Origin of the sequence: Bosea sp. 124, assembly GCF_003046175.1 — a bacterium.
Taxonomy (GTDB): domain Bacteria; phylum Pseudomonadota; class Alphaproteobacteria; order Rhizobiales; family Beijerinckiaceae; genus Allobosea.
On sequence record NZ_PZZM01000001.1, the window covers coordinates 4,601,687 to 4,658,879 of the forward strand.

The window sequence follows — 57,193 nt, forward strand, 5'->3', positions numbered from 1 at the left end:
TCGACGCCATCAGGCAGGATGTTGTTCGGCATGATCTCGGTCTTCGCCGAGTTCGAGCGGGCGATGATCCGCGATCGCATCCTGGCTGGGCTCGATCGGGTCCGGGAGACGAAGCGGCTGGGCCGCCCGCCGATGTCGATCGAGAAGACCGAAGCCATCCGCACCATGCTGGCCCAGGGGCTGGGCGTGCGCGAGACGGCCCGACGAACCGGAGCCGGGACCGCTACGGTGCAGCGGCTGAAGCGCGCGATGGCGGTCGAGGACGGTGAGGAGACCGTGGCGGCGTAGCCTGCTTCATCCTGGTCTACATGGACATGTACACCGACCTGGACATGATCATGTAGACCATGTCCAGGTCGTTGTTCACGAACAGCAGTCAGTAAAAAACGACCCCTTCTCAGGCCCTGATCCGCCGCAGGAAGGGGAAGTCGATCTCGTCGATGTGCCTCTTCAGCAGCGGCATGTCATCCTGGAGCATCAGATAGTGCTCCTCTGAGATGTCGCCCGGCTTGTGGCCGGTGATCGCGTTGATCGTCGCCTTCGGCACCCCCGTCGTATAGGCGGCGTGCTCGAACGTCTTCCTGAGCGAGTGCACCGTCAGCCTGCGATTGGTGCCAAGCGCCGCGTCGATCTCGCGGTTCAGTCTCATGCTGATCGCACTGCTCCAACTCTCGGCCGAGGCCCGGTACTTCAACTCGGTGAACAGCCGGTCCGGTGAGCGCTGAACCAGATCGAGGACGCCCAGGTCGAGCAGATCGCGGTGGAGCGGGATGTACCGCTTGTTGTGCGCGTTCTTCACCTTCGCCTCGTTCAAGTCGATCACATCAATGCCGTCCCGGCGCACAAACCATGCCGCACGAAGCTGGGCCATCTCTTCGAGCCGGGCACCGGTCAGAAGCAGCAGCCGGGGAAGCCACAGGACCGCGCCGTCATCGCGCTCGGTCCTGCCGAAGAACCGGGCAAGCTGGTCATGATCGAAGCGGGAGTAGCTGCGGCGTGCCGCGACGATGGCGGCACGATCTGGCCCTAGGCCCCGGAACGCGTTGCTGCTGATCATCCCGGCCGCGACCGCCGCGTTACAGATCGTCGAGAGGCAGGTCACGGTCTTCTTAGTCGTCGCAACCGAGCCTACCTTCAGCCCGCGCACGAACTTCTCCGCGTCCTGCCGGGTGATGGTGTTGACGGCGAGGTCCCCGGCCGAGGCCACGAAGCGCGTGATGGCCTTCTCCATATCGAGCCTAGACCTTCGGCGGGGCACCGCTCCCTTCCGTTCCTGGCGGCGTGGCAGATAGACCTCCTGATAGACACGTCGCAGTGTCATGCCATCCGGCGTCGAGGTGGTCGGGCTAACTTGCTTCGAGCCAGACTGCTTCTGGCCGGTGACCGGTACGATGATCCGGCTCTCCCGATAGGCGGCAGGATCGAACTGCCAAAGTGGGACCGTCCCCGAGCGAACGGCTGCGATCATCTCCCCGACATCCGCCGCAGCGCGCAGAGCCCGACTTCGTGCGACCAGAGGATCACGGGTCTTGAGGGAGAAGGTCACCGTCCGTCGTGCGCCACCAACATCAGCAGCTACCAGGGCCTGGAACACGTCGGCGGGAAGCTGGAGCCGAAAACCAAAGACGCCGCCTCGCGTCCCTTGGCGAGAGAACGGCACCAGCCCCAAACGCGGCATCCTCGATCCTGACCTCGCTCAACTTCTTCGACCCTATTGCTGGGCCGATCTGCTCCAAATCGAGGAGAACGCTACTTCGAATCGAGGATAGCACAATCAAAAGAACGGCTTGCCGAAGCCCCACAATCCAGCATGGTGGCCTCCAGCCGGGCTCGCCATTCTCTTCATCGAGGAATTCCCTTCGCGGGGCCTCGTTCGGACCGGCCCGGTGCCGGTCATTCTCGCCTTCGGCCGTTTTCCGTTCTGGTCATCGGGCCGGTGCTCTAGATCGACATCAGCGCGACGAGGATCGGCCCCCAGGCGGTCAGCAGGATGTTGCCGATGGCATAGGGCACCGTGTAGCCCAAGGCCGGAATGCTGCTCTGGGCCTCGTCCTGGATGGCCCTGAGCGCGGCCGTGATGGTGCCGGCGCCGGCGCAGGCGCCGAGGACGATGAGCGGGTCCATCTTCAGGACGTAGCGCCCGAAGAGAATGCCCACGGTGTGGGGCAGCAGCGACGAGACGAGACCGACGGCGACCAGGCTGAGCCCGGTCGTCTTCAGGCCCGAGACGAAGCTCGGCCCGGCACCGAGCCCGACGATGCCGATGAACATGCAAAGCCCGACCGTATCGAAGATCCAGATCGCCGGCTCGGGAATGCGCCCGAAAAAGGGGTAGACCGATCGCAGCCAGCCGAAGACGAGCCCCATGAAAAGCGCACCACCGCTGGCTGTCAAAGTCAGCGGGACGCCCCAGACGACCACGGACAGCAGGCCGAACAATCCGCCGAGAAAAATCCCCAGCCCGACGAAGATCATGTCGGTCGCCGAGGTGCGGCGGTCCGGATAACCGAGGATGGCTGCGGCCCGTTCGACCTCGGGCAACGGGCCGACCAGCGACATGACGTCGCCGCGATTGATGCGCGTCGTGGCGACAACCGGCATGGTTATGCCCGAGCGCATCAGCTTGGAGAGAAAGACGCCGCGTGCGAACTCGCCCTCGGCCAGTTCCGCCAGCGATGTCCCGTCGATGCCACGGCCCGTCACGATAACGTCGAGCGCTTCGAGCGGGATGTCGAGGAGCTCGGGATCGCTGACTTCGGGGCCGATCACGTCGCCGCGGGCGGCGTGAATTTCATATCGTGCCATGACGGCGACGATGTCACCCAGCTGTATCCTGCGATCGGATGCGTGATCGAACAGGGCCGCGCCGCTGCGAAAGCGCAGAACGAAGGCACGGGCGGCCCGCGGAGCGGCTTCGATCTCGGCGATCGTCTTATTCGTCAGAGCAGGATTTTCCACCCGATAGGCCCGAACATCGAATAGTCGGGCGGCCGATGTGACCCCCTCGACGTCGCCGGCCGGACCGGCCTTCTCCGACCGCTGCGCCGCGATCTCGCGCAGGTTGATGCCCATGAGCCTGGGGCCGACCTTCGGCAGGAACCAGACCAGGGCCGCCGTCCCGACCAGATAGGTAACGGCATAGGCGACGGGGATGTTGTTGACGAGCGCGGTCCGCTCGGCCTGCGGAAGATCGAGCCGCTGGATCGCTTCGCCCGCCGTGCCGATGACCGTCGATTCGGAAAACGCTCCGGCCAGCAGCCCGGCCGCCGTGCCGATGTCGAAATTCAGCAGCTTTGAGAAGCCGAGGGCCATCAGCAGGCACGTGACGCACAGCACGACCGTCAGCGCCATTTGCGGAAGAGCGTCCCGCTTCAGCGCACGGAAGAATTGCGGGCCGACCTTGTAGCCGGTCGTGAACAGGAAGAGGTCGAAGAAGACCGTCTTCACGATGGCAGGCACCTTGATGTCGAGCTGGCCGACCAGGACACCGGCCAGCAGGCAACCAACGACGACGCCGAGGCTGAAGCTCCCGAATTTCAGCTTCCCGATCAGAAAGCCGAGAGCGACCGTCAGGAAGATGGCGAGCTCCGGATTGTTGCGGAGGGCTTCGACGACGTAATTCATGGGTCGCCTCGGCGAGGAAAGAGAACCCCGGGCCGGGCTGATCCCCGACCCTGCAAATGCCTGTGGCAGCTCCGCCGCCGATCGGCCTCGTCAAGCCGCCTGTTCGCCTGCAACCAGGGCTATCGCTTCTGGGACAGCGCCAGCTTGTACGCTTCGAATTCCTGGCGGTAGCCGCGCGCCACGGCCCGCGTAGCGCGGCCGATCTGGCTGTAAACCTCATCGTCGAGATTGGCGAAGGACACGCGGACCGACCAGTCCGGCGCGGAGAAGCCACCGCCGTTGAGCAGGACGATGCCGTGGTCCTCGGCGAGCCGGAAGACGATGTCGAGCGGGTGAATGTGCTCCTTCATATAGGCCACGACCTCCGGGCCGACATATTTGTTCGCCCAGAACTCGAAATCGACGAGCCCGTAGTAGCGATCGTGGAGAGGATTGTCGGGCACATCGATGCCGAGCCCCTCGACCATCCGATCGGCTCTCGCCCTGACGATCGACATGCAGGTCTTCTGGTAGAGCTTGGCCTCGTCCATCATCTCGGACAACGAGAACAGCGACATCATCACCTGCTGCGGCAGCGACAGCCCGGCTGTGTGATTGAGCGCGATGTCGCGGCTGTCGGCGACGATGCGGTCGATCAGCTTCAGTTCGCGCGGCTTCAGCGTGATCGGGCCATATCGCTTGTCGAGCGCCGCCAGGGTCTTCTCCGGGTGGTTCGCGATCGCCTTGTCGAGGATGTTGTCGCGGTGGATGGCGATGACGCCGAGCCGCCAGCCGGTGCAGCCGAAGTATTTCGAGTAGGAGTAGACCCCGATCGTGTTGTGCGGGAGCGCGCCAAGCAGGCCGCGGAAACCCTTGACGAAGGTGCCGTAGACATCGTCGGTGAGCAGCAGCAGATCGGGGCGCTTGGTCTGGACGAGCTTGACGATCTTGGCGATCGTTTCGTCGCTGAGCGCCACCGCATAAGGATTGCCCGGGTTGACGACGAAGAAGGCCTTGACCTTGGGGTCTTCGAGCTTCTTCAGCTCCTCGTCGGTGAACTGGAAGCGGTTCTCCTGCGGCGCCGCGACCGTGATCACGTTGAGGCCGTAATCCTCGAGATGCGGCATTTCGAGATAGGGCGTGAAAATCGGCGTGGCGAGCGCGATCGTGTCGCCGGCGTTCAGCAGCCGATTGGCCTTCAGCGATTTGAAAATATAGCACATCGCCGCCGTTCCGCCCTCGACGGCATAGAGATCGAACTGGCCGGACGGGCGCGGCTCCCCGGACATCGCCCACATCAGATATTCGTGGACGATGCGCTCATTGTGCACGAGCATGCGGTCGGGCACGGGGTAGTTGTCGCCGATGATCGAGTCGACGAGCTCGTGCACGAAGGCATCGGGCTTGAACTCGAATTTCTTGACGGCGAAGGCGACCATGTCTCGCAGGAAAGTCGCACCGGGGGAATCCTTGTGCCCGGCGAGCCAGTCCTCAAGTCGCGCGGCGATGCCGTCGGGCTTGGGCATGCCACCGATTCCCGCCGGCTTGTTCATCACGCGCCGACTTTCCGTGATCGCGAACTGACCGAGCAGGAAGAATCCTTCGCGCGGCGTCATCGCGACCCAGTTCGGGTTGCCGCGCCCGGCATTGAGAAGCGCGATGGAGGATGTCTGGGCCGTCTGCTTGGCAAGCCGGATGAGCTCGTCCTTGATCTCGAAGGGGCTGAGCTTTTCGAAGTTCCTCAAAGTAACGACATCCATGGCGCTTCCCCATATTCATGATTGTCTGGGAGTTCGTCTGCTTCTCTTCGCCTTCAGGTCAGCAATATGATGATCACCATGCCCCAGATCGTCAGAAGCGTGTTTCCGACGGCATAGGTCACGGTGTAGCCGAGGGCCGGGACCTGGCTGCCGGCGGTTTCACAGATCATGCCGAGGGCTGCCGTCGTCGTGCGTGCGCCGGCACAGCAACCGAGCAGAATGGCGGGATCGAACCGGAAGATGTACTTGCCGGCGAACATCGCCAGGATCAGCGGGATCGTCGTCGCCAGAGCGCCCCAGAGGAACAGCCCGACGCCCTGCGTCTGCAGCCCCTTGACGAAACCCGGGCCTGCGGAAATTCCGACCACGGCGATGAAGATGTTCAGGCCGACCGAGTTCATGAACCAGACGGTCGAGCTCGGAATGCGGCCGAAGACCGGGCGCACGGAACGAAGCCAGCCGAAGATCAGGCCTGAGATCAGCGCGCCACCTGCGGTGGAGAGCGTCAGTGGGACGCCGCCGACCTTGAAGACAATGGCACCGATCAGCGCGCCGAGCGTGATGGCGGCACCGATGAAGGCGACATCGGCGACGTCGCTCGGGCGGTCGGCGTGCCCGATGACCTTGGCGACGGCGGCGATGTCCTGGGTCCGGCCGACGACGGTGAGGATGTCGCCGCGCTGGATCACCGTATCACGCAGGATGGGCATGCTGACGGCGGTCGCGCCGCGAACGATCTTCCGGAGAAAAACGCCCCGCGCCGCGGGCATCTGCGAGAGTTCGGCGAGGGTCTTGCCGTCGGCGTCCTTGCTGGTGACGTAGACGTCGACGCCTTCGGCCTTCACATCGAGAAGCTCCGGGTCCTCGACCTCGTCGGCGTTCTGCCCGATCAGGTTGACGAGTACCTCGCGCGGCCCCGCGACGGCGATGATGTCGCCCTCCTGCAGGATCGTGTCGGTTGTGGCATCCTCGATGATGCCATTGCGCCGGACGCGCTCGACGAAGACACGTGCATCCGGCACGAGCGCTTCGGCATCCGCTGCGCGCATGCCGATGACCTTGGCGCCGCTCCGCACCCGGAAGGCGCGCAACTCGAAGCGGCGCCAGACCGAGCCGGGCCCGCCGAGTTCCTTGCCGCCACCAAGCCTCGCTTCGTAGTCCTTGCAGGCCTGGACGAGATCAATGCCCAGCAGTTTTGGCCCCAGCAGGGCCAGGACGATGGCGGAGCCGACCGTGCCGAAGATGTAGGTCACCGCATAGGCGACCGGCATGGCGTCGAGATATTCCTTGGTCTGTTCCGGCGAGAGGCCGAGGCGATTGATCGCATCGGTCGCCAGACCCATCGAGGCCGAGATCGTCTGCGAACCGGCATAGAGGCCTGCCGCATATCCCGGATGATAGCCGGCGAACTTCGCGATCATGACGGGGATCGCGAGGCAGAACACGGTCACGACGACTGCGAACACCGCCTGGGGAGCGCCGTCCTTGGCGATGCCGCGAACGAATTGCGGACCGACCCCGTAGCCGACCGCGAACAGGAACATCAGGAAGAATGTCGACTTGACGTGAGGCGAGATCGTAATACCGAGCTGGCCGATGACAACCGCGGCAATCAGCGTCGAGGTCACCGCGCCCAGGCTGAAGCCTTTATACCCGAAACCTCCGACATAATACCCAATCGCCAGGGACAGGAAGAGCGCAATCTCGGGATAGCTGCGAAGCGTACTCGCGAACCAGTCGAACATGGGGATCTCCTGATCTGACGATGCTGTCTTGTTCGCCGAGGCAGCAGCTATGCCGCCCGCGATTTCTTTCGCGATGGCTCATGATGACTGGTCTTCTTGCTTGCGAGCGCATCGGCCTTGAGCAATTTCAGGCCCCTGGCCTTCTCGTAGCCGTGGATCTCCTTCACATCGAGCTTGCGCATGAAGGTGATTGTCTCGAGCGTGATGACCTGGCCCGGCACCATGATCGGGAATCCGGGTGGATAGGGGATTACGAAATTGGCCGAGACCATCTCCGGCCCGTCCTTGAGCCGGCGGTCGCATTCCGGGCCGTGGATGGGCAGATACTCGCACTGCTCTTCGGAATAGGCGGCGAAGAAGGCGGTGCGGATGTCGCCCTCGGGGGTCGTGTCGCCGGCGTCCTGCCGGAACGCTTCATGGAAGTGGCTGAAGTTCGGCAGGTCCGGAACGTCCTTCATCAGGCTCTTGACGCGCGCGTCGAACGCCTGCTGCTCCGCGTCTCCGCCCTGCTTGAGACGGGTTTCGATGCTCTGGCTGATCTTCAGCAGGACGCTGATCAGCAAGGCGACGTCGCTGCGCGTGTTGTTGATGTTCGATTGCAGCAGGACCGAATTTCGCGAGGTCTTGTTGACCTGGACATTGTATTCGGAGGCGAGCAGCCCCTTGAAGGCGGTGCCGTCGAAGGCGGCAGTGCCGCAGACCAGCGTCATGCGGGTCGGGTCCAGACAGAACTCGTCCTCACGCATGCTGCGCAACTGATCGTCCCACCGCGTTCCGGGCGCCAGGAAATCGACGAAGCCGCTGGTGCGGTATGCCTTGGGCACCATGCCGTCGGCACCGACGATGCTGAAATATTTCGAGATCAGCGGGTGGGCGTTGATCTCCCGGCGGATATCGAGGGCGATTTCGATGGCGTTCATCACCAGCCCGTAGCCCTCGAGCTCCATTTGCCGTCGGGCGACATCGAGGCTGGCGATGAGCTGCTGGTTGGGGCTGGTCGATGCGTGGGTGAAGACCGCTTCGTGGAATTGGGCCTCGACCTTGTGGAAGTCGACATCCCGCACCAACACCATCGAACCCTGCCGGATCGCCGACATCGATTTATGGGTCGAGTTGGTTTGGTAGACGCGCAGCCGGATGGCACGCGGATCGGGGACAAGGCGCGTGTCCAGCAGCGTCTCGAGGGTGGGATTGGCGCCCAGTTCCTTGCGCTGCCGCTCGTGCTGGGCGAGGGCGCCGGGCTCCTGCGTCCAGGCTTCGATGTCGGCCGCCGCGCCCATTCCGGTCCGGGGCCTGAGGAAGGGCGACCAGCGCGCGAAGCCGAACCAGGCTTCGTCCCACAGGAAGATGAGGTCCGGCTTGATCGCCAGGCATTCTTCCATCACGCGGCGCGTGTTGTAGATGTGCCCGTCGAAGGTGCAGTTGGTCAGGTCGACCATCTTGACCCGGTCGAGCCGGCCTTCGGCCCTGAGATCCAGCAGCGCCTTCTTGATGGTGCGCAGCGGGACCGCGCCGTACATCGAGAATTCCGTCATCGGGAAAGCCTCGACGTAGAAGGGCTGGGCGCCGTTGAGCACGAGCCCGTAATGGTGCGATTTGTGGCAGTTCCGGTCGAGAATGACGATGTCGCCAGGCGCGATCAGCGCCTGCAGCACCATCTTGTTTGAGGTGCTGGTTCCGTTGGTAACGAAGAAGACGTGGTCCGCGCCGAAGGCGCGCGCCGCCATATCCTGGGCGCGTTTGATGTTGCCGGTCGGCTCGAGCAGGCTGTCGAGCCCACCCGTCGTGGCACTGCTCTCCGCCAGGAAGAGGTTGATGCCGTAGAACTGCCCCATGTCGCGTATCCAGGGCGAGCGGAACACCGATTTGCCACGCGCGATGGGAAGTGCGTGGAACGTTGCGATCGGCCGCTGGGCATAGAGCTTCAGGTTGTTGAAGAACGGCGTCTCGTAGCGGGCGTTGATACCCTCGAGCACCGAGAGGTGAAGCTCGAGCGGCTCCTCGATCTGGTACATCACCCGCCGGATCATCGCGGCCCGCGGATCGCCGGCGAGCTTCTCGACGCGCCGGTCGGACAGCAGGTAGATGTCGAGTTCCGGCCGGATCGATTTCAATCCAGCCGCAAGGCGAAGCGCCAGATCCGCCTCGTCCGCCTTGTCGAGCAGGGGTTGTTGCGTGGCGAGCACGCTGCGCAGCAGCGGCGCATCATGGCGGGACTTCAGCGCGAACCCCTCGTAGATGGCGACCGCGGCGATGTCGGGATTGAGTATGGCGGCGCAGACGGCATCCTCCAGGCTGCCGACCAGCACCGCCTCGTAAATGAAGGCGTCCTCGGCGCGCCGCAGGCGGCGGAACTCGGCGGCCATATGCGGCCAGCGCCCGGCCGGCGCAGGCGTTACGGCCAGCAACTCGAAGTAGGGGCGATGCGCCGCCGCCTCTCCGATCGAGGACGGAATGACGTCCGCCGATTCCGGCAGCGACAGATCGAGCGCCTGCCATTCCTTGGCGTCGTGCTTGTGGTTGCCGGTGATGATCGCGAGCGAAATCCGCTTGGCGAGGGACAGGAAGCTGTTCGCATCGTCGTTCTGCAGCCGATCCCGCAAGGCGGCTATCAGCTCATGGCCGGGGAAGGCGTAGAACTCCTCGATCGCGCCGAGTTCCTGGAGTGCAGCCTCGACCACGCCGCGGTTCTGGTCTCCCTTGACCCAGGAGCGCGCGACCGCGTGAAGGTCGCGCCAGCGATCGGTGCGGCCGGAGGGCGCCGAGAAGAAGTGATCGATGGAGCGCGATTCCTGAGGGGACGACGACATCTCGAATCCTTCCCTGCGCTGGCATGGGCCACCATCAGTGCTCATCGGGATCGCGCCGCGTCGCGCATCGCCACGCGACCTAACGTTCTCCGCAGACAAACTCAGCACACTGGGAGGGGCCGGCGTATTGTCCTTAGGGACAGGTTATCGGCCGTGAGAATTCGCTAGTATTGGGGTGCAGCAAAGGAAATCGATTGAGGTTTTGGCTCTACGCGCCCGCTTGGGCGTACGCCGTTGCCGCGAGTCGGCTCTTAGTATTGTACGTTATAGTACAATACAGGAACGGAATTAGGCTTTGGAGGTCCCGTCATGACGCGGAAGACAGCGGCCACGATAGCGACCCTCGTGGTCGCAGGCCTGATCTGGATGTTCTCTGGCATCCAGCCGAGCTACGCCTGCACCAAGACCAACGGGTGCGTCATGGATATTTTCCGAGACGACTACGACATGAAGCGCGATGGCCGAATGGATGCCGCCATGGCTGCCGGCCGCGCCAATGTCGAGGCCTTTCGTGCAGCGCGTGCGGCGGAACAGGCGCGCGTCAGCCGAGGTGCCACCAAAAAATAGGTCTGTTCGGATCAGCGCCCGGAGCGCGAAGCCTGTTCGTCGGCTTCGGCGCGGACCCGGCGTTTCCGGCTTCAGGAGCGCTCCTGGTCTCGGGACGCTCGCTCGTGGGAGAAAGCCATGCATCTGCGGATCGTGCTGGCCTGCGTCATCACCGGTGGTCTGGCTTCCCAGCCGCTGGCGCAGACGCCGCCGCCTCAATCCCAACCGCCGGCCGGCGCGTCGGCCGGACAGGGCGAGCAGCTCGCGAGCGCCGCGCAGCTCGATGCGCTCGTCGCGCCGATCGCCCTCTATTCCGACACGCTGCTCGCGCAAGTCCTGATGGCCTCGACCTATCCGCTGGAGGTGGTTCAGGCGGACAGATGGATCGCCGACAACAAGAAGCTCAAGGGCGATCAGCTCAGGATCGCGGCCGAGCAGCAGTCCTGGGATGTCAGCGTGAAGTCGCTGGTTGCCACACCCTCGGTGCTCGAGATGATGAGCAAGAATCTCGACTGGACGCAGAAGCTCGGCGACGCCGTACTCGCCCAGCAGCCCGATGTGATGGACGGAATCCAGCGCATGAGGACGCGGGCCTACGACGCCAAGAAGCTGTCCTCCGGCACCCAGCAGACGGTCTCGGTCCGCCAGGAGAGCGGGAAGCAGACGATCGTGATCGAACCTGCGATGCCCGACACTGTCTATGTGCCGTATTACGATCCCGCAGTCGTCTACGGTTCCTGGCCGTATCCGGCCTATCCACCCTATTACTTCCCGGCGTCGGGTTATGTCGCTGCTGGCGTGGTTGCGACCGGCATCGCGTTCGGCACAGCCTATGCGCTGGGTCGCTGGGCCGGGGGCGGGAACTATTGGGGCGGAAACGTCAACTGGAACAACAATAACATCAATATCGACCGCAACCGTGTGACGCATTGGGAGCACAATCCCCAGCATCGCCATGGCGTCCAGTACCGCAACAATTCGGTCCAGCAGAAATTCGCGAACAACAGCCTTCGCGCCGGCAGCGAAGGCCGGATGGATTTCCGCGGGCGTAGCGGCGATCAGGTGCTTCAGCCGCGCGGCGATCGCGACGGACCGGGTGCGGGCGCCCGCCCCGAGCAACGACCCGGAGACCGAGCGAACGCAGCCGGCAGGCCAGATCGCGGACCGGGTGATCGCGCTGGCGCCGCCAACCGGCCGGATCGACCCGGCGGCGATCGCGCACGGCCAGGCGGTGACGGCGGGCGCGGCTCGGGCCCGCCGCGGGCTGCAAACCAGCCGAGGCGTCCCGATGGCGGGGGCAACCGCGCCGGGCCGGCGCGCGACGGCGCCTTCGGCAACATGCAGCCGGGCCGGGCCGCCAACCTTCAGTCGCAGCGTGGGCATGCCAGCATGGCCCGTGCACCAGGCGGCGGCGGGCGGGCCATGCCGTCGGGAGGCGGCGGCATGCGCGGGGGCGGCGCGCAGATGTCGCGCGGCGGATATGGCGGCGGTGGTGGACGCGGCGGCGGTGGCGGAGGGCGCGGCGGTGGTGGTGGCGGCGGTGGACGCCGATCCGACATCCAGCTCAAGAACCACGTCATCCTGCTTGGGCGCATGGATAACGGGCTCGGCTTCTACCGCTTCGCATATAACGGCTCCAAGACGACCTATGTCGGTGTGATCGCGCAGGAGGTGCAGGGCGTCGCGCCCTGGGCGGTGCGCCGCGGGGCGGATGGCTATCTGCGGGTCGATTACCACCAGCTCGGCGTGCCGTTCCAGAGCTTCGACCAATGGACGTCCGAGGGCGCCAGGGTGCCCGCGGGACGCGGCTGGCACTGAGAGGGATCTGGCGGCCTTTTCACAGATGGGGATGCAGTTCCATGATCATCACATGGCCAGCGACGGGTCTGCTTGTGCGATGGCTTTGCGGCGGCGCCATCGGGGTTCTCGTGGTCGCGACGGATGCGAGCGCACAACAGCCGTTCAAGACGCCGGTCGAGGCTGCCACGGCACTCGGCGAGGCGGCGCGCACTGCCGATTTCAAGCGGCTCTACACCATTCTCGGCATGGCCGGGCGCGAGATCCTCTCGTCGGGTGACAAGGTCGCCGATGCGGCGGACCGCCAGCGCTTCGTCTCTGCCTATGACGAGCGCCACTCGGTCAGCGAGACGGGCGATACGGCGACCCTGCTGATCGGGCGGGACGACTTCCCGTTTCCGATTCCGATCGTGCGCAACGGCGAGCGCTGGACATTCGACGTCGCGGCTGGCCGCAAGGAGATCATCGCCCGGCGGATTGGGCGCAACGAACTCGATGCGCTGCAGGCCAGTCTCGCCTTCTTCGATGCACAGCAGGACTACGCTTCGAAGGACCGCACCGGCCAGGGGGCGGGCGCCTTCGCGCAGAAGATCATCAGCGGAGCCGGTGCGAGGGACGGCCTGTACTGGGACAATGCAGCGGGCGAAGAGCAGAGCCCGCTGGGTGCGTTCGCGGCGGAGGCCGCTGCCGACGGCTACAAGGCTGATGGGACGCGCAGGCCGTTTCACGGCTACTACTTCAAGATCCTGAAACGCCAGGGGCCCGCAGCCCCCGGCGGCGCGATCGACTATGTCGCCGGCGGCAAGATGATCGGAGGATTCGCGGTTCTGGCCTATCCGGCGGACTATGGCAGGTCCGGGGTGATGAGCTTCATGCTCAATCATGCCGGAACGGTCTACCAGAAGGATCTCGGCCCCGGCACGAGCCGCGTCGCGTCACGTATGCGAAGCTTCGACCCGGACAGGAGCTGGGAGACGGTGACACCGCAACGACAGTAGCAAGGCAAGGTTCGAGGCTTTGGCAACGATCGATCGCCCGTTAGCGCTTGCCCAGCGGGAGGGCGAACATGGCCATCCCGGCGGCGGATGGACCCTGCGGTTGCACCTCGCAGAGGAGGGCGTGCGCCAGGTTCTTCGACAGATGCAGGCCGCAGGCGGGAAGCGACCAGGCGCAAGAGCCATTCGGTCGATCTTCTACGATACCGATGGCGGCAAGCTGCAGCGCAAGGGTTATCGGCTCTCGATCCGCTCACAGGGGCGAAGGCGGTTCCAGCACATCGAGACGGCGAGGCCGGGTTCCCTCTGGCGGGACGCCGGCCGGTGGAGCGCCGAGATTGAGGACGGCGCGCCGAGCAGAGGCTCCATTCAGGGCACGCCGCTCGAGGACCTTCTCGGCGACAAGGCCCTCGGAAAGCTGAGGCGGGTCTTCAGTGTCGATCTCCGTCGCCGCAACTGCATCTTCGAGCGCGACGGGGCCAGAATCCTGGCGTTGCTGGATACGGGCACGATCATGGCGGGCGAGGCGAGCGAGGTCATCGCCGAACTGCGGCTGCGGCTGCTCGACGGACCGACCGGCGCACTCTCTGCTTTCGCGCGCGAACTGGGCGCGTCGATGCACGCGAGCCTCACCCTGCGCTCGCATGGCGAACGGGGCTGGCGCCTCTTGCAGGGGCAACGGGGCAGCGCCGACGCCGACCATCATGGCGATATCCGGCAAGGCATGACGACGATGGAAGCGATCGAGAGCATCTGCCGACGCGGCGCGGCCGCTTTGCTCGACGATCTCGCATTGCTGCAGGACGGCGCCGGCCACCACGCCTTGCACGAGACGCGCATCGACCTCCGGCGCCTGCGTGCGATCCTGTCGTTCTGCAAACCCGTTCTCGGCCTGGAAGGGGAGGGCCTGCCCGAGCGTTTGCGCGAGCTGGCCACGTTCCTCGGCGGCGCGCGCGAGCTCGACGTCTTCTGCGACCGCGTGCTCGGGCCGTTGCGGCAGGACGCCCCCGATGCGCCGGGCCTGGATGCTTTCGCCGAGGCCGTCGAGCGACGGCGCGGCCAGGCCCATGACGAGGTTGCCGCCTATGTCCGCTCGCCCGCGATGCTGGAATTCGGCCTGGGCCTCGTCGAATGGCTCGGTGGTCTGACGACTTCGGAACCATCCTCGGCGAAGCAGGCGCGCCTGCGCGACCGCCCGATGTCCGCGTTCGTGAACGCTCGCCTGCAACGGCGGCTCGATTCCTTTCTCAAGCTGAGCCGGGATTTGCGGAACGCGACCCCGGACAGGCAGCACGACATCCGGATCCGGGCCAAGAAACTGCGCTATGCCGTCGAGGCCTTCCATCCCGGCCTCGATGTCAAATCCGGCGGCAAGCTCCTGGCGAAGCTGCGGCTCGTTCAGGATCTGTTGGGCGACCTGAACGACTGTCGCGCCGGCCGGGTGCTGGCGCTCACCTATGTGCGTGGCGGCGAAGCGAATGGCGCGGCATCGGATTTCGCGGCGGGCTTCGCGGCTGGGGTCGGCACGCTGGACCCGTCCGAAGCGCTGGCCAGAGCAGCGGCGGTCTGCGACGAACTTGCCTCACTTGCGCGACGGAGACCGGGCAAGACCTGAAGACCGGGCCGCGTCGTCGATGCCCTGCAATGCCGCGCGGCCCGCCTTTGATGTGCCGCTGCCGGAGAGACGCCGATGACCGACCGATTTCCGATCCCGAGCGGCATGCGAGGTTACAGGCTGGAATGGCTGCGCTTCGACCTGACGGCGGGCCTCGCCATCGCGGCCGTCGCCATTCCCAGCGCCATCGCATATCCTGCCATCGCGGGGCTGCCGGCCGAGGTGGGCCTCTATGCGAGCATCCTGCCGCTGGTCGGCTACGCGCTGTTCGGGCCGACGCGCAAGCTCATCGTCGGTCCGGACGCGGCGACCATGACGGTGCTCGCCGCCGCCCTTGCGAGCCTGCCGCTCGACAATCCGGCGGACCGGGTCGCGGCTGCGGCGGCGCTGGCGCTGATGGTCGGCGTGCTGTGCATCGTCGCGGCGAGACTGCGCCTCGGGATCGTGGCCTCGTTCCTGTCCCGCCCCATCCTGATCGGCTTCATCTGCGGGATTTCGATTTCGATCCTGATCGGTCAGATCGGACGCCTGACCGGCGTGCGCATCGAATCCGACGGGCTGGTGCTGCCGCTGCTCGAGATCGTGCGCAAGGCGGCGCTGATCCACTGGCCCTCGGTGTTGTTCGGCGGTGCGATGCTGGGGCTGCTCATGTTGCTGGCGCGCCTGCGCTCACCGGTTCCGGGGCCGCTCGTGGTGGTCTTCGTCGCGGGGCTGGCCTCGGCCGTGTTCGATCTCGAAGGCAGCGGCATGAAGGTGATCGGAAGCCTGCCGAACACGATGCCGGCCCTGTCCCTTCCCGACATATCCCGGCTGCCGCTCAGGGAGCTCTTCCTCGGCGCCGGAGCCGTCTGGCTGGTCGGCGTCAGTTCGGGCCTCGTCGCGGCGCGCAGCTTCGGCGCAAAGGACGGGTTCGAGGTCGATGCCGACCGCGAACTGACGGGTCTCGGCGCCGCCAACGTCTTCTCCGGCCTGTTCAGCGGCTTTCCGGTCACCGTTTCGGATTCGCGCACTGCGATCAACATCTCCACCGGCGGCCGTTCGCAGGTCGCAGGGCTGGTTGCGGCGTTCAGCCTGACGACGCTGCTGATCTTTCTCAACGATGCGCTGCGCCTGCTGCCCAATCCGGCATTGGGCGCGATCCTGATCTTCGCCGCGCTGAGCCTGATCGACGTCCAGGGCTTTCGCGAGATATGGCGGATCAGCCGGATCGAATTCGGCTTCGCCCTCATCAGCATGTGGGGTGCGATCAGCCTCGGCGTGCTCAGCGGCGTCGTTATCGCCATCGCCGGCACGCTGCTCCACATCCTGCTCAAGGAGATGCGCCCGCGCGATGCGCTGCTCGGCCGCATCCCCGGCCGGCCGGGCTTCTACAAGCTCCACAGGGCGGCGAGCGCCGCGCCGCTGCCCGGGATGGTGCTCTTCATGGTTCAGGGCAGCATTCTGTTCTTCAACGCGGACCATGTCCGCGCGCGGTTCGAAAGCGTCGCGGAGCAGGCGCCTCCCGGCACGGCATGGCTCGTGCTGGATGCGAGCGCCGTGGCCCAGATCGATGCGACGGCGGCGACCATGCTCGGGCATCTGCGGGGCGAGCTGGCCCGGAAGGGACTGACGCTCGCCGTTGCCGAACTCCACAAGGAGCCGAGCGACATCCTCCGGCGCGCCGGCTTTTTCGAGGGGCCAGAGGCGACGGTCCTCTTCGACGATCTCGAAGATGCGGTCCGGGCGCTGGCGAACGGGCGCGCGTGACGGCCTGCGAGAGGGCTAGCGGGCGGGTTCGCCGCCACCGTGTTCCCGGATCAGGATGTCGCCGCTAACGAGAAGCACCCAGAGCGGAAATACCAGAAACGTCCAGTCGACGATATGGCTGCCGAGCAGGATGATGGCCGCCGCGGCATAGCCGACGATCGCGGTCCAGCGTGCCGTGATGCCCGTCCGCAGAACGATCGTCGAAGCCGTCAACAGGAAGACGCTCGCGACCTTCATCGCGTAGATGCTCGTGAGATTATAGGCGAAGGCCCTCGCCAGGGTGAAGGTTACCGAGCCGGAGAGTTCGCGCGGCAGGGCCGCATGGGTGATCAGGATCGCGCCGATGGCGGCCGCTGCGGTGAACAGCATCCCGACGAACAGCAGGCCGCTGCCGAGGAAGACCGTCGCGAACAGCTTGTCCTCCTGCGGCCCCAGCCTGTCGCGCAACACGCCCATGAACCAGAGGAAGGCGATGCCGGCGAAGGGGATCAGGTTCAGGGCGAGCGCAACCTTCCAGGACTCGGTGCCGAGCCAATCCTCCGGATCGCTGGGATGCAGGCGCAAGGTCTGCTGCACGAGCAGGATCGCAAGGAGAAGCAGGACGGAGAACAGGATGCCGGCAACCGCTGCCGCCTTCGGTGTCTTCAGGCCGTCCGGAGCGTGGCGAAGGAAGGACACGATGCGGACCTCATCGGAACGGGATGCGGATGTCGCCCGGCCGTGCCTCTCGCAGCGCTATGGATCGACAGGTCGCAGAAGGCCAAGCCGCTCGGCGCAGGACACGAGTTCGACCACGGAGCGGAGCTGCATCTTTTCCATAACCTTCTGGCGATGGGCCTTCACGGTCCGCTCGGTCGTTCCGAGCTTGAAAGCGACCTGCTTGTTCATCTTGCCGCGGATGACGAGCTCGAAGACTTCCCGTTCGCGCCTGGTCAACTGCTGCAGACGCGCCATCACCATCCGCGCCCAGCCGTCCTGCGCGTGGGCCAGGCGATGTCGGGCGATCGCCTTGTCGATCGCCTCGATGAACTCATCGCGTTCCACGGGTTTCGTGAAGACGTCCTCGGCGCCGGCCTTCATCGCCTTGACGCCGGCGCGAACGTCGCCTTGTCCGGCCAGGAAGATCACGGGGAGTTTCGATCCGGCCTTGCTCAGCCGGTCGAACAGGTCGCGAACGACCGTGTCCGGGGCCGGCACGTCGATGACGATACAGCTTGCGCTTTCGTCGTCCGGTATCTGTTGAAGGATCTCGTCGGCGCTGCCATAGGCCTTGGTCCGATAGCCGCTGGACTGGAGCATATCGCCGATTCCCGCCTGGGAGACGGCGTCGCCATCGACGAGATGTACGAGTACTGACATGGCCTATCCCCCCGTCTTCCTGCCAGAGCTGTCGCCCGCGGCGAAAGCACCGGCGAGCACATGTGGCCTCAAGGCGCTTTCAGGACATCCCGATTGCAACGCTGGTATTTGGTCGCGATACCGGCTTCCAGGGCATTGAATCGGTAGAGGCCTCCGTCCTCGGCCATGGCGAGGATGGCCTGGGCCGAGTCGGTCGAGATGGTGGTCGTGCAGCGAAGGTTGACGATCTGCCGCTGGCCGCTCGTGCTGAGGCTGACGATGCGGCAGGTCGCGAGCGGCGTCGACAATCGCTGGCCGGCGACGATGAAGGCCGGTGCGAAGGCACTGGCCGGCCGCCGGAAGCTCACTGCTTTCGGCGTGGCGACGAAGACGCTGGCGCAGGGCACTCCCTCCTCGAGCCAGGCGCCCTGAAAGCGGTCCGCCTGCGCCTGCGCCTCTTGGAGCGGGACCATGGCCATGACCAAAACAGGCAGGGACAGCCGACCGATCATTGCCATCATCAACCCCTCCTCATCGCGTGATATCGCTCGCCGGCGAGGGGGCGCGTCTTGTCCGTCCGCGATCTCCCTGGACCGAAGTCAAAGCCGCAAACCGGCTTGCAGGTAGTAGGTTACGGTTTGCTACGGCGAGGGACGCCTGGTCGCGTCGCTCACTCGACTCCGGCCGCAAAGCGCGATTGCACCGGGAAGCCGGCCTGGATGGCGCCGCGAAGCAGGATGGCGCGGTCTCGCGGATTGAAATTGCGCTTGTCGAGCTCTCCGTCGAAATCGTCGAAGAAGCCCGGTCGCAGTCGAAGAAACTCAGTGCGGTGATGCGCGGTCTCCGTCTCCAGCTCCAGCCGGGCGAAGATGAGTGCAGCGACGAAGTGATAGATCGAGAACCTGCGCAAATTGGCGCGACGAATGAGATCGGCAGCCCGCGGATCGTCACCCTGCATATAGGCCGCGAGGGCGAGCAAGCCGATGTAGTAGTCGGAATGGCCTGGATTTCTGCTCATCGCGTCCTCGAGCAGAGCCGCGCCGCGCTGCCATTCTCCGGCCTGAGCCACCCGGCTGCCGAACTCGCCGAGCAGTTCGGTGTCGTTCGGGTTGAGGGCGAGGGCCTGCGAGCCGATCCGAAGTGCTTCCGCAGGCTCCTTGCTAAAGTAGAGGATCGTCATCAGCGCCTGCAGCGCCCGCACATTCTCCGGGTCGAGGCGCACGGCGCGCTCGGCAGCAGCCCGCGCCCGTTCGATCGGCGTGGGCGAGCCCGGCCGCGGATTGAGCCGAAAACGGTCCTCGTCGAGGTAGAGATAGGACAGCATCGCCCAGCCCGTCGCATGATCTGGATAGCTCGCGGTGAGCTGCTCGAGGCAATCGCGCGTCGGTGCATGCTCGTTCTGGTCGAGCACGGTGCGGTAGCGATAGAAGAGATAGGAGCAGCGATAGGCTTCCATGCCCTGGCTGGTCTTCCCCCGTGCGAGCGGCGGCGGCGTGCTGAAAATGATGCCGTAGGGCTGGGCGATCGCGGTGGCGACCTTCGAGGCGATCGTCATTTCGATGTCGACGATGTTGTTGGTACGCGGATCGGCATCATAGGCGCCGGACCAGACGACGGCGGATGTCTCGCCGTCGAGGACGCGGCTCGTCACCCTGAGCTTGCCCTCGGCGAGGCGCACGCTGCCCTCCAGAACGTAGCGGTTGCCGAAGCGGCGCCGGATCTCGGGCGCGGAGGTGTCCGCCGAGAGCGAATCCGACGTCTCGCGGCCGAAGACCGTCAACTCCTTGAAGCGGGCAAGCTGCGCCAGAAGCTCCTCGCCGATGCCGGCGGCGTAGTAGTTCGCGTCGGTATCCCTCGAGAGGTTGACGAAGGGTTTGACGATCAGGGACGGTCCCCCGGGCTGGGCCAGCCGCGTGGCGAAGGCGGATGGTTGCGACGGCGGCACAATCCAGACAAGTGCAGCCGCCGCCATCGTTGCCACAGCAACCGCGCCGACAAGCCAATGGCGCATCAGCCACGCATGGACGGCCGTGCCGAACTTGCCGTCGAGGCGCAGCCCCGGCCGAATTACGGTCTCTCCATCCTCCGCGTGGTGTTGCTGCCAGTGGAAGCGTGGGACGTAGCCGCCTTTGGGGATTTCCAGCAGGACCGGGTCGGCGCTGCCGCCGAGAAGATAGTAACGTTCCAGCGCGCGCCTGAGCCGCCCGGCTTCAATGCGAACGACGGGGTCGTTCTGAATGTCGAAATTCGCGTCCCGGCCGAAGACCTCGACCGCCACCGTATAAGCCTTGATGCGGTCGGCCCGGCCTTCGAGCGTCTGATTGACGACATAGGCCAGGAACTGGCGCACCCGTTCCGGCACGCTGAACGTCGCGCTGGCCAGGATCCGATCCAGCTGCGCGCGGACGTCGCTCGCGCAGGGTTCGGGGATCGCTTGGGCACAGGCGTCGTCGCGATTCTCGCAATCCGTAGGCCGTTGCCGTTCCATGGAACTAGCCCCCCCGGGCCGTAACTCCACGCAAGAACTTAGACACAGGGTCGGCAGTATCCCCGTAACATCCCGTTATTTACTCCCAATCTGCTCGCCCCGCCACATAATTTGGACTGCTCGCGGGGGGCTGGTTCCGATGGATCCGGGCGTTCTGGCTGCCGTCCGGCTTTTGCCGAGACACAAGCAGGCGATCGAGGAATTGGCGTTGGTCAGCGAGAGCGTCCGCAGCCTCTGCGGCGATCTCGCGGAGGCGGAGCAGGCTCTTCGGCGCTGGGAGGCGTCGGGGGCTCCGGGGACCGCCGCCCGATGTGTCGAGTACAGGCATCTCATTGACGGGCTCCTGGCGGAGCTTCGGCAGGCGGTTCACGAGCGACAGACCCAACCCAGAGGTCGGCACTAGGTTCGAAGCAGAGTTGCCCTTCAACGTGGAGAGTTCCGATGTCGAAGCACATGAGCTGGATCTTCGCTATTTCGCTGGCGGCGGGCGTTGCAGGGTGCGCGCCTGCTCCGATGGTGACCACCCAGACCGTGATCGTCGCCGGCGTCGGGCCGGTCGAGGTCGAGCAACTCGATGTCGAGATCGTCGACGTTCAGCCGGCCGAGCGCATCGTGCTGGTCCGGCAGGGCCGCAACACATGGCATGTCGCGGTCCCGGAGGTGTTCGGCAATCTGCAGAACATCCGCCCTGGTGACAGGGTCGAGATCCGGCGTGTCGAAGGCGCCATCCTCGGTGCCATGCGCGCCAGGAAAGGGGCCAGGCCCGGAGTCGTCTACACCGAGGCGGTCAGCGGGCCCTTCCAGAATCTGCCGGACAAGTTCGTCGTGCGCTCGCTGACGTTGACGGCAAGGTTCGAGAGTTTCGATCCGGGCACGGGTATCGTGAGCTATGTCGGGCCGGCGGGGCCGCGGAGCCTGATGGTCGTCGATCCCGTCATCAAGGCGGATCTCAGGCGCCTCCGGCGCGGCGACATGGTCGAGCTGACCTTCGCCGAGGCCTTCCATTTCCAGAAGTACTAGGTCCGTCGGCTCGAGGCCGCATGCAGGTCGCAGGCGTGCGGCCCGCTGCAGCGAAAGCGACAAGCGAGGAGAAGCGAGCCATGTCGACCGCCAGCCACGATCTCGCCATGGCAACGCTTGCCGACGAGAGCTTCATGTCTGCAGATGACCTTCGCAGCTACATGACGGACCTCGAAATGGCCAAGGCATCCAAGATGCTGGGCGCCATGGATAAAGCCGAGGAGGCCCGGCGGAAGCTCGTCGCCACGCTGCAGGACGAGATCGACGTCACGCCGGAGAAGATCGCGGAGATCAAGCACAGCCTGGCAACCAAGACCCGCGCGGCGGCCGGACGCGGCGAGACCGAAGTCCTCGTCATGCGCTTTCCGAGCGCGCTTTGCACAGATAAGGGCCGGGCGATCAACAATGCAGAGGCTGACTGGCCGACGACCCTGACCGGGCGCCCCCGGCAGGCCTATGAATTCTGGAGGGAGCATCTGCAGCCCGCAAAGTACCGGCTCCGGGCGATGATCATCGACTGGCCAGGCGGGCTGCCCGGGGACATCGCCTTCTTCCTGACCTGGTCCTAGCGTGCGTGGAGGCCGACGATGAAAGCCCATGCCGGCGAGCCGTTGAAGCGAAAGCCGTACGAGCGGAAGCTCAGGGACCTCCACGCCGAACTCGTCAAGGTTCAGGAATGGGCGAAGCACCGGGGTGCGAAGATCTGCATCGTCTTCGAGGGCCGCGACGGGGCCGGGAAGGGGGGCGTCATCAAGGCCCTCACGGAGCGGGTCAGCCCGCGGGTCTTTCGCGTGGTGGCGCTGCCGCCGCCGACGGAGCGAGAGCGTTCGCAGATGTATGTGCAGCGCTACCTGCCGCATCTGCCGGCTGCCGGCGAGATCGTGATCTTCGATCGCAGTTGGTACAATCGTGCCGGCGTCGAGCGCGTCATGGGCTTCTGCACGGAGGAGCAGGCCAGAAGCTTTCTCCAGGTCGTGCCGGCGGTCGAGAAGGCGATCGTCGATTCCGGAACGATCCTGCTCAAATACTGGCTTGAGGTGACCGAGAAGGAACAGACGCAGCGCATCCAGGAACGGATCACGGATCCGCGCAAGATCTGGAAGCTCTCGCCGATGGATCTGAAGTCATACAGCCGTTGGTACGACTACTCGCGTTCGCGCGACGAGATGTTCCGCGCGACCGATACGACCTGGGCTCCCTGGTTTGCCGTTCACTCGGACGACAAGAGAAGAACGCGGTTGAACATCATTTCGCATATCCTTGCTTCGGTTCATTACGAGGCGCCGCCTCGCGAGAAGATCAAGCTGCCGAAGCGACAAAAATCCGACGACTACGAGGAACCTGATTTCGCACGGAACTGGGTCCCGGACGTATCCTGACGCCGTGAGGGAAAGCGGTGGGGACGTCGACACCAGAGCTGCCTTGCGTTCCTCCTCGACGGCGGCTCACTCCTCCCGGCCCCAGCTGCGCAGGCGTCTGATCGCGGCTGCGGGGTCGGAGGGGCGTCGCTGCCACAGGCCATGCAGCAGGCCGACCAGGAAGAACAGCGCGAAGCTCGGCAGGGCGATGGCGATGGGCGCGGTGACGACGCCCATGGCGCAGCCGCCGGAATCGCCGACACCGCATTTGGGGTCGAAGATCATCGCGCCGAAGACGAGGATGACCGCCAGCAATGGGCCGAGCAGCAGGCCCCACAGCCCGGCGCGCAACGCCTTGGAGAACAGCCGGCCCATCTTCGCTCCTCGATGAAACGCCAGGCTAGCAAGGGGGCTGCGGGCTGTCATGTCGTGCAGCCGACGCCCGGTCGCGCTTGCCGCGGCGCAGCATGCGGCGTAAACCGCGCCGGCTGCCGTTTGCGCGGCTTCGCCTTGATCGTGCCCGAAAAGCCCGTCATCGCGGCGCTGGCTTTTCGGGGATAGCCGGTCCCGCCATTCCCGGCCTTCAGGACAGGCGCGGCCCGATCGGTCGCGAGGATGCACATGCCTTCGCTCAGTCCCGCGCTCGACCGCCTCGCGGCCATGGCCTCCGTCAGCCATGCCCGCGCCTGCGCGCTGCTCGTGCTTTTGTCGCTGGCTGCCTTCCTGCCCGGCTTCCACACGCTGCAACCGCTCGACCGCGACGAGCCGCGCTTCGCCCAGGCGAGCAAGCAGATGCTCGAGACGCGCGACTTCGTCGACATCCGCTTCCAGGAGGAGGCGCGGCACAAGAAGCCGGTGGGGATCTACTGGCTCCAGAGTGCAACGGTGGCAGCCGGCGAGGCGCTCGGCGTGCCCGAGGCGCGCGCACAGATCTGGCTTTACCGCATCCCCTCTCTGATCGGCGCGGTCGCGACCGTGTTGCTGAGCTACTGGGCGCTGCTGGCTTTCGTCGGCCCGCGCCTGGCGCTGCTCGGCGCGGCGCTGATGGCAGCTTGCGTCCTGCTCGGCGTCGAGGCCCGCATCGCCAAGACCGACGCGCTGCTGGCGGCCTGTGCGGTCGCAACCATGGGCGCGCTGGCACGGACCTGGCTGGACTGGACGCGTTCCCTGGCCTTCGTGCCGAGTTCGCGCAATTGGCTCGTCTTCTGGGGTGCGACGGCGCTCGGCCTGCTGCTCAAGGGGCCGATCGTTCCCATGGTCTGGGGCCTCGCCATCCTCGTCCTCAGCATCCGGGAGCGCAGCTTCCGCTGGCTCGCGCCGCTGCGCTTCGGTCGCGGCCTGCTGCTCTGCCTCGTGGTCGTGCTGCCCTGGTTTGTCGCGATCGCCTGGAAGACCGGCGGCAGCTTCTTCGCCGAGAGCGTCGGGCAGGACATGCTCGGCAAGGTCGCGGAGGGGCAGGAGAAGCATTGGGGACCGCCGGGGCTCTACCTGCTGATCTTCTTCGGCACCTACTGGCCGGCCGCTGCCTTCGCCGCGATGGCGGTGCCTTTCGCCTGGGTCCGGCGGCGCGAACCGCAGGTGCTGTTCCTGCTGGCCTGGGTCGTGCCGTCCTGGATCGTGTTCGAGGCCGTGCCGACCAAGCTGCCGCATTACGTGCTGCCGCTCTACCCGGCGATCACGGCGCTGCTCCTGCTCGCGGTCGTCAATGGCGGGATCGACCGCTTCCGGCGTGGCGCGGTCGCGACGGCGCTGCTCGTCGTGCTGGTGCCGCTCGTGCTGATCGGCGTCATCATCGGTGCGAATTGGTCGCTTGACGGCACGCTGCCCTATCTCGCTCTGCCCTTCCTGCTGCTGGCGCTGGCTGTTGCCGTCAGCGTCGTTGCAGCCTTTCGCCGCCGCGATTTCGAGGGTGCGCTCTGGCGCTGCGTGCTGGCCAGTCTGCTGCTTGGCGTCGGCGTCTATGGCTTCGCCGTCGAGAGCCTGCGTGCGTTCAAGCTGTCGCCGCGGCTGGCCGAGGCGGCGCGTTCGGTCGGCTGCGCCGATCCGGCCGTGATGACCGTCGGCTATCGCGAGCCGAGCCTCGTCTTCCTGACCGGAACCAGGCTCGCCATGGGCGTCGACGGCGCGGCTGCCGCTGCATTCCTCAACCCGCCCGGCTGCCGCATCGTCTTCGTCGAGTCGCGATACATGGCGGGCTTCCAGACGGCGCTTGGCCAGTCGGGGTTGACACCGCGGCTGGTTACCACGATCCGCGGCTTTAACCTGAATGGCGGCCGCCGGCTCGAGATGGCGGTCTATGCGCGGCCGTGACAGCGCCGCGGGAGCGCCGCGTTCGAAGATCGTTTCGAAGTTCCTTGCCCTGTCGGCCTCGCTGACGCAGGTTGCGGGCCGTTTTGCCGGATGATGCTCTGTTGACCGAACCTTCTCTCCTTGCACCACTGATCAGCGTGGTCGTCCCCGTCCGCAACGAGGTCGGCAATGTCGTGCCGCTGCTCGCCGACATCGAGACCGCCTGCGTGGCGATCGGCGCCTTCGAGGTCGTCTTCGTCAATGACGGATCGAGCGACGGCACGCCGGCGGCCTTGACGGAACTCGCTGCCAGCCGACCCTGGCTGCGCATCGTCACCCACGCGCAGTCCTGCGGCCAGAGCGCGGCGGTGAGGAGCGGCGTCCGCCATGCCCGCGCGCCGGTCGTCGCCACGCTCGACGGCGACGGCCAGAACGACCCTGCCTTCCTGCCGGCGATGCTCGAGGCGCTTCAACGGGCCGGGATGCAGGCCGGGCTGGTCCAGGGACAGCGCGTCGGGCGCAAGGATACCGGCTTCAAGAAGCTGCAGTCGCGCATCGCCAACGGTGTGCGCGGCCGATTGCTCAAGGACGGCACGCGCGATGCCGGCTGCGGACTGAAATGCTTCCGGCGCGAGGCCTATCTGGCGCTGCCCTATTTCGACGCGCTGCACCGCTTCATGCCGGCGCTGATGGTGCGCGAGGGCTATGCCGTGGTGCATGTCGACGTCCGCGACCGGCCGCGCCTCAGCGGCGTCTCGAATTACGGCTTCTTCGACCGGCTCTGGGTCGGCATCCTCGATCTCGTCGGGGTGTGGTGGCTGATCCGCCGCCGCAAGCGCGTCCCGCAGATCGTCACGGAGGCACAATCGTGATCATCTCGATCGGCCATGCGGTCTCGGACTACATCTACGACGTCTTCGTGCTGAAGTTCGACTTCTGGCTTGCCTTCGGCATTGTCGCGCAACTGCTCTTCACCGCGCGTTTTCTCGTGCAATGGCTTGCCAGTGAACGCGAAGGCAATTCGGTGATGCCGCTGTCCTTCTGGTATTTCTCGATGGCGGGCGGCCTGATGACGCTGGTCTACGGCGTCGTCAGGCGCGAACCCATCATCATCATGGGCCAGGCGCTGGCGATGGTGATCTATACGCGCAACCTGGTGCTGATCTTCCGCAACCGGCGGCGCCAGCGCGGCTCCCGGGCCTGACGCGGCGCCCTGCGGCGCCGCGCGCGTCTTCAGCCCGCCGCGCGCAGCCTGGCGAAGCCGGCGTCCAGATCGGCCTTGAGGTCGTCGAGGTCTTCCAGCCCGATATGGATGCGGATCGTCGGGCCCTTGAAGCCCGGCGTCGTCGCCGTGCGGTAGGCCTTGCAGTCGAAAGGCAGGACGAGGCTCTCATAGCCGCCCCAGGACGCCCCCATGCCGAACAGGGTGAGGCCGTCCAGCATCGCCGCCACGGCCGTCATTGAGACGGGCGCCAGTTCAAAGCCGAAGAGCGAGGAGGCGCCGGTGAAGTCGCGCTTCCAGAGTGCGTGTCCGGGGTCCTCGGGCAGGGCCGGGTGCATGACGCGGGCGACTTCGGGACGCGCGGCGAGCCACTGCGCCATGGCGATGCCGGCCGGCATCTGCTCCTTCAGGCGGATCGCCATGGTGCGCATGCCGCGCAGCGTCAGGAAGGCGTCCTCCGGCGCGATGATGACACCGAGCTGCTCCCAGCTCTGGCGGAGCTGCTTGTAGAGCTCCGGCGTCCGGGCCGAGATCGTGCCGATCAGCACGTCGGAATGGCCGGCATAGTATTTGGTGCCGGCCTGCACGCTGACATCGACGCCCGCCTTGTGGCTGTCGAAGAACAGCGGCGTCGCCCAGGTGTTGTCCATCATCACCAGGATGTCGCGGGCATGGGCGGCAGCGACGATGGCCGGGATGTCCTGCATCTCGAAGGTCTGGGAGCCCGGCGCCTCGGTCCAGACCGCCCTGGTGTTGGCCTTGAACAGGCCGGCGATGCCGGCCCCGATCGTCGGGTCGTAATAGGTCGTCTCGATGCCCATGCGCTTCAGCATTGACTCGCAGAAATTGCGCGTCGGCCGATAGACGCTGTCGGTCACCAGGACGTGATCGCCTGCCGAGAGGAAGGCGAGGAAGGGCAGCGTGCAGGCGAGCAGGCCCGACGGCGTGACCACCGTGCCGGCGCCGCCCTCGATCGTGTTGCAGGCGGCAATGAGCGCGTCGATCGTGGGATTGCCCTGCGTGCCGTAGGAGTAGCGTGCCTTGCGGGCGAGAAAATCCTCGGTCGAGGGATAGACCACGGTCGAGCCGCGCACGATTGGCGGGTTGACGAAGCCATAGCTGTCGGACGGATCGCGGCCGGCCATGACGAGACGGGTTCTCTCGCCGAGACGAGCGAATTCGGAGGGAGGCAGCTTTTTCATGGATCCGGCTGGCGCTTGGTCGTCTGCGGGGGAATGCGGTCAGGCTTGACCACCCCCACAAACTCGCATGTGATGTATGCAGCGGACAAGGGACGGTCCCGGTGGGGACCGTTGCTTGACGCTCATGCGGGGCTCTGGCAATCGACGGAAGGGACGTCGCTTATTTTCTGTGCAATCGAGCGGGCCTGAGGCCCGCCGGCGACGAAACGGATGAAGGCCTGCCGGTCGAATCCGGCGGGAGACCTCAATGGGAGAGAGTTCAATGAAAAAGTTCATGACAGCCGCCATCGCAGGGCTCGGGCTCGCGTTCTCGGCTTCGGTCGTGTCGGCCCAGGCGCCTGCGACGCTGGCCCAGGTCAAGCAGCGCAACATCGTCAACTGCGGCTCGAACACCGGCCTTGCCGGCTTCGGCGTGCCGGACGCCCAGGGCAACTGGGGTGGCCTCGACGTCGAGTTCTGCCGCGCCGTCGCCGCCGCGATCTTCAACGATCCGGCCAAGGTCAAGTTCATCCCGCTTTCGGCCAAGGATCGGTTCACCGCGCTGCAGTCCGGCGAAGTCGACCTGCTGGTGCGCAACTCGACCTGGACGATGACGCGCGATGCCTCGCTCGGTCTGCTCTTCACCGGCGTGAACTACTATGACGGCCAGGGTTTCATGGTCCGCAAGAAGCTCGGCGTCACCTCGGCGCTGCAGCTTTCCGGCGCCTCGGTCTGCACCCAGCAGGGCACGACGACCGAACTCAACCTCGCCGACTTCTTCCGCGCCAACAACCTGAAATACGAGGTCGTCGCCTTCGCCTCGTCCGACGAGACGGTGAAGGCCTATGACGCCGGTCGCTGCGACGCCTTCACGACGGATGCCTCGGGCCTCTATGCCGAGCGCCTCAAGCTGACGGCGCCGGACGAGCACATGGTGCTGCCCGAGATCATCTCCAAGGAGCCGCTCGGCCCGTCGGTCCGCAACAACGATCCGCAGTGGTTCAACCTGGTGAAGTGGGTCCACTTTGCCATGCTGAACGCCGAGGAACTCGGCGTGACCAAGGCCAATGTCGACGAGATGCTGAAGTCGCCGAATCCGGAAATCAAGCGTCTGCTCGGCACCGAGGGCAAGTTCGGCGAGACCATCGGGCTGACCACCGACTGGGTCTACCGGATCGTCAAGCACATCGGCAATTACGGCGAGTCCTTCGAGCGGAACGTTGGCACCGGCTCGCTGCTGAAGATCGCCCGCGGCCAGAACGGTCTCTGGACCAAGGGCGGCCTGCAATACGCTCCGCCGGTTCGCTGAGGCTTTTCGACGGGCGCCGACCACCTCGGCGCCCGTCATTTTTTCACCGGATCCAGAGCCTGGATTGAGCCAAAAGGAGGGGGTGCCAGGCAGGGTGCTTGGTCCGGGACTTGCAAGGTAGCCGAGAACGGGCAGGAACCCGTTCCGCCAACAGGGGAAACAGGCATGAAGAAGATTTTCGCCGCGGCGCTCGTCGCCGCCGCAACCACGGTATGCGTCGGCGGGGCGCAGGCTCAAACCGGACTGCTGGGCCAGATCAAGACCAAGGGCGTCCTGACCTGCGGTGTCGGCCCCGGTCTTGCCGGCTTCGGCATCCCCGACGCCCAGGGCGTCTGGAGCGGGCTCGACGTCGATCTCTGCCGGGCCATCTCGGCCGCGATCTTCAACGATCCGAACAAGGTCAAGTACATCCCGCTCTCGTCGAAGGACCGCTTCACGGCGCTCCAGTCGGGCGAGGTCGACCTGCTCTCCCGCAACACCACCTGGACGATGTCGCGCGACACCTCGCTCGGGCTGAATTTCGCGGGCATCAACTACTATGACGGCCAGGGCTTCCTGGTCCGCAAGAAGCTCGGCGTCGATTCGGCGCTGAAGCTGGCTGGCGCCTCGGTCTGCACCCAGCAGGGCACGACGACCGAACTGAACCTCGCCGACTTCTTCCGCGCCAACAAGATGAAGTACGAGGTCGTCGCCTTCGCCTCAGCCGACGAGACGATCAAGGCCTATGAATCGGGCCGCTGCGACGCCTTCACCACGGACGCCTCGGGCCTCTATGCCGAGCGCCTGAAGCTTTCGGTGCCGGCCGACCATATCGTGCTGCCGGAGATCATCTCGAAGGAGCCGCTCGGGCCGGTCGTGCGCCATGGCGACGACAATTGGCTCGACGTGGTGAAATGGACCCATTTCGCCATGCTGAACGCCGAGGAACTCGGCATCACCAAGGCCAATGTCGACGAGATGCTGAAATCCGAGAACCCGGAGATCAAGCGCGTGGTCGGCACCGAGGGCAAGTTCGGCGAGGCGATCGGCCTGACCAATGACTGGGCCTACCGCATCGTCAAGCATGTCGGCAATTACGGCGAGTCCTTCGAGAAGAACGTCGGCACCGGCTCGCTTCTGAAGATCGCTCGCGGCCAGAATGCGCTCTGGACCAAGGGCGGGCTGCAATACGCCCCGCCGATCCGCTGACCGGGCGGCGCGGCGCCCCCTGGTGTCGCGCCATCCCCCCAAGGGCACGGACAGCAGCGCGACCGGCGACGGATTTCCCGCCGTCGCCGGATCGCCGGCCGCAACATGCGACGAAGAGGGCGTAACAGGTGTCGACCATCCCGACCGAAACGGCTCAACCGGGCAGGGCCTCGCTGTTTTATGATCCGAAGATCAGAGGCTATGTCTATCAGATCGTCCTGATCGCGGTCGTCGGCTTCCTGATCTGGTCCGCCGCGTCCAATGCGATCGAGAACCTGCGGGCGCAGAAGATCGCCTCGGGCCTCGGCTTCTGGCACAACGCTGCCGGCTTCGACGTCAACCAGAAACTGATCCCGTTCAGCGCGTCGGGCTCGACCTATGGTCAGGCCTTCTGGGTTGGTCTGCTCAACACGCTGCTGGTCGCCGCCATCGGCATCGTGCTCTCGACCTTTCTCGGCTTTTTTGTCGGCGTCGCCAGGCTGTCCAGCAACTGGGTACTGTCGAAGCTCGCGATGATCTATGTCGAGGTCATCCGCAACCTGCCGCTGCTGCTGCAGCTGTTCTTCTGGTACAACGCGGTGCTGAAGCCGCTGCCGGATGCGCGCAACTCGATCGCGCTGCCGGGCAGCATCTTCCTGAACAATCGCGGCCTGATCCTGCCGAACCCGCAATTCGCGCCGGCTTTCCAGGCTGTCGTGATCGCCTTCTTCATCGCCGTCGTCGCCGCGATCGCCTTCTACACCTGGTCGAAGAAGCAGCAGGAGCGGACCGGCAGGCAGTATCCCAACGGCCTGATCTCGCTGGGGCTGATCCTCGGCGTGCCCCTGCTGGTCTATTTCATCGCCGGGCAGCCGCTCTCCTTCGAACTGCCGCAGCAGGGCCGCTTTAACCTCACCGGCGGCCTGCAGATCTTCCCGGAATTCGTCGCGCTGCTGATCGGCCTGACGACCTATACCGCCGGTTTCATCGCGGAGGTCGTGCGCGCCGGCATCCTCGCCGTCTCGAAGGGGCAGACGGAGGCCGCCAATGCGCTCGGCCTGCGGGCCGGCCCGACGCTGAAGCTGGTGGTGATCCCGCAGGCGATGCGCGTGATCATCCCGCCGCTGACCTCGAACTACCTCAACCTGACCAAGAACTCCTCGCTGGCGGTTGCGATCGGCTATCCCGATCTCGTGCAGGTCTTCACCGGCACGGTGCTGAACCAGACCGGCCAGGCGCTCGAGGTCGTCGCCATCACCATGGCGGTCTATCTGACCATCTCGCTCGTGACGTCGCTGTTCATGAATATCTACAACAAGCGCATGGCGCTGGTGGAACGGTGAGGGCGCAGAGATGACCGACGCAACGCTCGAAAACGCACCCTACGCCTTCGTCCGCAAGGAGACGCTGGAGCAGGAGGCCGCGCCGCTCACGGTGGCCGGTCCGGTCGCCTGGATCCGGAACAACCTGTTCTCCGGCCCCGTCAATTCGCTGATGACGCTGGTCTGCCTCTATATCGTGGTGACCAGCGTGCCTGATCTGGTGCGCTTCTATTTCATCGACGCTGTCTGGAGCGGGGCCAACCGCGACGCCTGCCTGGCCGAAAAGGCCGGCCGGCCGGTGGGCGCATGCTGGGCCTATGTCGCCGACCGCCTGCAGTACTTCATCTACGGCTCCTATCCGGTGCAGCAGCGCTGGCGGGTCAACATCGTCTTTGCGATGTTCGCGCTCGGCGTGGTCTGGATGCTGTGGGACCGGGCTCCGCTGAAAAAGGTCGGCGGGTTCTTCTTCTTCGTGATGCTGCCGATCAGCGCCTATCTGCTGCTGCTCGGAGGCGACGGCGCGGAGAGCTTCCTGCGCTTCCTGATCCTGCTCACCTTCGCGCTGGCGATGCTCTATCTCGTGCTCTCCTTCGTGCCCAGGCTCGCGCGCTTCTGGGTTCCGCCGGCGCTGCTGGCGGTCGAGGAAGCGGCGCTGCCCTGGCAGCGCTTCTACCGGCCCAAGCGCCTGATCCTGATGGCGATGGTGATCTTCGGCTTCGTCGCGGTGCTGGCGAACTCCGTCGGGCTGCCGCGGGTCGACACCGGCCTGTGGGGCGGCATGATGGTGACCTTCCTGATCGCGGCGGTCGGCATCGTGTTCTCGCTGCCGCTCGGCGTGATCCTGGCGCTGGGGCGCCGCTCGAAGCTGCCGATCATCCAGTTGCTCTCGGTGATCTTCATCGAGTTCGTGCGTGGCGTGCCGCTGATCACCGTGCTGTTCATGGCCAACACCATGCTGCCGCTGTTCGTGCCGCAGGAGTATTCGCCGGACCGCCTGCTGCGGCCGCTGATCGGCGTGGCGCTGTTCGCGGCGGCCTATATGGCCGAGGTCATCCGCGGCGGCCTGCAGGCGATCCCGAAGGGCCAGTACGAGGGCGCGATGTCGCTGGGCCTCGGCTACTGGCAGATGATGCGACTGATCATCCTGCCGCAGGCGCTGCGCATCGTGATCCCGGGCATCGTCAACACCTTCATCGGGCTGTTCAAGGATACGACGCTGGTCACCATCGTCGGCATCTTCGACTTCCTGAGGACGATCGAGGCGACCTTGGTCGATCCGACCTGGGCGACGCCGACCACCCGCGCGACGGGCTATGCCTTCGCCGCGATGTTCTATTTCCTGTGCTGCTGGGGGATGTCGCGCTACTCGATCGCGGTCGAGAAGCGCCTCGCCGCCGGCCAGAGACGCTAAAAGGACCACGATCATGGCAATGGCAGATCTGAAGACGACCGATACGCGTCCTGCAGCCCTGAAGGCAACGGCGCTGAACACGGCCACCGCCGTCGAGATGGTCGGCGTCAACAAGTGGTACGGCGAGTTCCACGTGCTGCGCGACATCAATCTGAAGGTTTCGCGCGGCGAGAAGCTGGTGATCTGCGGGCCGTCCGGCTCGGGCAAATCGACGATGATCCGATGCATCAACCGGCTGGAGGAGCACCAGAAGGGCTCGATCATCGTCGACGGGACGGAACTGACCAACGATCTCAAGAAGATCGACGAGATCCGCCGCGATGTCGGCATGGTCTTCCAGCACTTCAATCTGTTCCCGCATCTGACGATCCTGGAGAACCTGACGCTGGCTCCGATCTGGGTACGCAAGATGCCCAAGAAGGACGCCGAGGAGATCGCGATGCACTATCTCAAGCGCGTCAAGATTCCGGAGCAGGCGGCGAAGTACCCCGGCCAGCTCTCGGGCGGCCAGCAGCAGCGCGTCGCGATCGCGCGCTCGCTGTGCATGAGCCCGAAGATCATGCTGTTCGACGAGCCGACCTCGGCGCTCGACCCCGAGATGGTCAAGGAGGTGCTCGACACCATGGTCTCGCTCGCCGAAGAAGGCATGACCATGCTCTGCGTCACCCACGAGATGGGCTTTGCCCGCCAGGTCGCCGACCGCGTCATCTTCATGGATGCCGGCCAGATCGTCGAGTCGAACGAGCCCAACGAGTTCTTCAAGAACCCGCAGCACGAGCGCACCAAGCTCTTCCTCAGCCAGATCCTGCATTGAGGCGCGTTCGAGAGGTTCGCTTTCCAATCGGAGTGCTGTGCCTTTCAGAGTGAGCTGCGACTTCGGACCGGGTCCGACGATGTGAAACAGCAGATGAAGCGTCGGCGCGATCCGGCGCTTCATCTGTTTGATAACACAGGCTGTTCTGGCCCCGATCCCTGCTCGCGGCGAGGGCTGGCCGGGTTCGGGGCGGAACAAAGTCGTTTCGCGGCGGTTGCCCTCTGCAAATCGGAGGAACAACCATGAAACCCTTCATTCCCGCTTTGCTGGCCGCCCTCATCACGACGGGTGGTGCCTATGCCCAGTCGATCAGCGTCGGTCCCGGCGGGGTCGAGGTCGATCCGCGCTCACCGCGCGAACGCGCTGTCGATCGTGAAATCCGCCGCGAGGAGCGTGCGCGTGACCGCGAGCGCTACTATCGGGTTCGCGACCGTGGCGATTGCCGCACCATCACGACGGTTCGCGAGACGCCGCGCGGCGAGGTCCGCCGCACCGAGCGCGTCTGCGACTGACGGTCCAGTCTCATTCTGGAAAAGGCCCGCCTTGCGAACGCAAGGCGGGCCTTTTCGTTGCTGCTGGTGGCGCTGCTACTTGCCGTCGCGCGCCTTCACGGCCACGTCCGGGAAATCGGAGAAGAGACCGTCGATGCCGAGCGCCAGGAAGGCCTTGTATTCGGCCGCGGGGTCGCCGTTGAAATTGGAGGCCAGCCGCTTCGGCTCGCTACGGAAGGTCCAGCTATGGACGAGGAGGCCAGCCGCATGGGCGTTCTTCACCACATCCGTCGGCGGCAACAGGACGCGGTCGCGCTCGTCGATGACGCCGTCCTTGTTGATGTCCTGCGGCTTGCCGTCGTCGCCGATGACCTGCTTGCCCGCCATCAGATAGGGCTTCCAGGGGGCGACGATGTCGGCATAGGTCGCGATCTCTTTCAGCCCTTCGGCTGAGAGCAGATCCTGGAAGCTGCGCTTGTCGCCGAGCACGACCAAATCATAAGGCTTGTCGAAGGGCGCCGCGAGGCTGACGCGGCCATCCTTGTCGACGCCATCGCCATCGACGAGCTGGCTGAGCCGCACCTGCGTCTTGCCACGCAGATATTTGAGATTGGCCGTCTCGAAGCTCTGGATGATGACGGGCGAGGACTTGTCGGTCCAGCCGGCGGCCTTGAGCGCATCGAGCAGGCGGTCTTCGAGTGGCAGGCCGATCGCGGCATGGAAGATCGGGTGCTTGGTCTCGGGATAGATGCCGATGGTCCGGCCGAGGCGGGCGCTCTCCGACTTGGCGAGGTCGATGATCTCCTGGAAGGTCGGGATCTCGTATTTGCCGTCATGCGACGGGTCGCGATCGGCGAAGGCCTGCCTGGCGCGCAGCGTCTTGATCTCGGCCAGGGTGAAATCACCGGCGAACCAGTCGGTCGTCTCGATGCCGTCGAGCTTGCGGGTGGTCTTGCGGCTGGCGAATTCGGGGCGGTTTGCGACGTCGGTCGTGCCGCTCATCACGGGCTCGTGGCGCGCGACCAGCACGCCGTCCTTCGTCGCCACGAGATCGGGCTCGATGAAGTCGGCACCCTGTTCGATCGCGAGCTTGTAGGATTCGAGCGTGTGCTCGGGGCGGTAGCCGCTGGCGCCGCGATGGCCGACGATCAGCGGCTTCTGGCCGAAAAGCGTGGGCGTGGCGGTCTGGGCCAGGCCGGCCTGGGGCGCGAGCGCTGCAAGGCCGAGGCAGGCTGCAATGCTGGCGGTGAGGAGGGTCTTCGTCATCATGGCACTGATCCTTGGTCGCGTCGTTTCCGGCGCGACCCTGGTCGGGCGATGTGACAGGCGGTTGAAGCCGCCTTCATGCATCGTCGCTCAGCGGCGCGGGCCGTTCTCGAGCGTGGTCTTGGCGTCGAGGCGCTTGGCGGGCGGCGGGGTCAGGTCCGGTGGCGGCGTCGTGGCGCAGGCGGCGAGCGCGAGAGCGAGAAGAGAAGCGAGAGCGAGATGGCTGGCGCGCTGCATGGATCGGAACCTTTTGTTGCAAGAGGCAGTTGCCTCGTGTTTCAGCCTGTGGAAGGACCGCGTCAAGAGTATGTCGTCGGGCGCGCCATGACTGCGCGTCATGTTTGAAATCGTCCAATCTCGATATTGGCCCGCACAATCGCCGGCGCGTCGAAGACGCGTCCGGCACCGGAATTCGCCGCCATGACAAGTTCAGCACCATGACGCCCGCCGCCCGCATCAGCGCCGCCATCGAGGTGCTGGACGAAATCATCCAGCGCCGCCGCCCGGCTTCGGACGCGCTCAAGGACTGGGGCCTGTCGCGCCGCTTCGCGGGTTCGAAGGATCGTGCCGCCATCGCCTCGCTGGTCTATGACGCGCTGCGCCGGAAGTCGTCGAGCGCGTTCGCCATGGGCGCCGAGACGCCGCGCGCCCTGGTGCTCGGCATGCTCGCGCGCCTGCGCGGCCACAGCGTCGAGGAGATCGCGGCGCTTTGCTCGGGCGAGAACCACGCGCCGCTGCCGCTTTCGGCCGACGAGCGGGCGAGCCTCTCGACGCTGGCGTTCGACGGCGCGGCGGACTGGATCCGCGCCGACGTGCCGGAATGGCTCTGGCCGGCCTTCGCCACCGGTTTCGGGTCTGACGCCGTCGGGGAGGGCCAGGCCCTCGCCGGGCGCGCGCCGATCGACATCCGCGCCAACCGGCTGAAGACGACCCGCGCGGCGCTGACGGCGGAGCTCGCCCATGCCGCACCGGAGACGGGAGCGCTATCGCCGGACGCGCTGCGCTTCCAGCCCGGCCATGACGGGCGTGGCCCTTCGCTGCAGGCCGAACCGGCCTTCTTCGCCGGAGGCTTCGAGATCCAGGACGAAGGCTCGCAGCTTGTGACATTGCTGGCTGGCGCACGGCCGGGTCAGACGGTGATCGACCTTTGTGCCGGCGCCGGTGGCAAGACGCTGGCGCTGGCGGCGCTGATGGCCAATCAGGGGCGGCTCTTCGCGACCGATCTCGACAGCCGCCGTCTCGCACCGCTGCATGAGCGGCTGGCGCGCTCGGGCGCCAGCATTGTCGAGATCCGGATTCCGCGTTCGCGCGGCCATGAACCGCTGGCCGATGTCGAGGGGCAGGCCGATCTCGTGGTGGTTGACGCGCCCTGCACCGGCTCGGGCACCTGGCGGCGCAACCCGGATGCGAAATGGCGGGTGCGGCCGGGTGCGCTGGCCGAGCGCATCAAGGACCAGGCCGAGGTTCTGGCCCGCGCCGGCCGGCTGGTCAGGCCCGGCGGCCGGATCGCCTATGTCACCTGCTCGGTCCTGCCCGAGGAGAATGACGGGGCCGTCTCCGCTTTCCTGGCGCGACATGCCGGCTTCTCCCCTGTCCCGCTGGCGCAGGTGCTGGCGTCGGAGGAGGGGGACTTCGGCCCGCTGGCGCGCTTTGCGACCAGCCATGGCCTGCAGCTCTCGCCGCGACGCAGCGGAACTGACGGCTTCTACCTGGCCTGCGTCCAGCGCGGAGCCTGACACGGCAAACAGGCCGTTGCACGCCATCGCGCGATGGCTTAACCGAGCGCGATGACGAGCGAAACTCACCACGACTCCATCCTCATCATCGACTTCGGTTCGCAGGTGACGCAGCTGATTGCGCGGCGCATCCGCGAGATCGGCGTCTATTGCGAGATCGCGCCGTTCCAGTCGGCCTCCGAGGCGTTCCAGCGGCTGAAGCCGAAGGGCGTGATCTTCTCGGGCGGCCCGGCCTCGGTGCCCGACGCAGGCTCGCCGCGCGCGCCGCAGGAGGTGTTCTCGACAGGGTTGCCGGTGCTGGGCATCTGCTATGGCCAGCAGACGATGGCCGAGCAGCTTGGCGGCAAGGTCGAGAGCGGGCATGCGGCCGAGTTCGGCCGCGCCGATGTCGAGATCGTCACGCCATCCGCCTTGTTCGACGGCGTCTGGGAGGAGGGCGGCCGCTATCCGGTCTGGATGAGCCATGGCGACCGCGTCACGCAGTTGCCCGCCGGCTTCACGGTCAAGGCGACCTCGGAGAACGCGCCCTATGCGGTGGCGAGCGACGAGGCGCGGCGCTTCTACTCCACCATGTTCCACCCCGAGGTCGTGCATACGCCCGATGGCGGCAAGCTCCTGCGCAATTTCGTCGTGACCATCTGTGGCTGCAAGCCGGACTGGAGCATGTCGGCCTATCGCGCCGAAATGCAGAAGAAGATCCGCGAGCAGGTCGGCACTGGCCGGGTCATTTGCGGCCTGTCGGGCGGCGTCGATTCCGCCGTTGCCGCCGTGCTGATCCATGAGGCGATCGGCGACCAGCTCACCTGCGTCTTCGTCGATCACGGGCTGATGCGGATGAACGAGGCGGAGGAGGTCGTCCGCCTGTTCCGCGACCACTACAACATCCCGCTCGTCCATGTCGAAGCTGAAGAGCTTTTCCTGTCGGAGCTGGCGAAATGCGGCTCGGACCCCGAGGCCAAGCGCAAGACTATCGGTCGGCTCTTCATCGACGTCTTCGATGCCGAGGCGGCCAAGATCGGCGGCGCGGACTTCCTGGCTCAGGGCACGCTGTATCCCGACGTGATCGAGAGCGTCTCGTTCAGCGGCGGGCCGTCGGTCACGATCAAGTCGCACCACAATGTCGGCGGGCTGCCCGAGCGCATGAAGATGAAGCTCGTCGAGCCGCTGCGCGAGCTTTTCAAGGATGAGGTCCGCGTGCTCGGCCGCGAACTCGGTCTGCCGGAGGCCTTCGTCGGGCGCCATCCCTTCCCGGGGCCGGGCCTCGCCATCCGCTGCCCCGGCGAGATCACCCGGGAGAAGCTCGACATCTTGCGCAAGGCGGATGCGATCTACCTCGACGAAATCCGCAAGGCCGGTCTCTACGATGTGATCTGGCAGGCCTTCGCCGTGCTGCTGCCGGTGCGCACCGTCGGCGTGATGGGCGACTATCGGACCTATGACCATGTCTGCGCGCTGCGCGCCGTGACCTCGGTCGACGGGATGACGGCGGATTTCTACCCCTACGACATGGCGTTCCTCGGCCGCACCGCGACCCGCATCATCAACGAGGTCAAGGGCATCAACCGCGTCGTCTACGACGTGACCAGCAAGCCGCCCGGCACGATCGAGTGGGAGTGACGAAGGTTTCGCGCTGACAGGGCGGGGGCATCGGTTCTCCGTTATGGCCTCTGGCCAAACACAGTTCTGCTGTCGATCGATTTGGGCCGGTTCCGCATCACAGCGGAACCGGCCCGATCCATTTGGGGACCTTGGCGCTGCGTGTGGCAGGCCGCCGCGCCTGGATGGCCGCCGGCCGATGCCCGAAGCGTGGCCGGCAGGCCACTTTGTCGCTGGCGGGCCAGAACCTGTCGTATTTCAACATATCGCCGGGCGCATGCGTTGGAACTCTAGCGGGCAAGACAACAAGGGGATCAATCGTCATGAAACGTCTTGCCATTCTCGCGTCCGGCATTGCGCTTGCCTGCGCCGCGACGCTCGCCGCCCTTCCGGCCCTGGCCCAGGATTCCCTGGCCAAGATCAAGGAGAAGGGGGTCCTCTCCGTCGGCGTCAAGAACGACTACAAGCCCTGGGGCTTCCTCGAGCCATCCGGCAAGATCGTCGGGCTCGAGATCGATCTCGCCCAGGCCATCGCCGACAAGATCGGCGTCAAGCTGGAAATGCTGCCTGTGATCGCCGCCAACCGCATGGAGTTCCTGAAGCAGGGCCGCATCGATATGGTCATTGCGACAATGGGCGACACCGCCGAGCGCCGCAAGATCGTCGGCATGGTCGAGCCGAACTACTATGCGGGCGCGACCAATGTGATGGCGCCCAAGAGCGCCGGCCTGAAGACATGGGCCGACCTCAAGGGCCGCAAGGTCTGCGCCGTGCAGGGCGCTTACTACAACCGCCGCGTCACCCAGATGTATGCGCCCGACCTCGTGGTGTTCCCGTCCGTTCCTGACGCGCTGAATGCGCTGCAGGGCAACAACTGCGTCGCCTTCCTGTTCGACGACACGCTGATCGTCTCGACGCTCTCGGGCGGCGACGCCAAGTGGGCGGGCTACGAGATGCCGCTGGTTTCCGAGGATCCCCAGCTCTGGGCCATCGGCATCCGGCTTGAGGATATGGACGGCCCCTTCGGCAAGCTCGTCAAGGAGATGTCGGTCGACTGGCACAAGAGCGGCAAGCTGCTCGAGCTCGAGACCAAATGGGGCATCAAGCAGAGCCCGTACCTGATCGAGACCAACAAGAAGCTGAAGGCGGCGTCGTAGTCCTCTCCGTCATTCTCGGACGTAGCGCAGCGGAGATCCGAGAATCTCATGACGAGAAGGCGCTGGTTTACGAAATGGTCGGGTCAATCCCGACCATGACGGCTCATCTTCAGGATTGCTCACGATGATCGCCGCCTTCTTCGAGCGCCTGAACGAAACGCAGGGGCTGAATTTCTCGGTCTTCTACGACGCATTCGACCGCTCGCGGTTTTTGACCGGGCTCTGGACGACGAGCTATATCTGCGTCGTCTCGATCCTGGCTTCGCTCGCGCTCGGGCTGGCCGGCGTCTGGGTCGCGGGCAGCGGTTCGCGCTTCGGCCGCCTCGTTGTGCGCGGCTATGTGCAGTTCTTCCGCAACACGCCGCCGCTGGTGCAGCTTTCGTTCTTCTATTTTGCCGTCGGCGGGCTGCTGCCGCGGGTGTCGGACGGCTTCGGCGGACAGTCGCCGCTGGTCTCGGGCACGGGCTGGGCGATCATCGCGTTCTCGCTGTTCGCGGGCGCGTTCAATGTCGAGATCTTCCGGGCCGGCATCGAGGCCGTGCCCTCGACCACCGTCGAGGCGGCGGAGTCGCTCGGCTACACCCGGCTGCAGCTCTATATCCACGTCGTCTTGCCGCTGGCCTTCCGCATCTGCCTGCCGGCGCTGAACAACAACCTGGTCAACCTCGTGAAGACGACGACGCTCGCCTACGCCATCGGCGTGCCGGAACTGCTCTATGCCGCCTCGCAGATCTGGTCGGAGAGCTTCAACGTCCGCGAGATGATGAACGTCCTGCTGGTGACCTATGTGCTGCTCGTCGCCGTGCTCGTCTTCGTGATGGGGCGCTGGGAGAAAGCGATGCGCATTCCTGGGTATTCGACATGAGGACGGGTTCGACAGACCTGGCCGTGCTGCTGCCGTACCGCGCGCCGGCGCCGATTGCGCCGTCCGGCATGGCGGCGCCCGTACTGCTGGGCGGGGGAACGCTGGCCGCCTTCGCCATCCTGTTCGGGGCCTCGCTCGCGCTGGCGCAGGTCACGGCGCGGCCGGCCGGCGAGAGCGCGGTCACCGTACTGCTGCGTTGGGCGCCGCTGATCTTCCAGGGTTTTCTTTTCAACATCCTGATCAGTTTCCTCTCGATGGCGCTGGGCACCATCGTCGGTTTGCTCGTCGGCATCGCGCAGGTCTCGCTGGCCTCAGCCCTCCGCAAGAGCGCCTGGGGGCTGACCCAGTTCTTCCGCAACGCGCCCTGGCTGGTGCTGCTGTTCTACGCGATGTTCCTGTTGCCCTTCGAGTTCCGGATCTTCGGCCTGACCATCGCCTTTCCGGCCTGGGTCAAGGCGATCATCGGGCTGGCTTTGCCGGTCGCGGCCAATGTCTCCGAGATCGTGCGCGGCGGCATCCGCTCGATTCCCGCCGGCCAGTGGGAATCGGCCGAGGCGCTCGCCTTCACGCGGCGCCAGACGATGTGGATGATCATCCTGCCGCAGGCCTTCAAGCGCATGATCCCGCCCTGGATGAACCTCTATGCGATCCTGACCATGGCGACGACGCTGATCTCGGTCGTCGGTATCCAGGACGGGCTGACCATCACCCGCGCGGCGCTCGTCGCCGAAAGCCGGCCCGAGCTGATGATCCCGATGTACCTGCTGCTGCTCCTGATGTTCTTCGCCTATTGCTACCCGATCGCACGGGCAACGCTGGCGCTTGAGCGCCGCTTCAACGTGAAGGCTTGAGACAAGGGAATGAGCAAGATGTGGTCCGAAAACCGGCTCTCACCTTTCGGCATCGTGCTCTAGCATGGCGAGCCGGCATCAACTGGGCGAACCCGTCGTCGTGGTCCAGGGCGTGGAGAAATCCTTCGGCGCCTTCGCCGTTCTGAAGGATGTCGGCCTGACCGTGCGACGCGGCGAGACGGTCTGCATCATCGGCCCGTCGGGCTCGGGCAAATCGACGCTGCTGCGCTGCATCAACGGGCTGGTGCCGATCAGCAAGGGCTCGATCACGGTGGCAGGCCGCGAGGTCAACGATCCCGTTCTCGACAAGCTCTCCCTGCGCCGCGATGTTGGCATCGTGTTCCAGCAATACAATCTGTTTCCGCACAAGACCGCGTTGCAGAACGTGATGATGGCGCCAATCCATGTGCTGAAGCAGGACAAGGTCGCGGTCGAGGAAAGGGCGCGCCGGCTGCTCGCCAAGGTCGGCCTCTCGGACAAGCTCGCGAGCTATCCGGGCGAACTGTCCGGGGGGCAGCAGCAGCGTGTCGCGATCGCGCGCTCGCTGGCGATGAACCCCAAGGTGATGCTGTTCGACGAGGTCACCGCCGCGCTCGACCCGGAGACCAAGAAGGAGGTACTGGTGACGATCCAGGACCTCGCCGCCGAAGGCATGACCTGCATCCTCGTCACCCACGAAATGGGTTTTGCCCGCGAAGTCGCCGACCATGTCTACTTCACCGATGGCGGGCTGATCGTCGAGCACGGCGCGCCGGCCGAGCTGTTCGGTGCGCCGCGCGAGGAGCGCACCATCGCGTTTCTCGACAAGGTGCTCTGAGTGGCGCCATGTCGGTCCGGGTCAAGTCGCCGTCGCAGATCGACCGCCGGGTCCATGTCCGGCGAGGAACAATGCCGCTCTCAGCCCGGAGCCGAAACGCGCCATGACCCCGACCGCCCCGCCCGATCCGAAATCCGTCGCCGGCGCGGCGCTGCAGGTCGAGGAGCGCACGCAGTTGCTCGTCGTCGGCGCCGGCCCGGCCGGGCTCGCGGCTGCGATCGAGGCGGCGGAGCGCGGGCTCTCGGTCGTGCTGGTCGACGAGAACCCGGTCGCCTTCAGGACGATGGGCGACGAGGTGCCGCTGCATTTCGGGCAGGGCATGTCGGGCGAGGCGCGCAACCGCAATGCCATGATGGAGGCCTTCATCGCCTCCGAGCCGCAGATCGAGGCCGCCTTCGAGGCCGGTGTCGACCTGCGACTCGGGACGGCCTGCTGGGGCCTCTACGGTAACGGGCCCTCGCTCGGCTGGCTGCCGGGTCTCGTGGCCGGGCTCTCCGACGAGGAGCGCTGCTGGATGCTCCAGGCCGAGCATGTCGTGGTCGCCACCGGCCGACGTGACATGGGCCTCGGATTTCCCGGCTGGGAGAAGCCCGGCGTGATGGGGGCGACGGCTGCCGTCTCGCTCGCGACGCGCTATGGCGCGCTGGCGCCGCGCCGGATCGTGGTGCTGGGGTCCTCGACCGAAGCCCTGCTGGCGGCATTGTCGCTGCGGGAAGCCGGCACGGAGATCTCTGCCATCGTCGAGCAGGCGCAGGATGCGCTCGGCCCCGACGACCTCGTCGCCATACTCCGCGAGGGCGGCACGGAATTCCTCACCGGCCATGTCGTGCGTGAGGCCGCGGGACGAGACGGAGTCGAGGCGGCTCTCGTCAGCGCGGTCGATGCCGGCGGTCGCGCGACCGGCGTCGAGCGCGAGATCGCCTGCGACGGCATCGTGCTGGCGGTCGGGGCGACGCCTGTCATCGACCTCGTCGATGCGCTCGGCTGCAAGGTCGCCTTCCAGCCGCAGCGCGGCGGCTACGCGCCGCTGGTCGATGCCGACCAGCGCACCAGCCGCGGCGATGTCTTCGCGGTCGGCGATTGTGCCGGCCTCTGGCCGTCGAAGACGAGGGAGCGGGGCGTCGCCGAGGCGGAGGGCCGCCGTGCGGTCGCCGCGATCGTCCGGGGGCTGGAGATCGACGATGGCTCGGCCGTGCCGGAGTCAAGCCCGCCGGACCTCGTGGCGCACGATATCGGCGCCTATCGCCTCGCCTGGGTGCGCGCCAGCGTCATCGAGGCCCGCGCCGAGTTCCATGTCTGCCAGTGCGAGGAGGTCAGTGCGCGCGAGATTCTCGAAGTCCGTCCGCCGCGCTATCTCGACTGGCAAAACGAGCGCCGCAACGACCGCTCTCTTTCGGCGCTGCTCGGCGACGGGCCGCCCAATCCCGACCAGATCAAGCGCCTGACGCGCGCCGGGATGGGACCCTGTCAGGGTCGGCGCTGCCGCGAACAGGTCGCGGCGCTGCTGGCGCTGGGCGCGGCGATCCCGCTCTCGTCGATCCCGCTCGCAGGCTATCGCGCGCCGGTGAGACCTCTGCCGCTTTCGATCGCCGGGCAGATTCCCGAGGCGCCGGAGCAGGCGGAGCACTGGGACACCTGGTTCGGCATGCACGCGCAATGGCGCCCGTTCTGGGAGGTGCCGGAGCGTTATACGGTCGCGGACAACGACGCGACCGGCCCCGTCGCGAGCGAGTGAGGCAGGCGGCCATGGATCGATCCGACACTAGCGGTCTCACGAGCAGCGATCGCCTGCGCGCCAGCGTCGTCATCGTCGGCGGCGGCGTCACGGGACTCAGCGCCGCCTGGTGGCTGGCGCGAGAGGGCGTCGACGTCCTCGTCATCGAGAAGGGCATGATCGGCTGGGAGGCGTCGGGTCGCAATGGCGGCGGCTGCTCGCACCATCATTCGCCGCTCTTCCTCGAGGAGCAGCGGCTCTGGCCGCAGATGGACGAACTGCTGGGTTATCCGACGGAATTCGCCCCGAGCCGCATCCGCCTGGCCTCCAGCGAATTGCAGATGGCGCTGTATGGCCGGGCGCTGCGGAATGCCGAACGCCAAGGATTCCAGTCCGAGATCCTCGACACGAAGCAGATCACGGAACTGGTGCCGCTGGCCGGCGAGACCATGATCGGTGGCTATTTCTATAGATTCGGTGGCCATGCCAATCCGCACCGCACGTTGCAGGCCTATGCCTGGGCGATGCAGGACCATGGCGGGCGCGTCATGCAGCATTGCGCCGTCACGGGCTTCCAGACGGCCGGCGGCAAGGTCACCGGCGTCGAGACCGAGCGCGGTCTCGTCGGCTGCGACCATCTCGTCATCGCGGCCGGTCCCCATACCGGGCGGCTTTCGGCGATGCTCGGACAGGAGGTGCCGATGGCGTCGGCGCGTTGCGAGATGATCGTGACCGAGCCGCTGCCGCTGATGCGCTATGGCGGCGTCGACGGGAACGGGCTCTACGGCCGCCAGACGCTGCGCGGCAATCTCGCCTATGGCGGCGGCCCGCATGAGTGGCTCGACCTCGCCGGCAACGCCGCGCCAGCCAAGCCGACGACGCCGCTGATGGGCCATATCGGCCGCCGGCTGGCCGAGCTTCTGCCGAGGGCGGCCCATGCCCGCATCATCCGCTCCTGGGCCGGCGTGATCGAGAACACACCGGATGGACGCCCGGTGATCGACCGCCTCGCTACGCAGGACAATGTCGTGGTGGCAACGCTGTCGAGCGTCGGCTTCGGGCTGTCGCCGGCCAGCGGCCATGCGATCCGTGATCTGGTGATCGACGGAGCCTGTTCCTTCGCCGACATCTCCTCCTTCAAACTGTCCCGATTCGACAAGCTGGAGGCGAACTGGCGCGCGCTGCAGGGCTGGCAGTCTTTGGCCGCGCAGGAGGCGCTCGCGGCGTAGACCCGGTCGCATTCGGCTGGCCGGGCAGGGCGGCCGAACGGTTTCGGCTCAGCCCAGCGAATCGTCGATCGTCGGCGAGGGCTGCGCCAGACGAACCAGCGCATCGTGATCGCCTATGGTGATGGCGGGTCCGGACACGCTGACGCTGTAGGGTATCAGGGCCGCGATGGAGCGCGACAGCACCTCCGGCGCCATGCCGAGCCGGGACGCCAGGACCTTCTTGTCGAACGGCAATGTGAAGCGGCCGGACCGTCCGGTCTCGGCGTCGCGCGTCAGCAGCCAGTTCGCCAGCCGTTCGAGACTCGAGCGGAGCTTCTGGTTCTTCAGTTCGCGCACGACGCCGCGATAGGCGCCCGCCAGTTCGAGCGCCAGCGCGCGGGCAAAGGCGGCGTCCTCGCCGAAGCTGCGCCGCACCGCTTCGGCCGGAATCAGCAGGACGCGCGACGGGAGCAGGGCTCGGGCCGATTTCAGATAGATCTGGTCGAGAATGACGGCCGCCGCGATGAAGCTGTGCCCCGGACCGATGACGGAGATCGTTGTCTCGCGATCGCGATAGGCGGAATACATCTCGATCTGGCCGTCGACGATGACATGCAGGAAGTCGGCCGGGTCGCCCTCGCGCGCCAACTCCACGTGCGCCGGAAACCGCTGCAGGAAGGATGCCCGCAGCATGGCTTCGACATGGGCCGGGCCCACGCCGTCAAAGAGCGGCAGGGCTCGCATTTCCTCGATTTCGTCACGGCGCATGTTCGTTCCCCCTGCGGACAAGCATAGGCATCGATGCAAGCTGTAACTTGATTTGAATCAAGACGCGTTTTGCGTGCCCGGTGTTCGCGACTTGCCGAGTGAAAGTCCGGCCTTTGACAAAGAATCCGGGCGTTCTTGAAAGTCCACGCGCCCTCCGAACTCTTGATTTGTATCAAAGATAATTGCCCCGGGGCAGGGAGATCGTCCGCCTAATCTTTGATGCCGTCGTGAAGGAGAACGGACATGGTCGGCGCCGCGGTCTCACCATCTGAACAACGCCGGGCGCTCTGGCTGTCCACCATCGCATTCACGGTCTGCTTCGCGGTCTGGACGATCTTCGCGATCATCGGAATCCAGATCAAGAAGGACCTCGGTCTTTCGGAAACGCAGTTCGGCCTGCTCGTCGGCACGCCGATCCTGACCGGCTCGCTGATCCGCCTGCTTCTCGGCATCTGGTCCGACCAGTATGGCGGGCGGGTCGTCTACACGATCACCATGATCTCCGCGGCCATCATGACCGCGCTGCTCACCTACGCTTACGACTACACCACCTTCTTGATCGCGGCGCTTGGCGTCGGCATCGCCGGCGGATCGTTCTCGGTCGGCGTCGCCTATGTCGCGAAGTGGTACCCCAAGGAGAAGCAGGGCACGGCGCTCGGCATCTTCGGCGCGGGCAATGTCGGCGCTGCGGTGACCAAATTCGCCGCCCCGGTGATCATGATCGCCTATGGCTGGAAGACGGTGGCGCTCGTCTGGGCGGCCGTGCTCGCGATCACCGCCGTGATCTTCTTCCTCTTCACCAAGGACGATCCGGACCTCGCCCGCCGCCGCGCCTCCGGCCAGAAGCCCGAGCCGCTTTCGGCGATGATGGAGCCGCTGAAGAATATCCAGGTCTGGCGCTTCTCGCTCTACTATTTCTTTGTCTTCGGCGGGTTCGTGGCGCTGGCGCTCTGGCTGCCGCGCTATCTGATCGGCGTCTACGGCCTCGACATCGCCGCGGCCGGCATGGTCGGCGCGATGTACTCGATCCCGGCTTCGGTCTTCAGGGCCTATGGCGGGCATCTCTCGGACAAGTACGGCGCGCGCACGATCATGTACTGGACCTTCCTGGTCGCGGTCGTCTGCACCTTCGTGCTCGCCTATCCGCCGACGCAGTATGTGATCGAGGGCATCCGGGGCCCGATCGCGTTCTCGACGCGGATGAGCCTGGGCGGCTTCATCGCCGTCTCCTTCGTTCTCGGCTTCTTCATGAGCCTGGGAAAGGCCGCGGTCTACAAGCACATCCCGGTCTATTATCCTGACCGCGTCGGCGCCGTGGGCGGTGTCGTCGGCCTCGTCGGCGGTCTCGGCGGCTTCGTGCTGCCGATCGCCTTCGGCGCGCTGAACGACCTCACCGGCGTCTGGCAGAGCTGTTTCTGGCTGCTCTTCCTGATCGCGGCCGTCTCGCTGGTCTGGATGCATGTGGCAGTCCGGCAGATGGAGAAGGCCGCCGCCATGGCCGGCGTGCCGGTCCAGAACCTGCCAGAACTGCCCGAGATGCAGGCCGTCCATGGCGCGGCGCAGAAGGGCGCGCTCGCCGCCAAGGGAGCGATCCAGGACTGGCGGCCCGAGGACAAGGCCTTCTGGGACCAGACGGGCAGGGCGGTCGCCCGGCGCAACCTCTGGATCTCCGTGCCTTGCCTGCTGCTCTCCTTCGCTGTCTGGATGGTCTGGTCGGTCGTCGTGGCCAAGCTGCCGAGCGTCGGCTTCGCCTTTACCAACGAGCAGCTCTTCTGGCTCGCCTCGCTGCCGGGGCTGTCGGGCGCGACGCTGCGGATCTTCTACAGCTTCATGCCCGCGATCTTCGGCGGCCGGCTCTGGACGACGCTCGCGACCTGGTCGCTGCTGATCCCGGCGCTCGGCATGGGCTTCGCCGTGCAAAGCCCCGACACGCCCTACTGGATCTTCCTCGGCCTCGCGCTGCTCTGCGGCTTCGGCGGCGGCAACTTCGCCTCCTCGATGGCCAACATCTCCTTCTTCTTTCCCAAGGCGGAGAAGGGCAATGCGCTCGCCATCAATGCCGGCCTCGGCAATCTCGGCGTCAGCGTGGTCCAGTTCGTGGTTCCGCTTGCGATCACCGCCGGTGTCTTCGGAGCGCTCGGCGGCGCGCCGCAGACGGCGACCGTCGCGGGGGTGACCTCGACGCTCTGGCTGCAGAATGCCGGCTTCGTCTTCGTGCCCTTCATCGTCGCCTCGGCCTTCGCGGCCTGGTTCGGGATGAACGACATCGCGACGATGAAGGCCTCCTTCGCCGACCAGTCTGTGATCTTCCGGCGGGCGCATAACTGGATCATGTGCTGGCTCTATACCGGCACCTTCGGTTCCTTCATCGGCTTCTCGGCGGCCTTCCCGCTGCTCTCGAAGATTCTGTTTCCCGAGATCAATGCCCTGCAATACGCCTTCCTCGGCCCGTTGGTCGGAGCTGTCTCACGCGCGGTTTCGGGCAAGGCCTGTGACCGGATCGGCGGCGGCCGGATCACCTTCTGGGTGTTCATCGCGATGAGCCTCGGCGTCGTCGGCGTGCTTTACGCGATCGGCATGAAGGGCAGTGCGAGCGCCTTCCCGGTGTTCTTCGCGAGCTTCCTGTTCCTGTTCGCCGCGACCGGGATCGGCAACGCCTCCACCTTCCAGATGATCCCGGCGATCATGCGGCTCGAGGTCGCGCGCCTCGAGCCGGGCATGACCGCGCCCGAGCGCGTCAAGCAGTCCGACAAGGAGGCGGCCGCCATCATCGGCTTCACCTCGGCGATCGCGGCTTACGGCGCCTTCTTCATCCCGAAGAGCTTCGGCACCTCGATCACGATGACGGGCGGGGCGGAGGCGGCGCTCTACGGCTTCCTCGGCTTCTATCTGAGCTGCATCGCGATCACCTGGTGGTTCTACACGCGCCGCGGCGGCCTGCTCTTCGATGTCGAGCACGGCCTGCCGGCCGCTTCCGCAAGGCCTGTCCCGGCACCGGCCGAATGATCTTCGCCCTCCGCTTCCGATTTCCCATGAGGGGTCCGATATGAGCCATTTTCTCGACCGCCTGACCTTCTTCAACAAGGTCTCCGAGCCTTTCTCGAACGGCCACGGCGTCATGACCAGCGAGGACCGGCGCTGGGAGGACGGCTACCGCAAGCGCTGGCAGCACGACAAGATCGTGCGCTCCACCCACGGCGCCAACTGCACCGGCTCCTGCTCCTGGAAGATCTACGTCAAGGGCGGGATCGTCACTTGGGAAACGCAGCAGACCGACTATCCGCGGACGCGGCCGGACCTGCCGAACCACGAGCCGCGCGGCTGTTCGCGCGGGGCGTCCTATAGCTGGTATCTCTACTCCGGCAACCGGGTGAAATACCCGCTGATCCGCGCCCGGCTGCTGAAGCTCTGGCGCGAGGCTCGCGCCACCCTGACGCCGGTCGCGGCCTGGAAGAGCATCGTCGAGAATCCGGAGAAGCGCGCCGCCTATACCACCAAGCGCGGCCATGGCGGCTTCGTGCGGGCGACCTGGGACGAGGTGACCGAGATCGTCGCCACGGCCAACGCCTATACGGCCAAGACCTACGGCCCCGACCGGGTGTTCGGCTTCTCGCCGATCCCGGCGATGTCGATGGTCTCCTATGCCGCAGGCTCGCGCTATCTGTCGCTGATGGGCGGCGTCTGCATGTCGTTCTACGACTGGTATTGTGACCTGCCGCCGGCCTCGCCGCAGACCTGGGGCGAACAGACCGACGTGCCGGAATCGGCCGACTGGTACAATGCCGGCTTCATCATCCTGTGGGGCTCGAACGTGCCCCAGACCCGCACGCCGGACGCGCATTTCTACACCGAGGCCCGCTATCGCGGCATGAAGAGCGCGGTGATCTGCCCGGACTATTCCGAGGCCTCCAAGTTCGGCGATATCTGGCTGAGCGTGAAGCAGGGCACGGATTCGGCGCTGGCGATGGCGATGGGCCACGTCATCCTGAAGGAATATCACGTCGACCGGCAGGCGGCATATTTCCGCGATTATGTCCGCCAGTACAGCGACATGCCGATGCTGGTGAAGCTGGTGAAGCAGGGCGACGATCTCGTCCCGGACCGCTTCGTCCGCGCGTCGGATTTCGACGCCGGCCTCGGCGAGGCCAACAATCCCGATTGGAAGACGGTGGCGTTCGACGAGACCTCCGGCAAGATCGTCGTTCCGGGCGGCACGATCGGATTCCGCTGGGGCGAGAGCGGCAAGTGGAACCTGGAGGAGAAGGACGCCGCCGGCGTGCAAACGAAGCTCCGTCTCTCGCTCGCCGGGATCAAGGACGATCTGGCCGAGGTCGCCTTTCCCTATTTCGGCAACATCGAGCACGAGCATTTCGCCTCGACCGACCATGGCAGCGTGCTGAAGCGCCGGCTGCCGGTGAAGCGGCTGGCGCTCGCCGATGGCGAGACGCTCGTCGCCTCCGTCCATGACCTCTTCCTCGCCAATTACGGCGTCGATTGCGGCTATGGCGGCGACAATGTCGCCTCTTCGCTGGATGACGACACGCCCTATACCCCGGCCTGGGCCGAGAAGATCACCGGCGTCTCGCGCGACAAGATCATCCAGGTGGCGCGCGAATTTGCCACCAATGCCGAGAAGACCAAGGGCCGCTCGATGATCATCATCGGCGCAGCGATGAACCACTGGTACCACGCCGACATGAACTACCGCGGCGTGATCAACATGCTGGTCATGTGCGGCTGCGTCGGCCAGTCGGGGGGCGGCTGGGCGCATTATGTCGGCCAGGAGAAGCTCAGGCCGCAGGCCGGCTGGGCGCCGCTCGCCTTCGCGCTGGACTGGGGCCGTCCGCCGCGCCAGCAGAACTCGACCTCGGCCTTCTATGCCCATACCGACCAGTGGCGCTACGAGACCGTGCGGGTCGGCGATCTGGTTTCGCCGACGGCGCCGGAAGGGCCGTGGGACGGCGCGCTGATCGACTACAACATCCGCGCCGAGCGGATGGGTTGGCTGCCGTCCGCGCCACAACTGGAGACCAATCCGTTGCAGGTGGCGAAGGACGCCGCCGCCGCCGGCATGGACGCCAAGGACTATGTCGCCAAATCACTGAAGGACGGCTCGCTGAAGCTGTCCTGCGAGGACCCCGACAAGCCGGTCAACTGGCCCCGCAACCTCTTCGTCTGGCGCTCGAACCTGCTCGGCTCCTCGGGCAAGGGCCACGAGTATTTCCTGAAGCATCTGCTCGGCACGACCCATGGCGTGCTCGGCAAGGATCTCGGGCAGGAGGGCAGGGCGCGCTCGACGGAAGCCGTCTGGCACGAGCATGCGCCGGAGGGAAAGCTCGACCTGTTGGTCACGCTCGACTTCCGCATGTCGACGACCTGCGTCTACTCCGACATCGTCCTGCCGACCGCCACCTGGTACGAGAAGAACGACCTCAACACCTCCGACATGCACCCCTTCATCCACCCGCTGACCGGCGCGGTGGATCCGGCTTGGGAGGCGCGCTCGGACTGGGAAATCTACAAGGGTCTGGCCAAGGCCTTCTCGAAGGTCGCGCCCGAGGTGCTCGGCGTCGAGAAGGACGTCGTTCTCAACCCGATCAAGCACGACAGCGCCAACGAGATCGCCCAGCCCTTCGAGCCGAAGGACTGGAAGAAGGGCGAGTGCGAGCCGATCCCCGGCAAGACCATGCCGGTGGTCGCCGTGGTCGAGCGCGACTATCCCAATCTCTATGCCCGCTTCACCGCGCTCGGCCCGCTGATGGACACGATCGGCAACGGCATCAAGGGCATGGCCTGGAAGACCGGCCATGAGGTCGAGCATCTCAAGGCGCTGAACGGCGTGCATCTCGAGGGTGCGAACAAGGGCCTCGCCCGGATCGTCAGCGACATCGACGCCGCCGAGATGATCCTGATGCTGGCGCCGGAGACCAATGGCGAGGTCGCGGTCAAGGCCTGGGAAGCCCTCGGCAAGGCGACCGGCCGCGAGCACGCCCATCTGGCGTTGCCCAAGGAAGACGAGAAGATCCGCTTCCGCGACGTCGTCGCCCAGCCGCGCAAGATCATCTCGGCGCCGACCTGGTCGGGGCTGGAGAGCGAGAAGGTCTGCTACAACGCCGGCTACACGAATGTCCACGAACTGATCCCGTGGCGGACGCTGACCGGCCGCCAGCAGCTCTACCAGGACCATCTCTGGATGCGCGCCTTCGGCGCCGGGTTGTGCGTCTACCGCCCGCCGCTCGACCTGCGTTCGGTCGCTCCCGTGATCGATCTCAAGCCGAACGGCGAGAAGCAGATCGTCCTCAACTTCATCACGCCGCATCAGAAGTGGGGCATCCACTCCACCTATACCGACAATCTGATGATGCTGACGCTGTCGCGCGGCGGCCCGATCGTCTGGCTCAGCGAGACCGACGCCAAGCGCGCCGGAATCGTCGACAACGACTGGGTCGAGGCCTTCAACAGCAATGGCTCGCTCGTCGCGCGCGCCGTGGTCTCGCAGCGCATGAAGGACGGCACGCTCTTCATGTACCACGCGCAGGAAAAGATCGTGAACGTGCCGGGCTCGGAGATGACCGGCAATCGCGGCGGCATCCACAACTCGGTCACGCGCATCGTCCTCAACCCGACGCACATGATCGGCGGCTATGCGCAACTCGCCTACGACTTCAACTACTACGGCACGATCGGAACCAACCGCGACGAGTTCGTGGTGATCCGCAAGGTCAAGACCGTCGACTGGCTGGAGCGGCCCCACAGGGACGCCGCGATCGCCGCCATCCCCGCCCAAGCCGCCGAGTGAAAGGGACGACCACGATGAAAATCCGCGCTCAGATCGGCATGGTGCTCAATCTCGACAAGTGCATCGGCTGCCATACCTGCTCGGTCACCTGCAAGAACGTTTGGACGAACCGCGAGGGCATGGAATACGCCTGGTTCAACAACGTCGAGACCAAGCCCGGCATCGGCTATCCGAAGGACTGGGAGAACCAGGACAAGTGGAAGGGCGGCTGGCGCCGCAAGTCGAACGGCAAGATCGAGCCGAAGATCGGCGGCAAATGGCGGATCCTGGCGAACATCTTCGCCAATCCGAACATGCCGGAGATCGACGACTACTACGAGCCCTTCACCTTCGACTACGAGCACCTCCAGAAGGCGCCCGAGCTAGAGGCCTTCCCGACCGCTCGCCCGCGCTCGCTGATCACCGGCGAACGCATGGAGAAGATCGAATGGGGGCCGAACTGGGAGGAGATCCTGGGCGGTGAGTTCGCCAAGCGCTCCAAGGACGCCAATTTCGAAGGCGTCCAGAAGGAGATGTACGGCCAGTTCGAAAACACCTTCATGATGTACCTGCCGAGGCTGTGCGAGCACTGCCTCAACCCAACCTGCGCGGCGGCCTGTCCCTCGGGCGCGATCTACAAGCGCGAGGAGGACGGCATCGTCCTGATCGACCAGGACAAGTGCCGGGGCTGGCGCATGTGCGTCTCCGGCTGCCCCTACAAGAAGATCTATTTCAACTGGTCTTCGGGCAAGTCCGAGAAGTGCATCTTCTGCTATCCGCGGATCGAGGCCGGCCAGCCGACCGTCTGCTCGGAAACCTGCGTCGGGCGCATCCGCTATCTCGGCGTCATGCTCTACGACGCCGACCGGATCGAGGAGGCGGCCTCGACGGCGTCCGAGCAGGATCTCTATGAGGCCCAGCTCAAGATCTTCATGGATCCGAACGATCCGGCGGTGATCGCCCAGGCCCGTGCCGACGGCATATCGGAGGCCTGGCTCGAGGCCGCGCGCCAGTCGCCGATCTGGAAAATGGCGATGGACTGGAAGGTCGCGTTTCCGCTCCACCCGGAATACCGCACGCTGCCGATGGTCTGGTACGTGCCGCCGCTCTCGCCGATCACGGCGGCGGCGGAAGCGGGCAAGATGGGCATCGACGGCGGCATGCCTGATGTCAAATCCCTCCGCATCCCGCTGAAATATCTCGCCAATCTCCTGACGGCAGGTGACGAGGCGCCGGTCGCGAGAGGGCTTGAGCGCATGTTGGCGATGCGGGCCTATATGCGCGCCAAGACGGTCGACGGCGTGATCGACGAGGCCGTCGCGCGCCGTGTCGGGCTCACGCCGGAGCAGATCGAGGCGATGTACCATGTGATGGCGATCGCCAATTACGAAGACCGCTTCGTCATCCCCACCACCCATCGCGAGGTCACCGAGGACGCCTACGAACTGCGCGGCAATTGCGGCTTCAGCTTCGGGGACGGCTGCCTGCCTTCGGATACGAGCGTCAACCTGTTCGGCGGCGTGAAGGCCAAGAACGACAAGCCGAAGATGGGAGCGCTTTGAGATGAAGACGCTGAAGGTCCTCTCCGCGCTCCTGTCCTACCCGACCGAAGAGCTGCTGGCCGCCCGCGACGAATTGCTCGGCGTGCTCGACCGCGAGGCCGTGCTGCCGAAGGCGGAGCGGCGCGCTCTGGCGGCGCTGATCGACGATCTCGCCGCCGGCGACCTGATGGACATGCAGGAGCGCTATATCCTGCTCTTCGACCGGACGCGGGCGCTGTCGCTGCATCTGTTCGAGCATGTCCATGGCGAAAGCCGCGATCGCGGGCAGGCGATGGTTGATCTGATCAAGGTCTATGAGGATGGCGGCTACACGCCGACCGTGACCGAGCTGCCGGATTTCCTGCCGCTCTTCCTCGAATATGCCGCGACCCGTACGGCGACGGAGGCGGTCGAACTCATCGGCCAGCCGGCCCATGTCTTCGCGGCGCTGCGCGAACGCCTGCGCAAGCGCAGCTCACCCTATGAGGCGGTGTTCGCCGCGCTCGCCCGGCTGAGCCAGGCCAAACCGGATGCCGCGATGATCGAGCGCTTGCTGGCCGAGCCCGATCCGGAGCCGGACGATCTCGAAGCACTCGATGTCGCCTGGGCCGAGGAGGAGGTGCTCTTCGGACCCGGCGCCGCCGCCGATGACTGCGGCAAGGACACGCTGTCGGCGAAGCTCCGGCAGGCACGCCGGCCTGCGCCGGGCCTGGAGCCGGTTCCCGGCGGCGGCCCCCGCATGACCGTGACCCATTCCGGCAACGCGGCCCGCAGGGGAGCCTGAAGACAATGCGCGACACGATCTTTCACATCCTCTTCGTCTGGTATCCCTATTTCTGCCTGACGACCTTCCTGGTGGGCAGCCTGATCCGGTTCGACCGCGAGCAGTACAGCTGGAAGGCGAGTTCCAGCCAGCTCCTGCGCAAGCGTCAGCTCTGGTGGGGCTCCAACCTGTTCCATTTCGGCATCCTGTTCCTGCTGCTCGGCCACACGGTCGGGCTGCTGACGCCGACCGCGGTCTACACCCTCGTGCTGACCGTGCCGCAGAAGCAGTTCATCGCCATCGTCGCCGGCGGCATCGCCGGGACGATCTGCTTCATCGGGCTGAGCCTGCTGCTGCATCGGCGCCTGTTCGACCGCCGCGTGCGGCAGACCTCGACCGTCATGGACCTCGCCATCCTCGGCATCCTCTGGGTCCAGCTCAGCCTCGGGCTGATCACGCTGCCCTATTCGCTGACGCATTCGGACGGCTCGGCGATGTTGGTGCTGTCGCACTGGGCCCAGGGCATCCTGACGCTGCAGCCGGTCGAGGCGAAGACGCTGCAGGGGCTGGACTGGCCCTATCTCACCCATCTCGTGCTGGGCATGACGATCTTCCTGATCTTTCCGTTCTCGCGGCTGGTCCATATCTGGTCGGCCCCGGTCTGGTATCTCGGCCGGAGAGGCTTTCAGGTCGTGCGGACACGGCGCGTGCTGACGGCTGGCCCCGCCGGCCGGTCCCCCAGCCAGCCGGCGGAGTGAGCCGATGACAAGCCCCGCTTCTGCCGCCTGCGCGGTCAAGCCCGCCATTTCGGCCAAGCCGAAGACCGTCAGCGTCAACGGCATCGCCATCCCCCGCGCGGCGATCGCGCAGGAGACCCAAAATCATCCGGCCGCCAAGCCGATCGAGGCCTGGCAGTCGGCCGCCCGGGCGCTGGTCGTGCGCGAACTGCTGCTGCAGGAGGCGCGCCGCCTCGCGCTCGATCCCGAGCCCGCCACGGACGAGGAGGGGAGGCGCGAAACCGAGGAGGAGGCGCTCGTCCGCCAGCTCGTGGAGCGGGAGGTGGTCACGCCCGAGGCCGACGAGGCCAGCTGCAGACGCTATTTCGAGGCCAATCGCGCGCGCTTCCAGTCACCGGCGATCATCGAGGCGCGGCATATCCTGCTGCCGGCCGCGCCCGGCGATGCGCCGGCCCGGAACGAGGCACGCCGCCAGGCCGCCTTGCTGATCCTGCAGATCCAGCAGGAGCCCGGCTGTTTCGCCGATCTGGCGGCCGCGGTCTCGGCCTGCCCCTCCGGGCAGACTGGCGGCCATCTCGGGCAGATCGGCCCCGGCCAGACGGTGCCCGAGTTCGAGACGGCGCTGGGTCGCCTGCCGGTGGGTTCGGTCGGCGAGGAGCCGGTCGAGACCCGCTACGGTTTCCACATCGTCTGGATCGAGCGCCGTATCGCCGGCCAACCCCTGCCGTTCGAGGGCGTGCGGCCTCGTATCGCCGCCTGGCTGGATGAAAAGGTTCGGCGCATGGCGATCCAGCAATACATCGCGATTCTGGCCGGCCGCGCCGAGATCGTCGGCGTCGAGATCGCCGCCAGCCCTTCTCCGCTCGTTCAGTAGGAGGCTGCCATGCAGCTCGGTGTGCTCCTGACCCGGTTGTCGGACGAGAGCGATGCAGCCGTGGCTCTCGACGCGCTGGGCGATCTCGTCCTGCTCGCCGAGATCCAGGCGATGGGTGAACAACATGACGAGACGCCAGGCGAATACGTCGCCAACGCGTCGCGCCGCTATGCCGCGCAGGCCGGCGACGAGGACTGGCTGGCGCTGATGACCGCGATCGAGCGCGCCGACGATCCCGGCCGGGTGGTGCTCGGCAAGATGCTGCGCTGGGCGCTGGCGCGCGATGCGGCACCCGCCCCGGCCGCAGGCGGTTGCGCATGCGGTTCCGGGGGCTGCGATGAGCACCGATGAGGCGCCGCCTCCCGGCCAGGCCGGCACGGGCAAGACCTTCGCCGAACCCGTCCCTGCGACCCTGCTCGATGCTCCGCTGGAATACATTCTGGTCGATCATTTCCGGCAGCGCAGCCTGTGTGCCGCGATGCGCCGCTTTGCCCA

48 protein-coding genes (2 of these 48 cut by a window edge) are annotated in these 57,193 nt (G+C 65.9%); 34 read left to right on the forward strand and 14 right to left on the reverse strand.

What is annotated here, in order from left to right; all coding sequences use genetic code 11:
• Positions 1–288 carry the final stretch of a recombinase family protein gene (locus tag C8D03_RS21815; RefSeq protein ID WP_108051885.1) on the forward strand. 333 nt of this gene lie to the left of the window's left edge, so 288 of the gene's 621 nt are visible here — the last part of the coding sequence; its start codon lies beyond the left edge, outside the window; its stop codon occupies positions 286–288.
• 109 nt (positions 289–397) lie between these two features.
• Here C8D03_RS21815 and C8D03_RS21820 read toward each other — a convergent pair whose 3' ends face one another.
• The 5 genes from C8D03_RS21820 to C8D03_RS21840 form a co-directional block, all read right to left on the reverse strand.
• The gene (locus C8D03_RS21820) at positions 398–1,678 is read right to left on the reverse strand and encodes a DUF6538 domain-containing protein (RefSeq protein ID WP_108049629.1); all 1,281 of its coding nucleotides are present in this window, start codon (positions 1,676–1,678) and stop codon (positions 398–400) included.
• 263 nt (positions 1,679–1,941) lie between these two features.
• Positions 1,942–3,624: an aspartate-alanine antiporter gene (aspT, locus tag C8D03_RS21825; protein WP_108049631.1), complete on the reverse strand. Its 1,683-nt coding sequence runs from the start codon at positions 3,622–3,624 to the stop codon at positions 1,942–1,944.
• Positions 3,625–3,743: 119 nt separating this feature from the next.
• On the reverse strand, positions 3,744–5,363 hold the full coding sequence (locus tag C8D03_RS21830; RefSeq protein ID WP_108049633.1) for a bifunctional aspartate transaminase/aspartate 4-decarboxylase: 1,620 nt from the start codon (positions 5,361–5,363) through the stop codon (positions 3,744–3,746).
• 53 nt (positions 5,364–5,416) lie between these two features.
• Complete coding sequence (gene aspT, locus C8D03_RS21835; RefSeq protein ID WP_108049636.1) at positions 5,417–7,108, reverse strand: aspartate-alanine antiporter; 1,692 nt, start codon at positions 7,106–7,108, stop codon at positions 5,417–5,419.
• 47 nt (positions 7,109–7,155) lie between these two features.
• Positions 7,156–9,918 carry an aminotransferase class I/II-fold pyridoxal phosphate-dependent enzyme gene (locus C8D03_RS21840; RefSeq protein ID WP_181301163.1) on the reverse strand — a complete coding sequence of 921 codons (2,763 nt, stop codon included), beginning with the start codon at positions 9,916–9,918 and terminating at the stop codon, positions 7,156–7,158.
• 309 nt (positions 9,919–10,227) lie between these two features.
• On the opposite strand from C8D03_RS21840, the gene C8D03_RS21845 reads away from it, so the two are divergent.
• From C8D03_RS21845 to C8D03_RS21865, 5 genes are all read left to right on the forward strand, one after another.
• The gene (locus C8D03_RS21845; RefSeq protein ID WP_108049640.1) at positions 10,228–10,485 is read left to right on the forward strand and encodes a hypothetical protein; all 258 of its coding nucleotides are present in this window, start codon (positions 10,228–10,230) and stop codon (positions 10,483–10,485) included.
• A 117-nt stretch (positions 10,486–10,602) separates the two neighbouring features.
• Positions 10,603–12,282: a DUF3300 domain-containing protein gene (locus tag C8D03_RS21850; RefSeq protein ID WP_108049642.1), complete on the forward strand. Its 1,680-nt coding sequence runs from the start codon at positions 10,603–10,605 to the stop codon at positions 12,280–12,282.
• A 41-nt stretch (positions 12,283–12,323) separates the two neighbouring features.
• Positions 12,324–13,259 (forward strand): DUF2950 domain-containing protein, encoded by a 936-nt coding sequence (locus C8D03_RS21855; RefSeq protein ID WP_108049644.1) that lies wholly within the window; start codon positions 12,324–12,326, stop codon positions 13,257–13,259.
• A 19-nt stretch (positions 13,260–13,278) separates the two neighbouring features.
• Complete coding sequence (locus C8D03_RS21860) at positions 13,279–14,871, forward strand: CHAD domain-containing protein (protein WP_146170260.1); 1,593 nt, start codon at positions 13,279–13,281, stop codon at positions 14,869–14,871.
• A 75-nt stretch (positions 14,872–14,946) separates the two neighbouring features.
• Positions 14,947–16,617, forward strand: a complete 1,671-nt coding sequence (locus C8D03_RS21865) for a SulP family inorganic anion transporter (protein WP_108049648.1) — start codon at positions 14,947–14,949, stop codon at positions 16,615–16,617.
• Positions 16,618–16,632: 15 nt separating this feature from the next.
• Here C8D03_RS21865 and C8D03_RS21870 read toward each other — a convergent pair whose 3' ends face one another.
• The 4 genes from C8D03_RS21870 to C8D03_RS21885 form a co-directional block, all read right to left on the reverse strand.
• A complete protein-coding gene (locus C8D03_RS21870; protein ID WP_248308567.1) occupies positions 16,633–17,295 on the reverse strand; it encodes a hypothetical protein in 663 nt (220 codons plus the stop codon).
• Between the two features lie 57 nt (positions 17,296–17,352).
• Entirely contained in the window at positions 17,353–17,976 is a 624-nt protein-coding gene (locus C8D03_RS21875) for a response regulator transcription factor (protein ID WP_108049652.1), read from the reverse strand.
• A gap of 68 nt (positions 17,977–18,044) precedes the next feature.
• Positions 18,045–18,476, reverse strand: coding sequence for a hypothetical protein (locus tag C8D03_RS21880; protein ID WP_108049654.1), 432 nt, complete (start codon positions 18,474–18,476; stop codon positions 18,045–18,047).
• A 149-nt stretch (positions 18,477–18,625) separates the two neighbouring features.
• Positions 18,626–20,443 (reverse strand): adenylate cyclase, encoded by a 1,818-nt coding sequence (locus tag C8D03_RS21885; protein ID WP_248308568.1) that lies wholly within the window; start codon positions 20,441–20,443, stop codon positions 18,626–18,628.
• Between the two features lie 441 nt (positions 20,444–20,884).
• Between C8D03_RS21885 and C8D03_RS21895 the strand changes: the two genes are divergently transcribed.
• From C8D03_RS21895 to ppk2, 3 genes are all read left to right on the forward strand, one after another.
• The gene (locus tag C8D03_RS21895) at positions 20,885–21,463 is read left to right on the forward strand and encodes a hypothetical protein (protein WP_108049659.1); all 579 of its coding nucleotides are present in this window, start codon (positions 20,885–20,887) and stop codon (positions 21,461–21,463) included.
• Positions 21,464–21,543: 80 nt separating this feature from the next.
• On the forward strand, positions 21,544–22,032 hold the full coding sequence (locus C8D03_RS21900; RefSeq protein WP_108051887.1) for a hypothetical protein: 489 nt from the start codon (positions 21,544–21,546) through the stop codon (positions 22,030–22,032).
• Between the two features lie 18 nt (positions 22,033–22,050).
• Positions 22,051–22,842, forward strand: coding sequence for a polyphosphate kinase 2 (gene ppk2 / locus C8D03_RS21905; RefSeq protein ID WP_108049661.1), 792 nt, complete (start codon positions 22,051–22,053; stop codon positions 22,840–22,842).
• 66 nt (positions 22,843–22,908) lie between these two features.
• On the opposite strand, the gene C8D03_RS21910 is transcribed toward ppk2, so the two are convergent.
• Complete coding sequence (locus C8D03_RS21910; RefSeq protein WP_108049663.1) at positions 22,909–23,196, reverse strand: hypothetical protein; 288 nt, start codon at positions 23,194–23,196, stop codon at positions 22,909–22,911.
• Between the two features lie 246 nt (positions 23,197–23,442).
• On the opposite strand from C8D03_RS21910, the gene C8D03_RS21920 reads away from it, so the two are divergent.
• The 3 genes from C8D03_RS21920 to C8D03_RS21930 all read left to right on the forward strand — a co-directional run bounded on the left by C8D03_RS21920 (position 23,443) and on the right by C8D03_RS21930 (position 26,314).
• Entirely contained in the window at positions 23,443–25,131 is a 1,689-nt protein-coding gene (locus C8D03_RS21920) for an ArnT family glycosyltransferase (protein WP_248308569.1), read from the forward strand.
• Positions 25,132–25,232: 101 nt separating this feature from the next.
• Positions 25,233–25,982: a glycosyltransferase family 2 protein gene (locus C8D03_RS21925; RefSeq protein ID WP_108049669.1), complete on the forward strand. Its 750-nt coding sequence runs from the start codon at positions 25,233–25,235 to the stop codon at positions 25,980–25,982.
• Positions 25,979–26,314, forward strand: a complete 336-nt coding sequence (locus tag C8D03_RS21930; protein WP_108049671.1) for a lipid-A-disaccharide synthase N-terminal domain-containing protein — start codon at positions 25,979–25,981, stop codon at positions 26,312–26,314. The genes C8D03_RS21925 and C8D03_RS21930 overlap by 4 nt, the downstream gene beginning before the upstream one ends.
• 29 nt (positions 26,315–26,343) lie before the next feature.
• Here C8D03_RS21930 and metC read toward each other — a convergent pair whose 3' ends face one another.
• Positions 26,344–27,534, reverse strand: a complete 1,191-nt coding sequence (gene metC / locus C8D03_RS21935) for a cystathionine beta-lyase (RefSeq protein ID WP_108049673.1) — start codon at positions 27,532–27,534, stop codon at positions 26,344–26,346.
• A gap of 262 nt (positions 27,535–27,796) precedes the next feature.
• On the opposite strand from metC, the gene C8D03_RS21940 reads away from it, so the two are divergent.
• The 6 genes from C8D03_RS21940 (at position 27,797) to C8D03_RS21965 (ending at position 34,048) form a co-directional block, all read left to right on the forward strand.
• Entirely contained in the window at positions 27,797–28,822 is a 1,026-nt protein-coding gene (locus C8D03_RS21940) for an amino acid ABC transporter substrate-binding protein (RefSeq protein ID WP_108049675.1), read from the forward strand.
• A 165-nt stretch (positions 28,823–28,987) separates the two neighbouring features.
• On the forward strand, positions 28,988–30,010 hold the full coding sequence (locus C8D03_RS21945; protein WP_108049677.1) for an amino acid ABC transporter substrate-binding protein: 1,023 nt from the start codon (positions 28,988–28,990) through the stop codon (positions 30,008–30,010).
• A 128-nt stretch (positions 30,011–30,138) separates the two neighbouring features.
• Positions 30,139–31,332 carry an amino acid ABC transporter permease gene (locus C8D03_RS21950; protein ID WP_248308571.1) on the forward strand — a complete coding sequence of 398 codons (1,194 nt, stop codon included), beginning with the start codon at positions 30,139–30,141 and terminating at the stop codon, positions 31,330–31,332.
• Positions 31,333–31,342: 10 nt separating this feature from the next.
• On the forward strand, positions 31,343–32,722 hold the full coding sequence (locus tag C8D03_RS21955; RefSeq protein WP_108049679.1) for an amino acid ABC transporter permease: 1,380 nt from the start codon (positions 31,343–31,345) through the stop codon (positions 32,720–32,722).
• Between the two features lie 97 nt (positions 32,723–32,819).
• On the forward strand, positions 32,820–33,536 hold the full coding sequence (locus C8D03_RS21960; RefSeq protein WP_108051889.1) for an amino acid ABC transporter ATP-binding protein: 717 nt from the start codon (positions 32,820–32,822) through the stop codon (positions 33,534–33,536).
• Between the two features lie 242 nt (positions 33,537–33,778).
• Complete coding sequence (locus C8D03_RS21965; protein ID WP_108049681.1) at positions 33,779–34,048, forward strand: hypothetical protein; 270 nt, start codon at positions 33,779–33,781, stop codon at positions 34,046–34,048.
• 75 nt (positions 34,049–34,123) lie between these two features.
• On the opposite strand, the gene C8D03_RS21970 is transcribed toward C8D03_RS21965, so the two are convergent.
• A complete protein-coding gene (locus tag C8D03_RS21970; RefSeq protein ID WP_210203950.1) occupies positions 34,124–35,296 on the reverse strand; it encodes a glycerophosphodiester phosphodiesterase in 1,173 nt (390 codons plus the stop codon).
• A gap of 87 nt (positions 35,297–35,383) precedes the next feature.
• Positions 35,384–35,530 carry a hypothetical protein gene (locus C8D03_RS26545; RefSeq protein ID WP_181301165.1) on the reverse strand — a complete coding sequence of 49 codons (147 nt, stop codon included), beginning with the start codon at positions 35,528–35,530 and terminating at the stop codon, positions 35,384–35,386.
• A gap of 200 nt (positions 35,531–35,730) precedes the next feature.
• Between C8D03_RS26545 and C8D03_RS21975 the strand changes: the two genes are divergently transcribed.
• The 8 genes from C8D03_RS21975 to C8D03_RS22010 all read left to right on the forward strand — a co-directional run bounded on the left by C8D03_RS21975 (position 35,731) and on the right by C8D03_RS22010 (position 45,258).
• Positions 35,731–37,029, forward strand: coding sequence for an RsmB/NOP family class I SAM-dependent RNA methyltransferase (locus C8D03_RS21975; RefSeq protein ID WP_108051891.1), 1,299 nt, complete (start codon positions 35,731–35,733; stop codon positions 37,027–37,029).
• Positions 37,030–37,080: 51 nt separating this feature from the next.
• Positions 37,081–38,646: a glutamine-hydrolyzing GMP synthase gene (guaA, locus tag C8D03_RS21980; protein ID WP_108049683.1), complete on the forward strand. Its 1,566-nt coding sequence runs from the start codon at positions 37,081–37,083 to the stop codon at positions 38,644–38,646.
• A gap of 302 nt (positions 38,647–38,948) precedes the next feature.
• Entirely contained in the window at positions 38,949–39,782 is an 834-nt protein-coding gene (locus C8D03_RS21985) for a transporter substrate-binding domain-containing protein (protein ID WP_108049685.1), read from the forward strand.
• Between the two features lie 124 nt (positions 39,783–39,906).
• Positions 39,907–40,647 (forward strand): amino acid ABC transporter permease, encoded by a 741-nt coding sequence (locus C8D03_RS21990; protein WP_108051892.1) that lies wholly within the window; start codon positions 39,907–39,909, stop codon positions 40,645–40,647.
• Positions 40,644–41,498 (forward strand): amino acid ABC transporter permease, encoded by an 855-nt coding sequence (locus C8D03_RS21995; RefSeq protein WP_108049686.1) that lies wholly within the window; start codon positions 40,644–40,646, stop codon positions 41,496–41,498. Before C8D03_RS21990 ends, C8D03_RS21995 begins: the two co-directional genes overlap by 4 nt.
• 64 nt (positions 41,499–41,562) lie before the next feature.
• On the forward strand, positions 41,563–42,315 hold the full coding sequence (locus C8D03_RS22000; RefSeq protein WP_108049688.1) for an amino acid ABC transporter ATP-binding protein: 753 nt from the start codon (positions 41,563–41,565) through the stop codon (positions 42,313–42,315).
• Between the two features lie 103 nt (positions 42,316–42,418).
• Positions 42,419–44,050 carry an FAD/NAD(P)-dependent oxidoreductase gene (locus tag C8D03_RS22005; RefSeq protein ID WP_108049690.1) on the forward strand — a complete coding sequence of 544 codons (1,632 nt, stop codon included), beginning with the start codon at positions 42,419–42,421 and terminating at the stop codon, positions 44,048–44,050.
• An 11-nt stretch (positions 44,051–44,061) separates the two neighbouring features.
• Positions 44,062–45,258: an NAD(P)/FAD-dependent oxidoreductase gene (locus tag C8D03_RS22010; protein WP_108049692.1), complete on the forward strand. Its 1,197-nt coding sequence runs from the start codon at positions 44,062–44,064 to the stop codon at positions 45,256–45,258.
• 48 nt (positions 45,259–45,306) lie between these two features.
• Here the strand turns inward: C8D03_RS22010 and C8D03_RS22015 are convergent, their stop codons facing one another.
• The gene (locus C8D03_RS22015) at positions 45,307–46,005 is read right to left on the reverse strand and encodes a cyclic nucleotide-binding domain-containing protein (protein WP_108049694.1); all 699 of its coding nucleotides are present in this window, start codon (positions 46,003–46,005) and stop codon (positions 45,307–45,309) included.
• 243 nt (positions 46,006–46,248) lie between these two features.
• Here C8D03_RS22015 and C8D03_RS22020 point away from each other — a divergent pair, with 243 nt between their 5' ends.
• The 8 genes in view from C8D03_RS22020 to C8D03_RS22055 are tightly spaced (at most 40 nt apart) and all read left to right on the forward strand, a layout consistent with a single transcriptional unit that may run on beyond the window.
• Entirely contained in the window at positions 46,249–49,011 is a 2,763-nt protein-coding gene (locus C8D03_RS22020; RefSeq protein ID WP_108049696.1) for a nitrate/nitrite transporter, read from the forward strand.
• Between the two features lie 40 nt (positions 49,012–49,051).
• Positions 49,052–52,804, forward strand: a complete 3,753-nt coding sequence (locus C8D03_RS22025) for a nitrate reductase subunit alpha (RefSeq protein WP_108049698.1) — start codon at positions 49,052–49,054, stop codon at positions 52,802–52,804.
• A 14-nt stretch (positions 52,805–52,818) separates the two neighbouring features.
• Positions 52,819–54,345 (forward strand): nitrate reductase subunit beta, encoded by a 1,527-nt coding sequence (gene narH / locus C8D03_RS22030; RefSeq protein WP_108051893.1) that lies wholly within the window; start codon positions 52,819–52,821, stop codon positions 54,343–54,345.
• Between the two features lies 1 nt (position 54,346).
• Positions 54,347–55,108, forward strand: coding sequence for a nitrate reductase molybdenum cofactor assembly chaperone (gene narJ, locus C8D03_RS22035; RefSeq protein WP_108049700.1), 762 nt, complete (start codon positions 54,347–54,349; stop codon positions 55,106–55,108).
• Positions 55,109–55,113: 5 nt separating this feature from the next.
• On the forward strand, positions 55,114–55,845 hold the full coding sequence (narI, locus tag C8D03_RS22040; protein ID WP_108049702.1) for a respiratory nitrate reductase subunit gamma: 732 nt from the start codon (positions 55,114–55,116) through the stop codon (positions 55,843–55,845).
• Between the two features lie 4 nt (positions 55,846–55,849).
• Entirely contained in the window at positions 55,850–56,698 is an 849-nt protein-coding gene (locus tag C8D03_RS22045; RefSeq protein ID WP_108049703.1) for a peptidylprolyl isomerase, read from the forward strand.
• Positions 56,699–56,707: 9 nt separating this feature from the next.
• Positions 56,708–57,049, forward strand: a complete 342-nt coding sequence (locus C8D03_RS22050; RefSeq protein ID WP_108049705.1) for a hypothetical protein — start codon at positions 56,708–56,710, stop codon at positions 57,047–57,049.
• Positions 57,036–57,193, forward strand: partial view of a hemerythrin domain-containing protein gene (locus tag C8D03_RS22055; protein ID WP_181301167.1) — the beginning only. It continues 409 nt past the right edge of the window; 158 of the gene's 567 nt are visible here — the first part of the coding sequence; it begins with the start codon at positions 57,036–57,038; its stop codon lies beyond the right edge, outside the window. Before C8D03_RS22050 ends, C8D03_RS22055 begins: the two co-directional genes overlap by 14 nt.

Excerpts from the sequence above, each read along its gene's own strand:
- aspT (WP_108049636.1), bottom strand. The coding sequence starts at position 7,108 with ATGTTCGACTGGTTCGCGAGTACGCTTCGCAGCTATCCCGAGATTGCG.
- C8D03_RS21955 (WP_108049679.1), top strand. The coding sequence starts at position 31,343 with ATGACCGACGCAACGCTCGAAAACGCACCCTACGCCTTCGTCCGCAAG.
- metC (WP_108049673.1), bottom strand. The coding sequence starts at position 27,534 with ATGAAAAAGCTGCCTCCCTCCGAATTCGCTCGTCTCGGCGAGAGAACC.
- C8D03_RS21830 (WP_108049633.1), bottom strand. The coding sequence starts at position 5,363 with ATGGATGTCGTTACTTTGAGGAACTTCGAAAAGCTCAGCCCCTTCGAG.
- C8D03_RS22000 (WP_108049688.1), top strand. The coding sequence starts at position 41,563 with ATGGCGAGCCGGCATCAACTGGGCGAACCCGTCGTCGTGGTCCAGGGC.
- C8D03_RS22025 (WP_108049698.1), top strand. The coding sequence starts at position 49,052 with ATGAGCCATTTTCTCGACCGCCTGACCTTCTTCAACAAGGTCTCCGAG.
- narJ (WP_108049700.1), top strand. The coding sequence starts at position 54,347 with ATGAAGACGCTGAAGGTCCTCTCCGCGCTCCTGTCCTACCCGACCGAA.
- C8D03_RS21970 (WP_210203950.1), bottom strand. The coding sequence starts at position 35,296 with ATGATGACGAAGACCCTCCTCACCGCCAGCATTGCAGCCTGCCTCGGC.
- C8D03_RS21880 (WP_108049654.1), bottom strand. The coding sequence starts at position 18,476 with ATGATGGCAATGATCGGTCGGCTGTCCCTGCCTGTTTTGGTCATGGCC.
- aspT (WP_108049631.1), bottom strand. The coding sequence starts at position 3,624 with ATGAATTACGTCGTCGAAGCCCTCCGCAACAATCCGGAGCTCGCCATC.
- C8D03_RS22045 (WP_108049703.1), top strand. The coding sequence starts at position 55,850 with ATGACAAGCCCCGCTTCTGCCGCCTGCGCGGTCAAGCCCGCCATTTCG.
- C8D03_RS21845 (WP_108049640.1), top strand. The coding sequence starts at position 10,228 with ATGACGCGGAAGACAGCGGCCACGATAGCGACCCTCGTGGTCGCAGGC.
- narI (WP_108049702.1), top strand. The coding sequence starts at position 55,114 with ATGCGCGACACGATCTTTCACATCCTCTTCGTCTGGTATCCCTATTTC.
- C8D03_RS21960 (WP_108051889.1), top strand. The coding sequence starts at position 32,820 with ATGGTCGGCGTCAACAAGTGGTACGGCGAGTTCCACGTGCTGCGCGAC.
- C8D03_RS21990 (WP_108051892.1), top strand. The coding sequence starts at position 39,907 with ATGATCGCCGCCTTCTTCGAGCGCCTGAACGAAACGCAGGGGCTGAAT.
- C8D03_RS21885 (WP_248308568.1), bottom strand. The coding sequence starts at position 20,443 with ATGGAACGGCAACGGCCTACGGATTGCGAGAATCGCGACGACGCCTGT.
- C8D03_RS22020 (WP_108049696.1), top strand. The coding sequence starts at position 46,249 with ATGGTCGGCGCCGCGGTCTCACCATCTGAACAACGCCGGGCGCTCTGG.
- C8D03_RS21920 (WP_248308569.1), top strand. The coding sequence starts at position 23,443 with ATGCCTTCGCTCAGTCCCGCGCTCGACCGCCTCGCGGCCATGGCCTCC.
- C8D03_RS22050 (WP_108049705.1), top strand. The coding sequence starts at position 56,708 with ATGCAGCTCGGTGTGCTCCTGACCCGGTTGTCGGACGAGAGCGATGCA.
- C8D03_RS21895 (WP_108049659.1), top strand. The coding sequence starts at position 20,885 with ATGTCGAAGCACATGAGCTGGATCTTCGCTATTTCGCTGGCGGCGGGC.
- C8D03_RS21855 (WP_108049644.1), top strand. The coding sequence starts at position 12,324 with ATGATCATCACATGGCCAGCGACGGGTCTGCTTGTGCGATGGCTTTGC.
- C8D03_RS22005 (WP_108049690.1), top strand. The coding sequence starts at position 42,419 with ATGACCCCGACCGCCCCGCCCGATCCGAAATCCGTCGCCGGCGCGGCG.
- ppk2 (WP_108049661.1), top strand. The coding sequence starts at position 22,051 with ATGAAAGCCCATGCCGGCGAGCCGTTGAAGCGAAAGCCGTACGAGCGG.
- C8D03_RS26545 (WP_181301165.1), bottom strand. The coding sequence starts at position 35,530 with ATGCAGCGCGCCAGCCATCTCGCTCTCGCTTCTCTTCTCGCTCTCGCG.
- C8D03_RS21910 (WP_108049663.1), bottom strand. The coding sequence starts at position 23,196 with ATGGGCCGGCTGTTCTCCAAGGCGTTGCGCGCCGGGCTGTGGGGCCTG.
- C8D03_RS21965 (WP_108049681.1), top strand. The coding sequence starts at position 33,779 with ATGAAACCCTTCATTCCCGCTTTGCTGGCCGCCCTCATCACGACGGGT.
- C8D03_RS22015 (WP_108049694.1), bottom strand. The coding sequence starts at position 46,005 with ATGCGCCGTGACGAAATCGAGGAAATGCGAGCCCTGCCGCTCTTTGAC.
- guaA (WP_108049683.1), top strand. The coding sequence starts at position 37,081 with ATGACGAGCGAAACTCACCACGACTCCATCCTCATCATCGACTTCGGT.
- C8D03_RS21975 (WP_108051891.1), top strand. The coding sequence starts at position 35,731 with ATGACGCCCGCCGCCCGCATCAGCGCCGCCATCGAGGTGCTGGACGAA.
- C8D03_RS21985 (WP_108049685.1), top strand. The coding sequence starts at position 38,949 with ATGAAACGTCTTGCCATTCTCGCGTCCGGCATTGCGCTTGCCTGCGCC.
- C8D03_RS22010 (WP_108049692.1), top strand. The coding sequence starts at position 44,062 with ATGGATCGATCCGACACTAGCGGTCTCACGAGCAGCGATCGCCTGCGC.
- C8D03_RS21865 (WP_108049648.1), top strand. The coding sequence starts at position 14,947 with ATGACCGACCGATTTCCGATCCCGAGCGGCATGCGAGGTTACAGGCTG.
- C8D03_RS21900 (WP_108051887.1), top strand. The coding sequence starts at position 21,544 with ATGTCGACCGCCAGCCACGATCTCGCCATGGCAACGCTTGCCGACGAG.
- C8D03_RS21945 (WP_108049677.1), top strand. The coding sequence starts at position 28,988 with ATGAAGAAGATTTTCGCCGCGGCGCTCGTCGCCGCCGCAACCACGGTA.
- narH (WP_108051893.1), top strand. The coding sequence starts at position 52,819 with ATGAAAATCCGCGCTCAGATCGGCATGGTGCTCAATCTCGACAAGTGC.
- C8D03_RS21875 (WP_108049652.1), bottom strand. The coding sequence starts at position 17,976 with ATGTCAGTACTCGTACATCTCGTCGATGGCGACGCCGTCTCCCAGGCG.
- C8D03_RS21940 (WP_108049675.1), top strand. The coding sequence starts at position 27,797 with ATGAAAAAGTTCATGACAGCCGCCATCGCAGGGCTCGGGCTCGCGTTC.
- C8D03_RS21850 (WP_108049642.1), top strand. The coding sequence starts at position 10,603 with ATGCATCTGCGGATCGTGCTGGCCTGCGTCATCACCGGTGGTCTGGCT.
- C8D03_RS21995 (WP_108049686.1), top strand. The coding sequence starts at position 40,644 with ATGAGGACGGGTTCGACAGACCTGGCCGTGCTGCTGCCGTACCGCGCG.
- C8D03_RS21820 (WP_108049629.1), bottom strand. The coding sequence starts at position 1,678 with ATGCCGCGTTTGGGGCTGGTGCCGTTCTCTCGCCAAGGGACGCGAGGC.
- C8D03_RS21840 (WP_181301163.1), bottom strand. The coding sequence starts at position 9,918 with ATGTCGTCGTCCCCTCAGGAATCGCGCTCCATCGATCACTTCTTCTCG.